Origin of the sequence: Streptomyces sp. NPDC091209, assembly GCF_044757755.1 — a bacterium.
Lineage (GTDB): Bacteria > Actinomycetota > Actinomycetes > Streptomycetales > Streptomycetaceae > Streptomyces.
This window is the reverse complement of the sequence record NZ_JBIVVR010000007.1, coordinates 343,261-396,870: the sequence shown is the minus strand read 5'-3', so window position 1 is coordinate 396,870 and position 53,610 is coordinate 343,261. Positions and strand designations below refer to the sequence as shown.

Sequence of the window (53,610 nt, the reverse complement as noted above, 5' to 3'; positions counted from 1 at the left end):
CTGACCCTGATTGCCGTACTGCTGCTGACCCTGACCGGGGTACTGCTGACCCTGACCGTTGAACTGCTGCTGACCCTGGTCGCCGTACTGCTGCTGACCCTGACCCGGGTACTGCTGCTGACCCTGATTGCCGTACTGCTGCTGACCCTGACCGGGGTACTGCTGACCCTGACCGTTGAACTGCTGCTGACCCTGGTCGCCGTACTGCTGCTGGCCCTGACCCGGGTACTGCTGCTGACCCTGATTGCCGTACTGCTGCTGACCCTGACCGGGGTACTGCTGACCCTGACCGTTGAACTGCTGCTGACCCTGGTCGCCGTACTGCTGCGCCTGCTGCTGATAGGGCTGCGGCTGGCCGCCGTCGTAGGCGGACTGGCCGTCGGCGGCCTGTCCGCCCCATCCGCTGTCCCCGTACAACGGGTCCTCCGGATGCCACGGTTCGGAGCCAGGGCCCCGGCCATACTCAGTCATCGATCCCCTACGAGCCGCGAGCCGGCAGCGGCCGGCTCATGGCTCGGCTCCCGTCCGCCTCTTTGCTGTGCGAGGGCTGTTCGAACGCCATCGCATCGGGCGGAACGTTACCGTATCGCGATCAGATGACCACTTCGACGCCCTCGCCGGGCGACTTACCTGACACCCGTTCGGATTCCAGCGCCTGCTGCAGAATGATGACGGCCGCCGCCTGGTCGATGACCGACCGGCCCTTCTTCGATTTCACGCCCGCTGCGCGCAGCCCCTGACCGGCGGTCACTGTGGTCATCCTCTCATCCACGAGCCGTACCGGAACAGGAGCGATCCCTTCCGCGAGCTCCTGGGCGAAGGCGCGGACCTTGACCGCGGCGGGACCCTCGCCCCCCTTGAGGGAGCGAGGGAGCCCGACGACGACCTCGATCGGCTCGTACTCCTCGACGAGCTGCCGCAACCGGCGGTGGGCGGCCGGGATGTCACGTCCCGGGACCGTCTCCACCGGTGTCGCGAGGATCCCGTCGGGGTCGCACGAGGCGACCCCGATCCGGGCGTCCCCGACGTCGATCGCGAGCCGACGTCCTCTGCGCATCTCCACCGATTTCTTACTTGGCCGTCTCGGCGACGAGGCGCTGGACCGCGTCGATGGCCTCACCGACGGCGGAGGCGTTCTGGCCGCCGCCCTGGGCGACGTCCGGCTTGCCGCCACCGCCGCCGCCGAGGGTCTTGGCGGCCGCGCGGACCAGTTCGCCGGCCTTCAGGCCGCGCTCGCGGGCGGCCTCGTTGGTGGCGATGACCGTCAGCGGCTTGCCGCCCGCGACGGTGAACAGCGCCACCACGGCGGCGCGTCCACCCTGGATGCGGCCGCGCACGTCGAGGACCAGCTTGCGCAGGTCGTCGGCGCCCGTGCCGTCAGGGACCTGGCCGGTGACCAGGGCCACTCCGTTGACGTCCTTGGCGGAATCGACGAGACCGGCGGCGGCCTGCAGGACCTTCTCCGCGCGGAACTTCTCGATCTCCTTCTCGGCGTCCTTCAGTTTGCCGAGCATGGCGGAGACCTTCTCCGGAAGCTCCTCCGGGCGACCCTTGACCAGTTCCTGGAGCTGGGCGACGACCGTGTGCTCACGGGCGAGGAAGTTGTACGCGTCGACGCCGACCAGGGCCTCGATGCGGCGCACGCCCGAGCCGATGGACGATTCACCGAGCAGCTTGACCAGGCCGAGCTGGGAGGTGTTGTGCACGTGCGTGCCACCGCACAGTTCCTTGGAGAAGTCGCCGATGGTCACGACGCGGACGCGCTCGCCGTACTTCTCGCCGAACTCGGCGATGGCGCCCTGCTTCTTGGCCTCGTCGAGGCTCAGGATCTCGGCGTGCACGTCCAGGTCGCGGGCGAGCACCTCGTTGATCTGCTGCTCGACGTCCGTCATCACGGCCGTCGGGACGGCGGACGGCGAGCCGAAGTCGAAGCGGAAACGGCCGGGCTGGTTCTCGGAACCGGCCTGGGCGGCCGTCGGGCCGAGGGCGTCGCGCAGCGCCTGGTGCGTGAGGTGCGTGGCCGAGTGGGCGCGGGCGATGGCCGTGCGACGGCGTACGTCGATGGTGGCCTGGGCCTTGGCGCCGACGGTGACCTCGCCGACCTGGACGACGCCCTTGTGGACGTACACGCCGGGGACGGGCTTCTGGCAGTCGCGGATCTCGATGACGGCACCGGTGTCGACCCGGATGCGGCCCGTGTCACCGATCTGGCCGCCGCCCTCGGCGTAGAACGGGGTGCGGTCGAGGACGATCTCGACCTCGTCGCCCTCGGTGGCGGCCGGGGAGGAGACACCGTCGACGAGGATGCCGACGACCGTCGACTCGGCCTCGGTCCGGTCGTAGCCGATGAAGTCGGTCTCTCCGGCGGCGTCGGCGATCTGACGGTAGGCGCCGAGGTCGGCGTGGCCGGTCTTCTTGGCGCGGGCGTCGGCCTTGGCCTTGTCCCGCTGCTCCTTCATCAGACGGCGGAAGCCGTCCTCGTCCACCGACAGGCCCTGTTCGGCGGCCATTTCGAGGGTGAGGTCGATCGGGAAGCCCCAGGTGTCGTGGAGCAGGAAGGCCTTGTCGCCGGCGAGGACCTTGCCGCCGGAGTCCTTGGTGTCGGAGATGGCCGTGTCGAGGATGTTCGTGCCGGCCTTCAGCGTCTTGAGGAAGGCGGCCTCCTCGGCGAGGGCCACGGTCTCGATCCGCTGCCGGTCGGTGACCAGCTCCGGGTACTGCTGGCCCATCATCGCGATCACGACGTCGATGAGGTCCTTGACGACCGGTCCGGTGGCGCCGAGCAGGCGCATGTTGCGGATGGCGCGGCGCATGATGCGGCGCAGCACATAGCCGCGGCCCTCGTTGCCGGGGCTCACGCCGTCACCGATGAGCATCACGGAGGTGCGCATGTGGTCGGTGACCACGCGCAGCGAGACGTCGGAGCCGTGGGCGGCGCCGTACTCGACACCCGTCAGCTCGGTGGCCTTGTTGATGACGGCCATGGAGGTGTCGATCTCGTACATGTTCTGCACACCCTGCAGAATCATGGCGAGGCGTTCCATGCCGAGGCCGGTGTCGATGTTCTTGCTGGGCAGGTCGCCGAGGATCTCGAAGTCGTCCTTCGAGATGCCCTCGCCGCGCTCGTACTGCATGAAGACCAGGTTCCAGATCTCCACGTACCGCTCGTCGTTGACGGCCGGGCCGCCCTCGACGCCGAACTCGGGACCGCGGTCGTAGTTGATCTCGGAACACGGGCCGCAGGGACCCGGGACGCCCATGGACCAGTAGTTGTCCTTCTTGCCGAGCCGCTGGATGCGCTCGGCCGGGACGCCGATCTTGTCGCGCCAGATGGACTCGGCCTCGTCGTCGTCGAGGTAGACCGTGATCCACAGGCGCTCGGGGTCGAGCCCGTAACCACCCTTGTCCTGGGGCGAGGTGAGCAGCTCCCAGGCGTAGGTGATGGCGCCTTCCTTGAAGTAGTCGCCGAAGGAGAAGTTGCCGCACATCTGGAAGAACGTGCCGTGCCGCGTGGTCTTGCCGACCTCTTCGATGTCGGGTGTGCGCACGCACTTCTGCACGCTGGTGGCGCGCGACCACGGCGGCTTGACCTCGCCGAGGAAGTACGGCTTGAAGGGGACCATGCCGGCGGGGACCAGGAGCAGAGTCGGGTCGTCCGCGATGAGCGACGCCGAAGGGACGACGGTGTGACCGCGCTCCTCGTAGAAGCTCAACCAGCGGCGGCGGATTTCAGCCGACTCCATCAGTGGTCCTCATTCCGGTTGTACGAGTACGTCGTGTTCTCGATGTACTTGATCTGCTTGTTGTTGCCGAGCTGCTCGATGCCGGGCCGCTGTGTGTCGCCGATCGCGGCGGTACGGCGCTGCGGGGGCAGTTCGGAGTCCGGGTGCTCGTTCAGGCCGAGCACCTCGCCGAGTTCGGCCTCTCGTTGGGCCATCCCGTCGCGGACGTCGAGCGCGAACTCCTTGAGCCGGTGGCCCGCGTCGATCGCCTTGTTGGCGGCCTGGGCCGCCAGGCTCTCGGGGGTGAGCTGCCTGAGCTTGCGGTTGACCTTGGTGGTGGCCCATACACCCGCGGCTGCGCCTGCGGTGAACCAGAACGTACGGCGGAACATCGCTGCGTCAGTCCTTCTTCCGCTTTCCCCGCCGCGCGGACGGGACGGTGCGGCCCACGATCACGGTACGCCGGGACGCTTTGTCGGGCACATTCTCTCGACGGCCTCCGATGGCCCGGCGCACGCCGTAGCCGAACGCCGCGACCTTGACCAACGGGCCGCCGAACGTGGAGGCGACGGTCGTCGACAGCGCCGAGGCGTTCGACGTGACCTCCTGGACGTCCGACGCGATGGCGTCGACCCGGTCGATCTGCGTCTGCGCGGAGCGCACCGCCGCGGAGGCGTCCGCCAGGAGCGGGACGGCCTGGTCGGTCACGTCCGCCACGAGCTTGGTGGTCGCCCTGAGCGTCTGGGCCAGCCTCACCAGCGCGACGGCGAGGAAGGAGACCAGGATCGCCCAGAAGACGGCCACCAGGATCCCGGCCACCTCACCACCGGACACTGTGCACCCGCTCCCTGACTGTGTGCCTGGACATCGAAAAGTCGTCACCCGAGCCTATCGCGCCGGGGCCGGGGCTCCGTACCGCATTTCACGGCTCCGGGGTGTGGAGTTGCCCGAAGCGATTGTACGGAATGCTTATGGCTCAGTACGCTCCGTATCTCATGCAGCGTTCTCACCGCGCCCGGCGCTCCGGTCCTGCGACACCCGGCAATCTGCCCCTGGAACTCGACGCGTTCGTGGGCCGCGCCACCGAACTCGCACGGCTGGCCGAGGTGCTGGAGACGGTCCGCCTGGTCACCGTCACGGGCATGGGGGGCGTCGGCAAGACCCGTTTCACGGCGCACGCGGCGGCCCGGACGGAGGTACGCGACGGGGTGTGGTGTGTGGACCTGTCCGCGGTGCACGACCCGGAACTCGTCGAGTACGCGGTGGCCGAGGCGCTCGGTCTGAAGGACCACACGGCGAAGCCGCCGCGCCAGATGCTGCTCGACCATCTGGCCGGGCGCCGGCTCCTCCTGGTCCTGGACGGTTTCGAGCACCTGGTGGACGTGAGCGCCTCGCTGGTGGGCGAGTTGCTGCGGCGGGCGTCCGGGCTGCGGGTGCTGGCCGTGGGCCGCAGGCCGCTGGACGTCGGGGGCGAGCGGGTGTTCCCGCTGGCCCCGCTGCAACCGGCTGAGGCGGTGGAGCTGTTCGCGCACCGGGCGGCGGCCCGGGTACCCGGCTTCGCGCTGGACGAGGGGAACCGTTCCGCCGTCGAGGAGCTGTGCGGGCGCCTGGACGGAATCCCGCTGGCGCTGGAGCTGGCGGCGGGACGCCTCAGCGCCCTCTCGCCCGCGCAGCTCCTCGCCCGTCTGGAGGACCGGTTCCGGCTGCTGACCGGCGGCGGGCGCGACGCGCCGCCCCGGCACCAGACGCTGCGGACGGCGATCGGCTGGAGCCACGAGCTGTGCACACCGGGGGAACGGCTGCTGTGGTCGCGCCTGTCGGTGTTCGCCGGGCAGTTCGACCTGGAGGCCGCCGAGTACGTGTGCAGCGGAGACGGACTGCACGCCGACGACGTCCTCGACGTGCTCGGCGAGCTGCTCGCGCAGTCGGTGCTCTCACGCGAGGACACCACGGCGGGGGTGCGCTACCGGATGCTGGACACGGTCCGGGCCTACGGCGCGGACTGGCTGGCGGCGACGGGCGACGCGGAGCGGCTGCGCCGCCGGCACCGCGACTGGTACATGGGCCTGGCCACCTGGTGCGAGCTGGACTGGTTCTCGCCGCGCCAGGGCGAGGTCGCGGCACGCGTCGAGACGGAACTGCCGAATCTGCGCTGCGCGCTGGAGTACTCGCTCACCGAACCGGACGAGGCGCATCTGGGCCAGTATCTGGCGGGCGCGCTGTGGTTCTACTGGGTCGGCTGCGGCCGGCTCTCCGAGGGCCGGCACTGGCTGGAGCGCAGTGTCGAACTCGACGGCGACCGTGACCAGTCGCGGCTGAAGGCCCTGTGGGTGCTCGGCCATGTGGCGGTCCTCCAGGGGGACTCGGTGCCCGCGCTGTCCGCGCTCCAGGAGTGCCGCGAGGAGGCGGAGCGCTCCGAGAACGCCGTCGCGGTCGCGTACGCCGAGCATCGCACCGGCTGTCTGGCCCTGGTCACGGACGACATGGCGCGCGCCGAGGCCCTGCTGCGCTCGGCGCTGGACCGCTATCACGAGATCGGCGAGCTCAACACAGCAACGTGCTGATGGGCCAGGTCGAACTGGCGATGGCACTCGCGTTCCAGGGCGATCTGCCGGGCGCGGTGAAGCTGTGCGAGGACGTCCGCAGGGTCTGCGAGGACCACGGGGAACGCTGGGCGCTGGCGTACGCGCTGTACGTCCTCGCGTACGAGGCGCAGGCCGAGGGCGATCAGGCGCGGGCCCGGAGTCTGCTGGAGCAGGGGCTCGTCATCGCGGACGGCTTCCACGATCTGCTCGGTGCCGTCCTCGCGGTCGAGCTGCTCGCCCTGGTCACGGCGGTGGAGGGCGATCCCGCCGAGGCCGCGCTGCTCCAGGGGGCGGCGTCGCGGATGTGGCCGTCCGTGGGCCTGCCCCTGTTCGGTTCGGCGTACTACAACGCGCCGCACGAGCGCTGTGCGGCCCTTTCCCGGCAGCAACTGGGCGACGAGCGGTACGAGGAGTGCGTACGGGCGGGAGAGCTGCTGGGGCGGGACGCGGCGGTCGCCCGTGCGCTGAAGGGGGCCGGGGCTCCGCCGCTCGGGGCGGTGCCGTCGCCTCGCAGGCTGCCCCCGGACACGCGAAAGCCCGCCGTCTCGCCCACCGCGAAGGGCGGGGAGACGACGGGCTGACACTGACGCGCAGGTGGTACCGCGTCCGCTGTCGGAAGATCAGCGGGCGTAGTACTCGACGACGAGCTGCTCGTCGCAGATCACCGGGATCTCCTTGCGGTTCGGCTCACGGTCCAGGCGGAAGGCCAGGGCCGGGAGGTTCACCTGGAGGTAGCGCGGGGTCTCACCGTCGGGGGCGAAGCCGCCCGCGCGGGAAACCTCGAACAGCGTCTTGCTGCGGCTGCGCTCGCGGACCATCACGACGTCGTCGGGACGGACGCGGAACGAGGGCTTGTCGACCTTCTGGCCGTTGACCTCGATGTGACCGTGAACGACCATCTGGCGGGCCTGGTAGATCGTGCGGGCGATGCCCGAACGAAGGACCAGCGCGTCGAGACGACGCTCCAGCTCGATGACCAGAGCCTCACCGGTCTTGCCCTGCGTCTTGGCGGCACGCTCGTAGGCGCGGACGAGCTGGCGCTCGGACACGTCGTACTGCGCGCGCAGACGCTGCTTCTCCAGCAGACGGACCTTGTAGTCCGAGTTCTGCTTGCGGCCGCGGCCGTGCTCGCCCGGCGGGTAGGGGCGGGCCTCGAAGTACTTGACGGCCTTCGGGGTCAGCGCGATACCGAGCGCACGCGACTTCTTGACCTTGGGGCGGGACTGATTCGCCACTGTCTGTTTCTCTTTCCTTATTCCGGCTCACCCGGGTTAAAGGAGGTCGCATCCGCAGCCTGGGAAACCCTGCGGGCCCTGATGGGCCTGCCGGGCAGCCGCTCCCTGGTCTGGGCACTACGTGCAGCACACGAGTAGCCCACCGACCGTTCCCGGAAACCGGGTGGTGGTGGGCAGCCCGCGACACCTTCGACGGTGCGCGACGCTCCTGGATCCCCTCGTCGTACGAGTACGGTGTCGGGGTTCCGGCTGCATGTCCCGTTGGGTGATGCCGACCGGAGCCGGACGCGGGACGCAGCGCTTCGAGACATGTTACAGGGTGCTCACGACCGCCCTCTACCGAGGCGCTTGCGGGTCCACTGCACCGCGTCGGCGTAGCGCGCCTCCGCGCCGTGCCGGGTGGGCGTGTAGTACTCCCGGTCCGCGAGCTCCTCGGGCGCGTACTGCTGGGCCGCGATGCCCTCGGGCAGGTCGTGCGGGTACACATAGCCCTGCGCGTGCCCGAGCTTGGCCGCGCCCTTGTAGTGCCCGTCGCGCAGATGCGTCGGCACCGGACCCGCGTGGCCCTTGCGCACGTCCTCCATGGCGGCGCCGATGGCCATGGTCGCGGCGTTGGACTTCGGGGCCAGGGCGAGGGCGATCGTGGCGTGGCTGAGGGTGAGCGCGGCCTCCGGGAAGCCGATCATCGCGACGGCCTGGGCGGCCGCGACGGCTATGGGCAGCGCGTTCGGGTCGGCGAGGCCGATGTCCTCGCTCGCGGAGATCATCAGGCGGCGGGCGATGAAGCGGGGGTCCTCGCCCGCCTCGATCATCCGGGCCAGGTAGTGCAGGGCCGCGTCCACGTCGGAGCCGCGGATGGACTTGATGAGGGCGCTCGCCACGTCGTAGTGCTGGTCGCCGTCGCGGTCGTACTTCACGGCGGCGCGGTCGACCGTCTCCTCCAGCGTCTGGAGGGTGATCTCCGGCTCGCCCTTGTCGAGGGCCGCGCCGGCCGCGGCCTCCAGGGCGGTCAGGGCGCGCCGGGCGTCACCGCCGGCGATCCGCAGCAGGTGCTCCTCGGCGTCCCCGGGCAGGGCGACGGCTTCCTTCAGACCGCGCTCGGAGGTGAGTGCCCGGCGCAGCAGGGCGCGCAGGTCGTCGTCCGTGAGGGGTTCGAGGGTGAGGAGCAGGGAGCGGGAGAGCAGCGGCGAGATCACCGAGAAGTACGGGTTCTCGGTGGTCGCGGCGATCAGCGTCACCCAGCGGTTCTCCACGGCCGGGAGCAGGGAGTCCTGCTGGGCCTTGCTGAAGCGGTGGATCTCGTCCAGGAAGAGGACGGTCTCCTTGCCGTAGCCGCCGGTGGCGCGGCGGGCGCCCTCGATGACCGCGCGGACCTCCTTGACGCCCGCGGTGATCGCGGAGAGCTCCACGAAGCGCTTGTCGGTGGCCTTGGAGACGACGTACGCGAGGGTCGTCTTTCCGGTGCCCGGCGGGCCCCAGAGGATCACCGAGGACGGTCCGGCCGGGCCTCCGCTCCCCTCGGCGACGAGTCGGCGCAGGGGCGAGCCCGGCTTCAGCAGATGCTGCTGCCCCACGACCTCGTCGAGGGTGCGCGGGCGCATCCGCACCGCCAGGGGACTGCTGGACGGGTCCTTCTCCTGGCGTTCTTCTGCCGCGGCGGTGAACAGGTCGGGCTCCACGTCAAGAACCCTACCGGGGGCCGCCGACAATCCCCGCAGGGCCGTCAGTCAGCCGGTCCGGCGATCCCCGCAGGCCCGTCAGCTGGTCCAGAAGTCCCACCAGCGGGTCAGGATCAGCATGCCGATGATGCCGATGTGCAGCGTCGGCAGGACCCAGGTGAACTCGCCGAAGAAGCTCTTCATCCAGCGCGGGGCGGGCAGGAAGCCGTTGCGGACGTTGAGGGAGGTCACGTACCAGAACATGGTGATCGTGGCGACCCAGGCCAGGGAGCACCAGAGGCAGAGCGAGTTGATCCGGTACAGCGACTGGAACTGGAGCCAGGTGCAGAACGCGACCCCGAAGAGCGTGCCGGCGTTGAACGTCAGCCAGTACCAGCGCGGGTAGGTGGCCCGCGCGAGCAGGCTCACACCGACGCAGATCACGATGCCGTAGGCGACGAGCCCCATCATGGGGTTCGGGAAGCCGAAGGCCGAGGCCTGGGCGCTCTTCATGATGTTGCCGCAGGAGACGACCGGGTTCAGGCTGCACCCGGGCACGAAGTTCGGGTTCTCCAGCAGCTTGAACTTGTCGATCGTGATGACCCACGCGGCCAGAAGACCGGCGGCGCCCGTGATCACCAGCAGCAGGGCGAGGGCACGACTGCCGCCGGCCGTCCGGGGAGCGGCGGGGCGTTCCAGGTCGGTCGGGACGTCGTTGACTGTCGTCTTGCTCATCACGCCGTTTCCGTAGCTTCGAAGGGGCCTGGGGGCAGGCTCATTGTGCCGCACGCGCCCGCCTGCCCACCGTTCGGTGGACATAAGAAAGTACGCGCGGCCGTCCCGGAGCGTTCGGTTCTGGGGGAGGCTCGTCGGCATGACAACACACGCGGACCAACTCGCGGTGGACGTACGGGGGCTGCGCAAGCAGTACGGGGACGTCACCGCCGTCGACGGCATCGATCTCGGCATCCGGCAGGGCGAGGTGTTCGGTCTGCTCGGACCGAACGGCGCGGGCAAGAGCACCACCGTGGAGATCCTTCAGGGCAATCGCCGTCGGGACGCGGGCGAGGTCTCGGTGCTCGGCTCGGACCCGGCGACGGGCACGCGCGCGTGGCGCTCACGCGTCGGAATCGTCTGGCAGGACGAATCCGCGCCCGCCGAGTTGACGGTCGGCGAGACGGTGCGGCATTTCTCACGTTATTACCCGAATCCCCGTGATCCCGAGGAGGTCATCGGCCTGGTCGGCCTGGAGGAGAAGGCGGGCAGCAGGATCAAGTCCCTGTCGGGCGGTCAGCGCCGACGGCTCGATGTGGCCCTTGGCGTGATCGGCGGCCCCGAACTGCTGCTCCTGGACGAGCCGACCACCGGCTTCGACCCGGCAGCGCGACGGCAGTTCTGGGACCTGATCCGCAAACTGGCCGGCGAAGGCACCACCATCCTCCTGACCACGCACTACCTGGAGGAGGCGGAAGCCCTCGCGAACCGGCTGGCGGTCATCGCGCGGGGCCGGGTCGTCGCCGAGGGCGAACCGGCCGCGCTGCGCGAGCGCTTCGGCACCGAGGCCACGGTCGAGTGGACGGAGGCCGACGGCAGCCCGCGCAGCGAGCGCACGGACACCCCCACCAGGACGGTCGCCGAGCTCACGCACCGCTTCGACGGGGAGATCCCGGGACTCCGGGTGAGCCGCCCGACTCTGGAGGACGTCTATCTGCGACTGACCGGCCTGGAGGACGCGCGATGACCACGACCGACGTACGCCTGCGATCGAAGACCGCGGACGGGCGGCTGCCCGGCGCGTGGGGCCTGGGACTGCGGCGTGGTGCTCTGGAGATCAGGCAGTTCTTCCGCCAGCGCGACCAGGTGGTGTTCACCTTCGCCTTCCCGGTCGTCTTCCTGTTCCTGTTCGCGTCGATCTTCAGCAACGACGTGAAGGGCGCGGGCATCACCGCCTCCCAGCTGTACGTCCCGGCGATGATGGCCGCGGGCATCATGTCGACCAGTTTCCAGTCCCTCGGCATCTCGATCGCGATCGAGCGGGACGAGAAGGTGCTGCGCCGGCTGCGCGGCACACCGATGCCGCCGGCCGCGTACTTCTTCGGCAAGATATGGCTGGTTCTCGTGACCGGCGCCCTGGAGACGGCGATCCTGCTTCTCGTCGGCACCACCCTGTACGACGTCGACCTGCCCTCGGACCTCGCCAAGTGGGCGGACTTCGGCTGGATCTTCGTCCTGGGCCTCACCGCCTGCGCCCTGCTCGGCATCGCGATCAGCTCGGTCCCGAAGTCGGGCCGGAGCGCCACCTCGGTGGTCGTCCTGCCGTTCCTGGTCCTCCAGTTCATCTCAGGCGTCTACATCTCCGTCGACACCATCCCGGACTGGATGCTGAACATCGGCGCCCTGTTCCCGCTCAAGTGGATGTGCCAGGGGCTGCGCGGAGTGTTCCTGCCCGACTCCGCCAAGGTCCTGGAGCAGGCGGGCGACTGGGAGTTCGGGCGGATCGCCCTGGTGCTCGGGGCGTGGTGCGTCGGCGGACTACTGCTGTGTCTGCTGACTTTTCGCTGGAAGAGCCGGCGCGACGGATGACAATTCCGACCGCGCCCCCTCCCCTCACCGCCCGGTGCCCCATCTGCTGTGGGGCACCGAGGAGTTGGGGGTGGCGGACCGGACCGCCGCGGTGACGAGCGCGATGCGCTTCGGGTCGCCGGAGTGAGGCTCCAGCCCGGCGGTTCCCCCTGACGCTGGAGGGGCTGACGGATGTCAGCCCCTCCAGCGTTCGGGCAGGCGGTCCCGGGGACTGAACCCCGGCCGGGACGAGCCCTGTTCAGCCCAGGCGGGACCGCAGGTCGGCAACGATCTCGCCGACTCCGACGGCCGTCTGCTCCCCGGACTCCATGTCCTTCAACTGCACGACGCCTTCGGCGAGATCACGCTCACCGGCGACGACCGTGAAGCGGGCCCCGCTGCGGTTCGCGTTCTTCATCGCGCCCTTGAGCCCCTTCGCGCCGTACGAGAAGTCGGCGGCGACACCGGCCCTGCGCAGCTCGGTGACCACGCCGAAGAGCACACGGCGGGCCTCCTCCCCGAGCGGCACCGCGAACACACTGGTGGCCGCGGGGAGTTCGAGCTCCACGCCCTCCGCCTCCAGCGCCAACACCGTACGGTCGACGCCCAGCGCCCAGCCGACGGACGGCAGTTCGGGTCCGCCGATCATCTCGGACAGCCCGTCGTAACGGCCACCGCCGCCGACCGCGGACTGCGAGCCGAGACCGTCGTGCACGAACTCGAAGGTGGTGCGCGTGTAGTAGTCGAGACCGCGCACCAGCTTCGGGTCGTCCTCGAAGGAGACGCCCGCGGCCGTGATCAGGTCACGCACCTCCTCGTGGTACGCCTTGCAGGCGTCACAGAGGTAGTCGCGCAGCAACGGCGCCCCGCCGAGCTGCTTCTGGACGTCCTGGCGCTTGTCGTCGAGCACCCGCAGCGGGTTGATCTCCGCACGGCGCAGCGTGTCCTCGTCGAGGTCCAGACCGCGCAGGAAGTCCTGCAGCGCGGCCCGGTAGACGGGACGGCACTCCTTGTCGCCCAGGCTGTTCAGCAGGATGCGGAAGTTCCGCAGGCCCAGTGAGCGGTACGCCTGGTCCGCCAGGATGATGAGCTCGGCGTCGAGCGCCGGGTCCTCGGCTCCGATCGCCTCGGCGCCCACCTGGGAGAAGTGGCGGTAACGGCCCTTCTGGGGACGCTCGTAGCGGTAGTACGAGCCCGAGTACCAGAGCTTGACGGGGAGGTTGCCCGCCTTGTGCAGGTTGGCCTCCAGAGCCGCGCGCAGCACGGAGGCGGTGCCCTCCGGACGCAGGGCGAGCCTGTCGCCGCCCTTGGTCTCGAAGGCGTACATCTCCTTGGTCACGATGTCGGTGGACTCACCGACACCGCGCGCGAACAGCTCGACGTTCTCGAAACCGGGAGTCTCGATGTAGCCGTAGCCGGAGTTGCGCAGCGGCGCGGCGATGGCCTCGCGGACAGCGAGGTACTTGGCGCTGTCCGGCGGAATGAGGTCGTACGTGCCCTTGGGGGCCTGGAAAGTACTCACGAAGGTCTCTCGTCACATTCCTCGTCGGGGAGCAGGCGAGGCTCCCTGGCCGGCGGCCACCTGCCGCAGATACGGGTTGGTGGCGCGCTCCTGGCCGATGGTCGTCTGGGCGCCGTGGCCGGACAGCACCACGGTCGAGTCGTCGAGCGGCAGGCACACGCGGCCCAGCGAGTCGAGCATCTCGTCCATGTCGCCGCCCGGCAGGTCGGTGCGTCCGATGGAGCCGGCGAAGAGCAGATCCCCGGAGAAGAACACGGACGGGATGTCCGCGCTCTCGGGCATCCGGAACGTCACCGACCCCTTCGTATGGCCCGGCGCGTGCGCGACGGACAGGTCGAGGCCCGCCAGCTTCAGCTCCGCGCCGTCGGTCAGCGTCCGCACGTCGTCGGGCTCCCCCACGGTCAGCTCGCCCATCAGCGGCATTCCGATGGACCGGCCGAGCGCCCGCTCGGGGTCGCTCATCATGTAGCGGTCCTCGGGGTGGATCCAGGCCGGCACGTCGTGCGCCCCGCACACCGGGACGACCGAGGCGACGTGGTCGATGTGGCCATGGGTGAGGATGACCGCGACGGGCTTGAGCCGATGCTTCTTGAGGGCGTCCTCGACTCCCTGGGCGGCCTGATGGCCCGGGTCGATGATCACGCACTCCTCACCCGCGGCGGGGGCGACCAGGTAACAGTTGGTCCCCCAGGCCCCGGCGGGGAACCCGGCAATGAGCACGATCGTCCTTCGTGGTGGCGTACGCGCTGGTGTCGTACGGGGCGGTTGGCTGTGGATCAGAGCCTACCGGCGCTGCCGATTCCTCAGCGAACCCATATACGGTACGGGGCACACGCAGGCGGTCGGCTCACGAGACGCACGCGTCCCACACGACGTACGAGACGCACGAGGAGAAACCCGGTGGTCAGCCAGGAACAGCGGCGGCGTCAGCTCGCCCGGGAGAAGTTCTTGCGACAGCAGCAGCGCCGCACATCGGCACGACGCAAGACCCATACACGCAACGCGGTGATCGCGGCGGTCGTCGGCGTGGTCGTCGCGGGCGGTGCGACGGCCTACGCGACCGGGGTCTTCAAGAGCGACGGCAAGAAGGCCAACGCGGGCGCGGAGGTGACGCCGAGCGCGTCGCCCAGCGCCGCGCCGAGCAAGGCGCCCGATCCGTGCGCGAAGCCCGCCGCGGGCTCGGTGAAGACGCTCACGTGGAAGAAGGAGCCGGCGGTCACCATCGACACGTCCGCGGCCTACACCATGAAGATGGCGACCACCTGCGGTGACATCGACATCGCCCTCAAGGCGTCGGCCGCCCCGCACACGGTGAACTCGTTCGACTTCCTGGCCGGCAAGGGTTACTTCGACCACACCAAGTGCCACCGGCTCACCACGAACGGCATCTACGTGCTGCAGTGCGGTGACCCGACGGCCCAGGGCTCCGGCGGTCCCGGCTACACGATCCCGGACGAGAATCTGAAGGACAAGGCGCTCAAGGGCGGCGTGTACCCGGCCGGCACGATCGCCATGGCCAACACCGGCCAGAAGCACACCGGCGGCAGCCAGTACTTCCTGGTCTACCAGGACAGTCAGCTTCCGCCCAGTTACACACCGTTCGGAACTATTTCCAAGTCCGGCATGACGGTCCTGAAGAAGATCGCGGCCGCCGGCGAGAGTACGGGCCAGGGCGACGGCGCACCCAACGCGACCGTGGTCATCAACAAGATGACCGTGACGAAATCCTGACCGCCAGCTGCTGAATTTCGGTCGCGCGGGATGCGGACAGCCGCCCTGCCGGTCGCCTATGTTGGCCGTGACGAAACTGTGGACGATGCCAGGGGGCGCGACGCCCCACACAGGCATCATGTGGAGGAGGCGCTGTGAGCAGCGACCCGTGGGGCCGCGTCGACGAGACGGGGACCGTGTACGTGCGTACGGCCGACGGCGAGCAGGTCGTCGGTTCCTGGCAGGCCGGCTCCCCCGATGAGGCGCTGGCCTACTTCGAGCGCAAGTACGAGGGCCTGGTGGTCGAGATCGGCCTCCTCGAAAAGCGAGTGAAGACCACCGACCTCTCGGCGAAGGACGCCCAGACCGCCATCGATCACATCCGCGAGCAGGTGGTCGCCCACCACGCGGTCGGCGATCTGGAAGCGCTGAAGGTACGGCTGGACAAGCTCGTCGAGACGGTCGACGCGCGTCGTGAGGAACGCAAGGTCCAGCGGGCCAAGCAGTCCGACGAGGCGCGGCACGCCAAGGAGGCGCTGGTCGTCGAGGCCGAGGAGCTGGCGCAGAGCGACCAGTGGCGGGCGGCCGGTGAGCGGCTGCGCGCGCTGGTGGACACGTGGAAGGGGCTGCCGCGACTCGACCGCAAGTCGGACGACGAGCTGTGGCACCGCTTCTCGCATGCCCGTTCGGCGTTCTCCAAGCGGCGCAAGGCGCACTTCGCGTCGCTGGACGCGCAGCGCGAGGAGGCCCGCAAGACCAAGGAGAAGCTGGTCGCCGAGGCCGAGTCGCTGTCCGCTTCGGCGGACTGGGGCCCGACCGCGGCCCGGTACCGCGAGCTGATGGCGGACTGGAAGGCCGCGGGCCGCGCCCAGCGCGAGCACGAGGACGACCTGTGGAACCGCTTCCGCGGCGCCCAGGACGTGTTCTTCGCGGCGCGCGGCTCGGTCTTCGCCGAGCGCGACGCGGAGCAGACGGAGAACCTGAAGCTCAAGGAGGAGCTGGCCGAGGAGGCCGAGAAGCTCGTCCCGGTTCAGGATCTGAAGGCGGCCCGTGCGGCCTTCCGTTCCCTGAACGAGCGCTGGGAGGCCATCGGCCACGTGCCGCGCGACGCCCGCCCGAAGGTCGAGGGCCGGATGCACGCGGTGGAGCGGGCTCTGCAGGAGTCGGAGGAGACCGAGTGGCGCCGGACGAACCCGGAGGCACGCGCGCGTGCCGAGGGTCTGACCGGTCAGCTGCAGGCCGCGGTGGACAAGCTCCAGGGCCAGATCGAGGCGGCGCGCTCCGCGGGCAACACCGCGAAGGCCGACAAGCTCCAGCGCGAGCTGGACGGCCGTCAGGCGCTGCTGGACCAGGCTCTGAAGGGGCTTCAGGAGTTCGGCGGCTGATCGGACAGCTGTTCGGCGGCTGATCCGCCGGACACCACGTGAAGGGGCTCCCGTACGCACCGTACGGGAGCCCCTTCACGTCTGTGCCCCCGTCCGTGCGCCGACCGCGGTGCCCGGCCGGGTGGCCGGGCAAGACGGCGGGTGTCAGGCCTCGGAGGGCCTGCGGGCCGATGTCACGCGGTACACGTCGTAGACGCCCTCCACGCCCCTTACGGCCTTCAGGACGTGTCCCAGGTGCTTGGGGTCGCCCATCTCGAAGGTGAACCGGGAGGTGGCGACACGGTCGCGTGAGGTCTGGACGGCAGCGGACAGGATGTTGACGTGCTGGTCGGACAGGACGCGGGTGACGTCCGACAGGAGCCGGGACCGGTCCAGGGCCTCGACCTGTATGGCGACCAGGAAGACCGAGGACTGGGTGGGCGCCCACTCGACCTCGAGAATGCGTTCGGGCTCTCGCGAGAGCGAGTCGACGTTGACGCAGTCGCTCCTGTGCACCGATACGCCGCTGCCACGCGTGACGAATCCGATGATCGGGTCACCCGGCACCGGCGTACAGCACCGGGCGAGCTTGACCCACACGTCGTCGACGCCCTTGACGACCACGCCGGGGTCGTTGTTGCTGCGCCGCTTGCGGCCGCGGCCCCGCGCGGGCGGTACGGACTCGTCGATCTCCTCGGAGGCCGCCTCCTCGCCGCCGAGCGCCTGGACGAGTTTCTGGACGACGCTCTGGGCCGTGACATGGCCCTCGCCGATCGCCGCGTACAGCGAGGAGATGTCGGGGTAGCGCATCTCGTGCGCGAGCGTGACCAGGGAGTCGCCGGTGAGGATGCGCTGGATCGGCAGGTTCTGTTTGCGCATCGCGCGGGCGATGGCGTCCTTGCCGTGCTCGATCGCCTCGTCGCGGCGTTCCTTGGAGAACCAGGCGCGGATCTTGTTGCGGGCGCGCGGCGACTTCACGAAGCCGAGCCAGTCGCGGGAGGGGCCCGCGCCGGCCGCCTTGGAGGTGAAGACCTCCACCAGGTCACCGTTGTCCAGGGTGGATTCGAGCGGTACGAGCCGGCCGTTGACCCGTGCTCCTATGGTCCGGTGGCCGACCTCCGTGTGGACCGCGTACGCGAAGTCCACCGGCGTCGCACCGGCCGGGAGCGCTATGACGTCGCCCTTCGGCGTGAAGACGAAGACCTCGTTGCGCGACAGGTCGAAGCGCAGAGACTCCAGGAACTCGCTGGGGTCCTCGGTCTCCTTCTGCCAGTCGAGCAACTGGCGCAGCCACGCCATGTCGTTGACGGTGTCCTGGCCGGCGCTGCCCTTGGCCGCCCGGGGCACGTCGGTGCGGATCTTGGAGGAGCCGGCGACGGTCTCCTGCTTGTACTTCCAGTGCGCGGCGATGCCGTACTCGGCGCGGCGGTGCATGTCGAACGTACGGATCTGGAGTTCGACGGGCTTGCCGTTGGGGCCGATGACCGTCGTGTGCAGCGACTGGTACATGTTGAACTTCGGCATCGCGATGTAGTCCTTGAACCGGCCGGGGACCGGGTTCCATCGCGCGTGCACGGTGCCGAGTGCCGCGTAGCAGTCGCGGACGGTGTCCACGAGGACGCGGATGCCCACCAGGTCGTAGATCTCCGCGAAGTCACGGCCGCGGACGATCATCTTCTGGTAGACGCTGTAGTAGTGCTTCGGACGGCCGGTGACGGTCGCCTTGATCCGGGCCGCGCGCAGGTCGGACTGGACCTCGTCGGTCACTATGGCGAGGTACTCGTCGCGCTTGGGGGCGCGCTCGGCGACCAGGCGCACGATCTCGTCGTACATCTTGGGGTAGAGGATCGCGAAGGCGAGGTCCTCCAGCTCCCACTTGATGGTGTTCATGCCCAGGCGGTGGGCGAGCGGCGCGTAGATCTCCAGGGTCTCGCGCGCCTTCTTCTCCTGCTTCTCGCGCTTGAGGTAGCGCATGGTGCGCATGTTGTGCAGGCGGTCGGCGAGCTTGATGACCAGGACGCGGGGGTCCTTGGCCATGGCGACGACCATCTTGCGCACGGTCTCGGCCTGGGCGGCCTCGCCGAACTTGACCTTGTCCAGCTTGGTGACACCGTCGACGAGCAGGCCGACCTGGTCGCCGAAGTCGCGGCGCAGGGTGTCGAGGCCGTACTCGGTGTCCTCGACGGTGTCGTGCAGGAGACCGGCCATGAGCGTCGCCGGGTCCATGCCCAGCTCGGCGAGGATGGTGGTGACGGCGAGCGGGTGCGTGATGTACGGGTCGCCGCTCTTGCGCTTCTGGCCGCGGTGCCAGCGCTCGGCGACCTGGTACGCCTTCTCGATCTGCCGGAGCGTCGCCGTCTCGATCTTGGGGTCGTTGCTGCGCACTATCCGCAGCAGCGGCTCCAGAACCGGGTTGTACGGGTTCGAGCGCTGGACGCCGAGACGGGCGAGCCGGGCGCGGACGCGGTTGGAGGAGCCGCCGGAACGCGAGGGCTGACCTGCCGCGGGACGGACCGCGGGGGTGGTCGCAGGGCGCTCGGGCGAGGCCGGCTTGGGACGTGGCTGCTCGGCCGCCGTGTCCTCGGGCGCGGCCTGGGCGTGCTCGACCGGCCCGCTCGCGACGTTCCGTGCGGGCGTCTCCGCCGGGCCCGGGGCGGGCTCGGGCTGGGTGGAGGCGGTTCGCCCCAGGCGTTCCGCGCTGGGGGCGAGTGGCTGGGCCTCGTCTGGCAAGAGGGCTCCTCGTGCGCGATCCGGGTCCCCCGGTCAGGCTCCGGAAACCCCATGGTAGCGATCCTTCGCGCCGGACTCGCTGTCGGCCGCCGGGGGCGGCCTCGTACGGAATCAACGCCAGAGGCGGGCGCCGGATTCCTCCGGGCCCGCCTCCACGGTGTCCTACGGGTGTCTCAGGACTTTCGCGAGCCTCTCCGGCGGCTGTACCCCCGGGATGCCGCGCGCGGTCCTCAGACCGTCAGGAGCGCCTCCAGGGGAGCCCCGGCCAGGGCCGGCTCCAGACGGCCGCGGCCGCCCAGGAAGCCGAGCTCCATCAGCACGGCGACGCCCGCGACCTCGGCGCCCGCCCGGCGGATGAGCTGGAGCGAGGCCTCGGCGGTGCCGCCGGTGGCGAGGACGTCGTCGACGACCAGCACGCGGTCGGCCACGCTCAGGTCCTCGGCGTGCACCTCGATCTCGGCGGAGCCGTACTCCAGGTCGTACGCCTGCGACAGGGTCGCTCCGGGGAGCTTGCCCGCCTTGCGCACGGGGATGAAGCCGAGCCCGGCCCGGACGGCGACCGGCGCTCCGAGGATGAAGCCACGGGCCTCCAGACCGACGATCTTGGTGGCTCCGTTGCTCACCGCGATGTCCGCCAGGGCGCCGGTCAGCGCGCCGAACGCGGCCGGGTCGGCCAGGAGCGGGGTGATGTCCTTGAACATCACCCCCGGCTCCGGGTAGTCGGCCACGTCACGGATACGGCTGAACAGCAGCTCTTGGATGCCGGTCATCGGCGCTTCCCCGAGGGCCGGCCGCGGCCGCGGGTGCGGGACGCGGGCTGGTTGCGGGGACCGACGACCGCCGGGGTGACGTCGTCCGGCTCGTCGTCCTCGTACGACTCGCCGACCCGCTGGTCCAGGGACTCGCCCTGGGCGGCCGCCTGGGCACGCTTCGCGAGGACCCGCTTGCGCAGGGCCTTCATCTGCGGCTCGCGCTCCTTGAGGTCGGCGACGAGCGGCGTGGCGATGAAGATCGAGGAGTACGCGCCGGCCGCGAGGCCGACGAACAGCGACAGCGAGATGTCGTTGAGCATGCCCGCGCCGAGGACGCCGCCACCGATGAACAGCAGGCCGGCGACCGGCAGCAGCGCGACCACCGTGGTGTTGATGGAACGCACGAGGGTGCTGTTGATGGAGCGGTCGGCGACGTCGCTGTAGGTCCAGCGGGTCTGCTTGGTGATGTCCTTGGTCTGCTCCTTGAGGCTGTCGAAGACGACGACCGTGTCGTAGAGCGAGTAACCGAGGATCGTCAGCAGACCGATCACGGTGCCCGGGGTGACCTCGAAGCCGACCAGGGCGTAGATGCCGACCGTGATGGTGATGTCGTGGATCAGGGCGACCAGCGCGGCGATGGCCATGCGCCACTCGAACGCGATGGCCAGGTAGATCACGACCAGGACCATGAAGATCGCCAGGCCCTCCCAGGCCTTGTTGGCGATCTGGTCACCCCAGCTGGGGCCGACCAGGTCGGCGTTGATGTCGTCGGCCTTGACATTCAAGTCCGTGGCGAGCTTGTCCTTGATCGTGTCCGACTTGTCGGTGTCGATACCGGCGATCTGGATGCGCAGGGTGCCGTTGCCGAGCTTCTGGACGACCGCGTCGTGGCCGGAGGCCTCCTTCGCGTACGTCTCCGCCTGGGTCACCGAGACGCTGGACTTGCCGGTGGTGAAGACGGCACCGCCCTGGAACTCGATGCCCATGTTCAGGCCGCGCACCGTCAGGCCGAGGATGGCCGTGATGGTGATCAGGATCGAGATGCCGTACCAGATCTTGCGCTTGCCGACGAAGTCGTAGCCGATCTCGCCGCGGTGGAGCCGGGCGCCGAGGGTGCCGAGTTTCGACATCTCACGCCTCCTTCGTGTCGACGGGGGCGGACGCGCGACGGGTGCGGCGCAGCGGCGGCTTGGCGCCCAGTCGCTTCGGGTCGAGGCCGGACCAGCTGTGGCCCTCAGCGAAGAAATTCCTGCGGGCGAGGAGGGTCATCAGCGGCTTGGTGAAGAAGAACACGACGACGACGTCGAGCACGGTGGTCAGACCGAGGGTGAACGCGAAGCCCTGGACCTTGCCGACGGTGACGATGAAGAGCACCGCGGCGGCCAGGAACGACACGAAGTCGGAGACCAGGATGGTGCGCCGGGCACGCGGCCAGGCACGCTCGACGGCGGGCCGCAGGGAACGGCCCTCGCGGATCTCGTCCCGGATGCGTTCGAAGAAGACGATGAACGAGTCCGCGGTGATACCGATCGCGACGATCGCACCGCACACGGCCGGCAGGTTCAGCGCGAAGCCGATGGCCGGGCCGAGCAGCGCCATGAGCACGTAGGTCAGGATCGCGGAGATGCCCAGGGAGGCGATGGCGATGACCGACAGGCCGCGGTAGTAGATCACCAGGTAGAGGACGACCAGGGCGAGGCCGATGGCGCCGGCGATCAGTCCGGCGTGCAGCTGCTCGCCACCGAGGGCGGCGGTCACGGTGGTTTCGCTGGACAGCTTGAAGCTGAGCGGCAGCGCGCCGTACTTCAGCATGTTGGCCAGCGACTGCGCCTCGGTCTGGCTGAAGCTTCCCGAGATCTCCGCGTTGCCGCCGGTCAGCGCCTGGCTGACGTACGGGTCGGAGACGACCTCACCGTCGAGGACGATGGCGAACTGGTTCTGCGGGGTCTGGTTCTTGGCGAGCTTGCCGGTGATGTCGGCGAACTTCTTGGAGCCACCGGACGTGAAGTCCATGGTGACCTTCCAGCCCGCGGCGCTCTGCGTGTCGAAGACGGCGGCGGCCTTCTTGATGTCCGTTCCGGACACCTCGGCCGGGCCGAGCACGTACTTCTGCCACTGGCCCGAGGAGCTCTTGCCACAGGCCACGGTCAGCTCGGTCGGCTTGGCGCCGACACCGGCCGTGGCACGGGCCGCCTTGTCGGAGCAGTCGAGCGCGGCGTACTCGGACTGCAGCTTGGCGGTCGCGGGGTCCACGCTGGCGCTCGCGGAGGGAGCGGCGCTGGAGGAGGCCGAGGAGCTCGGGGAGGCGCTGGCCGACGGCGAGGAACCCGCCTTCAGCGCGTCGGTGACCGCGCGGCCCTGGGTGGTGGCGGAGGCCGACGCAGTCGCGGAGGGCGAGGAGGACGAGGTCGCCTTGTCCGTGGACTTGCCGGAGGCGCTCTTGGAGGCACTCGGCGACGGGCTGGCCGACGCGCCGGCCCCGGAGACCTCGGTGGCCAGCACGGGACGGAAGTAGAGCTTGGCGGTGGTGCCGACCTGGTCGCGGGCCTCCTTGGAGTTCGTTCCCTTGGGGATGTTGACAATGATGTTGTCGGATCCCTGGGTCTGAACCTCGGCCTCGGAGACGCCGAGACCGTTGACACGGCGGTTCATGATGTCGACCGCTGTGTTCATGTTGGTCTTGTTGATCGCGTTGGGCTGGCCCGGCTCGTTCTTCGCCGTGAGCGTCATGCTCGTGCCGCCGGCGAGATCGATGCCGAGACGCGGGGTGGTGTGCCCGGAGGCGAACATCCCCCCGGTGAGCGCCGCGATGGCGATCAAGATCAGGGCCAGCGAGCGCCCCGGCCTGCTCTGGGCGCTCGCGCTCCGGCCCTTCTTCGGTGCTGCCACCTTCTCGTACTCCCTCTCGGGCCGCCCTGCGCCGGGTGAGCGCGTGGACGGCCATGCCATGGTGTCGGGACTCCGTGCGAGAACAGCACGTCCCGGGAGGTGCTGGGCGCGAGCGGGTCGCGCCGCACTCCCGGGCCGTGACTACTTCGCGTCGGCCTCGCCGTCGGTCTTCTTCGGCTCTGCTTCGTCGGCGTCGGAGGCCTGGTCGGCCTTCGCCTCGACGACCTCGTCGGCCGGCTTGTCCGCCGCGTCCTTCTTACCGAGGTCGAGGGGCTTGTCGTCGGAGGCGTCGGAAGAGGCGTCGGCGGCGGGCTCGTCGGTCTCGGTGAGGGAGGAGGCGTCGTCCGGCACGATGCTGCCGTCGGCCTTCAGGTCGTGCTCGATGCCGTGAACGATGCGGTTGTACTCGTCGTCCGTGAGGACGGCACCGATCGAGTTCTTCGCGAAGAGCAGGTCCACACCCGGGGCAGCGTCAAGGAGGACCGTGTCCTCGTTGACCTCCTTGACTGTGGCGTACATACCACCGATCGTGCGCACGCCGGAGCCGGGCTGCAGCTCGTTGCGCATGGAAGCCGCCTGCTGCTGCTTCTTCTTGGCCGACCGGGTCATCAGGAACATGGCCCCGATGAGCACGATGAACGGGAGGAGGGTCACTGGACTCACGGGTCGGGACTTCCTTCTTCGACCGCAAAGGTGAGCGGCCTGCTGGATGGGGGTATGTATGCCGTCGACAGGAGCGGCATCGGCGGAGTCTAAGCGAGTCCGCACTCAGGGAACAACGCTCAGCATGGCACCGGGGTTCCTGCCCCGGTACGTGCGCACGCCGTCACGCCCCGAACAGGTCTTCTTGTCCGTTTCCGCCTGCTGACCGGCGGGGTGGCGTGAGGCCGAGATGTGCCCATGCCGCGGGTGTCGCCACCCGGCCACGGGGAGTGCGGGCGAGGAGTCCCTCTCGTACGAGGAAGGGCTCGGCGACCTCTTCCACCGTCTCACGCTCCTCCCCCACAGCGACAGCGAGTGTGGACAATCCGACAGGGCCGCCGCCGAAAAGCTTGATCAGGGCTTCGAGGACACCGCGGTCGAGACGGTCCAGACCCCGGGCGTCGACCTCGTACACCTTCAGTGCCGCCCCGGCGATCTCCCGGGTGACGATCCCGTCCGCTCTGACCTGCGCGTAGTCGCGTACGCGGCGCAGCAGGCGGTTGGCGATGCGGGGCGTGCCGCGGGAGCGGCCGGCGATCTCCGCGGCGCCCTCGGCGCCGATCTCGACGTCGAGGAGGCCGGCGGAGCGGTGGATGACGCGCTCCAGCTCGGTGGGCTCGTAGAACTCCATGTGCGCGGTGAAGCCGAAGCGGTCGCGCAGCGGCGGTGGCAGCAGTCCCGCGCGCGTGGTGGCGCCGACCAGCGTGAACGGGGGCAGTTCCAGCGGGATGGCGGTGGCGCCGGGGCCCTTGCCGACGATGACGTCGACACGGAAGTCCTCCATCGCCATGTAGAGCATCTCCTCGGCCGGCCGGGACATGCGGTGGATCTCGTCGAGGAACAGGACCTCGCCCTCCTGGAGGGAGGACAGGATCGCCGCGAGGTCTCCGGCGTGCTGGATGGCGGGGCCGCTGGTGATGCGGATAGGGGCGCCCATCTCGGCCGCGATGATCATGGAGAGGGTGGTCTTGCCGAGCCCGGGAGCGCCGGAGAGGAGCACGTGGTCGGCGGTGGCCCCGCGCGCCCGTGCGGCGCGCAGGACCAGGTCGAGCTGCTCGCGGACCTTCTCCTGGCCGATGAACTCGTCGAGGTCCTTGGGGCGCAGGGCGGCCTCGACGGCCTGGTCCTCGCCGTCGGCGACCGATCCCACCAACCGCTCCGCGGCGGCGCCGACGAGCCGCTCGTCGGCGGCTTCGTCTCTCGTGTCGTCCCAGTTCATCGGTGGTGCCTCGCGGTTTCGTGGTGGTGGGGCGGTCGGCGGTGCGGCGGGCGCCGGCCGCACCGGGGCGCGCGCCCGGCCCGGGGGCCGGGGCCGGTCAGCGTGCTCGGTTCAGGGTCTGCAGGGCGGCCCTGAGGAGCTGGCCGACCTGCGGGGTTCCCTCGGCGGCCTCGGCCTGCGGGGCGACGGCGGAGACCGCCTCGTCGGCCTCGCGGGTCGCGTACCCGAGACCGACGAGCGCGGCGTGCAGCTGCTCGCGCCAGCCGGCGGTGACCGCCGTTCCGATGGCCGGGCCACCGGGGCCGAGGGGCTCGCCGAGCCGGTCCTTGAGGTCCAGGAGCAGCTTCTGAGCACCCTTCTTGCCGATGCCGGGGACGGCGATGAGCGCCTTCTCGTCCCCGCTGGACACCGCGCGGCGCAGGGCGTCCGGGGTGTGCACGGCGAGCATCGCCTGAGCCAGCCGGGGTCCGACTCCGCTCGCGGTCTGGAGCAGCTCGAAGACCTGGCGCTCGTCGTCGTCCGCGAAGCCGTAGAGGGTGAGCGAGTCCTCGCGGACGACGAGGGAGGTGGCGAGCTTGGCCTGCTGTCCGGTGCGGAGCCCGGCGAGCGTGCCCGGCGTGCACTGGACGGCGATGCCGATGCCGCCGACCTCCACCACCGCGGAGTCGGGGGCGAGGGCGGCGACCGGGCCGCTGACGAAGGCGATCATGCGGTACGGCCTTTCGATGCTTGGTGCGAGGCGTGCGCGGCTGCGGCCTGCTGGAGTCTGTTCTGCGCGACGGCCCGGTCGGGGCCGATCCGCGCGGCGGCCTGCCGGAGTCTGCTCTGGGCGGGGGCGCGCCAGATGTGACAGATGGCGAGGGCGAGGGCGTCCGCCGCGTCGGCGGGCTTGGGCGGTTCGGCGAGCCGCAGCAGGCGGGTGACCATCGCGCCGACCTGGGCCTTGTCCGCGCGTCCGTTGCCGGTGACGGCGGCCTTGACCTCGCTCGGGGTGTGCAGCGCGACGGGGATGCCGCGGCGGGCCGCGCAGAGCATGGCGACGGCGCTGGCCTGGGCGGTGCCCATCACGGTCCGGACGTTGTGCTGGCTGAACACCCGCTCCACGGCGACGTATTCGGGTTCGTACTCGTCGAGCCAGCGCTCGATGCCCTGCTCGATGGCGACCAGCCGCAGGCCCAGTTCGGCGTCCGCGGGGGTGCGTACGACACCGACGCCGCGCATGGTCAGGGGCCGCCCGGCGACTCCCTCGACCACCCCGACACCGCACCGGGTCAACCCGGGGTCAACACCCAGCACCCGCACCCGGGCCCTCCTTCGATCTCACCGGCCGTCGCTGGGAGGTATCCCCAGTTCGTGCAGGCTATCGGGTGCCACTGACAGAGCGGCGGGGGGGGGGGGGGGGGGCCCCCCCCCCCCCCCCCGCCGCTCGGTGCGAGCCCTCGATCAGGCGTCGACCTTCTCCATGACCTCGTCGCTGACGTCGAAGTTGGCGAAGACGTTCTGCACGTCGTCGCTGTCCTCCAGGGCGTCGATCAGCTTGAAGATCTTCCGGGCGCCCTCCTCGTCGAGCTCGACCTGCATGGTCGGGACGAAGTTGGCGTCGGCGGAGTCGTAGTCGATGCCGGCCTCCTGGAGCGCGGTGCGCACCGCGACCAGGTCGGTGGCCTCGGACAGGACCTCGAAGGACTCGCCGAGGTCGTTGACCTCTTCGGCGCCCGCGTCGAGCACGGCGCCGAGGACGTCGTCCTCGGCCAGCTCACCCTTGGGGACGATGATGACGCCCTTGCGGTTGAACAGGTACGACACGGAGCCGGGGTCGGCCATGTTCCCGCCGTTGCGGGTCATGGCGACGCGGACGTCCGAGGCCGCGCGGTTGCGGTTGTCGGTGAGGCACTCGATGAGCACGGCGACACCGTTCGGACCGTAGCCCTCGTACATGATCGTCTCGTAGTCGGCGCCACCGGCTTCGAGACCGGCGCCGCGCTTGACCGCGGAGTCGATGTTCTTGTTCGGGACCGAGCTCTTCTTGGCCTTCTGGATGGCGTCGAACAGCGTCGGATTGCCGGACACGTCGGCGCCGCCCGTGCGGGCCGCGACCTCGATGTTCTTGATCATCTTCGCGAAGAGCTTGCCGCGCTTGGCGTCGATCACGGCCTTCTTGTGCTTCGTCGTAGCCCATTTAGAGTGGCCGGACATCTGCCTGTCTCCTTCGCGTAACCCAACCTACGGACTCCCCCAGGCATCGGAAGCCTGGGAAGACCCCACAGATCCTACAAGGACGCCGGTGTCCGGTTCGCGCGCACCATGTCGACGAACAAACCGTGAACCCGGTGGTCGCCCGTCAGCTCCGGGTGGAACGACGTGGCGAGCGCGTTTCCCTGGCGTACGGCGACGATGTGGCCGCCGTGCTCGGCGAGCACCTCGGCCTCGGCGCCCACGGACTCGACCCAGGGGGCACGGATGAAGACGCCCTCCACGGGATCGCCCTCGACGCCGCGGACGTCGACCGCCGCCTCGAAGGACTCGTTCTGCCGTCCGAAGGCGTTACGGCGCACGATCATGTCGATGCCGCCGATGGTCTCCTGGCCCGAGCGCGGGTCGAGGATCTTGTCGGCGAGCATGATCATGCCGGCGCAGGTGCCGTAGACGGGCATCCCGGCGCGGACCCGCGCGCGCAGCGGCTCCATCACTCCGAAGAGGACGGCCAGCTTGGAGATGGTGGTGGACTCTCCGCCGGGGATGACGAGACCGTCGATCTCGGCGAGTTCCTCGGGGCGCCGCACCGGCCTGGCCACGGCGTCCGCCGCGGCCAGGGCGATGAGGTGCTCCCGTACGTCGCCCTGGAGAGCCAGGACACCGATCACAGGAGTGGTCATGTGACTACCAGCCGCGGTTGGCGTAGCGCTCGGTCTCGGGGAGGGTGTCGCAGTTGATGCCGACCATGGCCTCGCCGAGGTTGCGGGACGCGTCCGCGATGATCTTCGGGTCGTCGTAGAAGGTGGTGGCCTTCACGATGGCGGCGGCGCGCTTGGCCGGGTCGCCGGACTTGAAGATGCCGGAACCGACGAAGACGCCCTCGGCGCCGAGCTGACGCATGAGCGCGGCGTCGGCGGGGGTGGCGACACCACCGGCGGAGAACAGGACGACCGGGAGCTTGCCGAGCTCGGCGACCTCCTTGACGATCTCGTACGGTGCGCGCAGCTCCTTGGCGGCGGCGTACAGCTCGTTGTTGTCGAAGCCGCGCAGCCGGGCGATCTCGTTCTTGATCTGGCGCAGGTGGCGGACGGCCTCGACGACGTTGCCGGTGCCGGCCTCGCCCTTGGAGCGGATCATGGCCGCGCCCTCGGCGATCCGGCGCAGGGCCTCGCCCAGGTTGGTGGCGCCACAGACGAAGGGGGTGGTGAACGCCCACTTGTCGGAGTGGTTGACCTCGTCGGCCGGGGTGAGGACCTCGGACTCGTCGATGTAGTCGACGCCGAGGGACTGCAGGACCTGGGCCTCGACGAAGTGGCCGATGCGGGACTTGGCCATCACCGGGATGGAGACCGCTTCGATGATCTCCTCGATCATGTTCGGGTCCGACATCCGGGCGACGCCGCCGTCCTTGCGGATGTCGGCGGGGACCCGCTCCAGGGCCATGACGGCCACGGCGCCGGCGTCCTCGGCGATCTTCGCCTGCTCGGCGTTGACCACGTCCATGATCACGCCGCCCTTGAGCTGCTCGGCCATGCCGCGCTTGACGCGTGCGGTGCCGATCGCGGTGTTCTCAGCGGCCTGGGCGGAGTTGGAGAGCGTGCTGGACACGGGTTGACCTCACTGGGTGAAAGAGGATTTCTGCAGCTCCGAGGAAACGCGAGGTGACCAGTCCACTGCAAGGGCCAATGGGGAGGCGGTGGATCGTTTTCGTTCGCGCCCTCCCCGGTACACCCCGCGTCCTCCCCCTGTGGATCAGGTCGTCGGGCGGTCCGCCAGGGCCGTCGGGGGCTCGTCGTCCATCTCGAAGGCCATCGGGAACGGGGCGTGGCCGGCGAGGCGGAACCAGCGGACCTTGCGGTGGCGGCGCAGCGCGCGGGCGGCGCGTACGGCGTCGTTGTGGAAGCGACGGGCCATCGGCACCCGGCGCACGGCCTGGGCCAGCTCGCCGGCCGCCTCCTCGCCGCCGGGCACCTCGCGGACCGCCTCGACCTGCTGTGTCTCCCCGAACACCGCCCGCAGGGCCTGGCTGAGCTCGCTCTCGGCCACCTCGCGCTGCTCCTCCTCGGCCTGCCGGGCGGCGTGCGCCGCTTCGTAGAGCACGATCGAGGCGGCCGGGTCGAGCACCCCGGAGGTGGCCAGTTCCTGGGTCACGGAGGCCCGGCGCAGCAGCTGCGCGTCGAGGGCGGCGCGGGCGGCGTCGATACGGGCGTGCAGCCGGTCGAGGCGCCCGGCGGTCCAGCTCAGGTAGAGGCCGATCGCGACGAGGCCGACGAGGATCCAGATGAGGGTTGCGGTCACGGGCGGCAAGGCTACCCGTGCGACGGCGCCGGGCCCGCCGGGCCGGTACGCAAGGTGAACCGCCCCGTCGGGGCGGGGAGTCGGGCCCGTCCCCGGCGGGGCCGTCATCGCGGGCTCCGCCCCGGCCGGGGGACGCGGCAGAGCCCGCAGCCGCCGCGCGGGCCCCGCTCCCGGAGCCCGGCGCGAGCGCTCGGCACGTCCGGCAGGGCACGCGGGAGCATCACCGCGGACCCGCCGTCCGGCGCGCACGCGCGGCATACCGAACGGCGCCGTCCGCGGAGCCACCGCCCGGACGACGCGGGCCGAACCATCGTGTTCAGGCCGTTCTCGGCTCAGCGGCGCCTTCCCCGCACGGGAGTTCGCTGTGGGGCCGGTTCGGTCCGGGAGGCCGGACTCGTTCAGTCGCGGGCGAGGCCGAAGCGGGCGCGGAGGCCCGTGCGTTCGTCCGTGGCGACCGCGGCCGCGCCGTCGGTGACCGTCTCGTACACGGACAGGATGTCCGCGCCGACCGTCGACCAGTCGAAGCGCCGTACGTGGGCGCTGCCCCGCTCGCGCAGGCCGGCCCGGCGCTCCGGGTCGGCGAGCAGACGCACCGCGGCGGCCGCCAGGTCGTCCGCGTCCTCGTTGGCGAACAGCTCACCCGCGGAGCCCTGGTCGAGGACCTGGGCGAACGCGTCGAGATCCGCGGCGAGCACCGGCGCTCCGGCGGACATCGCCTCGACCAGGATGATCCCGAAGCTCTCGCCGCCGGTGTTCGGCGCGACGTAGAGGTCGATGCTGCGCAGGAAGCGGGCCTTGTCCTCGTCGCTGATCATGCCGAGGAACTCGACACGCGCGCGCATCTCGGCGGGCAGCGACTCCACGGCCTCCTTCTCGTCGCCGCGTCCGGCGACCAGCAGGCGCGTCTGCGGGCGCTCGGCCAGGATCTTCGGCAGGGCCTTCATGAGCACCGGCAGGCCCTTGCGGGGCTCGTCGATGCGGCCGATGAAGCCGATGGTGTCGCCCTGCCACTCGGGCTTGGGCTTGGCGCGGGCGAAGAAGTCGACGTCGACGCCGTTCGGGATGACGACCGCGTCACCGCCGAGGTGCTCGACGAGGGTGCGCCGGGCGTACTCGCTCACGGCGATCCGCGCGCTGATCTTCTCCAGGGCTGCCTGGAGGATGGAGTACGCGGCGACCATCGCCCGGGAGCGCGGGTTGGAGGTGTGGAAGGTGGCGACGATGGGCCCCTGCGCCGCCCAGCACGCGAGCAGGCCCAGCGACGGCGAGGTCGGCTCGTGGATGTGGATCACGTCGAAGGTTCCGTCGTGCAGCCAGCGCCGTACCCGGGCCGCCGACAGGAAGCCGAAGTTCAGCCGCGCCACCGAGCCGTTGTACGGCACCGGGACCGCACGGCCCGCCGAGACGACGTACGGCGGCAGGGGGGTGTCGTCGTCCGCGGGGGCGAGGACGGAGACCTCGTGCCCCAGGCCGATGAGATGCTCGGCCAGGTCGCGGATGTGGAACTGGACGCCGCCCGGGACGTCCCAGGAGTACGGGCAGACGATGCCGATCCTCACGGGGTCCTCTTCTCGGGATCCCGCGCGCCGGACCCCTCTTCGGGAGCCTTCCCGGGGTCGAGGTCCTTCAGCCACAAACGCTGCAACATGTGCCAGTCCTCCGGGTGGTCGGCGATGCCGGTGGCGAAGGCGTCGGCCAGCGCCTGTGTCATGACAGACGTCTTTTCGGCACGGGTACCTGATTCGGGGACCTCGACGGGCGGATGCACCTGGCCCCGCATGACGGGCGAGTCGTCGTACCAGAGGGTCACGGGCAGGAGGATGGCGCCGGTCTGCTGGGCCAGCAGGGCCGGTCCCGCGGGCATCCGGGTCGCCTCGCCGAAGAACTCCACCTCGACGCCCGAGGCGGACAGGTCCCGTTCGGCGACCAGGCAGATCAGTCCGCCGTCGCGCAGCCGCCGGGCCAGCGTGGCGAACGCGGCACCGCCACTGTGCGGGAGGACCTCCATGCCGAGACCCTCGCGATAGGCGACGAAACGGTCGTACAGCGATTCGGGCTTGAGGCGCTCGGCGACGGTCGTGAACGGTGTCTTCAGCCCGGTGGTGACCCAGGCGCCCGCGAGGTCCCAGTTCGCCATGTGCGGAAGGGCCAGGATGACGCCCCGGTCGGAGGCGATCCCGTCGGTGAGGCGGTGCACGTCCTTGATCTCGAACCCGTTGGCCACCCGCTCCTCGCTCCAAGCGGGAAGCCGGAACGACTCCATCCAGTAGCGCAGGTACGAACGCATGCCGGCCCGGGAGAGCTCGGCGAGCCGCTCGGGTGTCGCGTCCGGCACCACGCGCGCGTAGTTGCCCTCCAGGCGCCGGACCCCCTTGCCGCGCCTCTTCCACGCGATGTCGGCGATCGTGCGGCCGAGGCGCACGGCGACCGGCTCGGGGAGCTTCTTGACGGTGCTCCAGCCGAGGGCGTAGGCCCCGTCGACCAACCTGTCCCGGAGGCTGGTCACGAGGTGGCCTCACTGTTCTGGGCGGCGACCGCGGCGTCCGCCTCGGCGGCCTCCCGGCGGACGGTGACGACGCGCTGGATCAGCGTGACGAGGCTGCCGACGGCGACGATCCACAGCGCGATGGGCAGCAGCACCTGGACGCCGGGCACACCGAACGTGTGCAGACCCGCCAGACCGGCCGCGACCAGGGAGATCACCAGGCGTTCGGCGCGCTCGACGAGACCGTTGACCGCGACCGGCAGACCGATCGACTCACCGCGAGCCTTGGTGTACGACACCACCTGGCCGCTGGCGAGGCAGAAGATCGAGACGGCGCACAGCACGTTGTCGTCGCCGTTGCCGGCGTACCAGAGCGCGAAGCCGCCGAAGATCGCGCCGTCGGCGACCCGGTCGAGCGTGGAGTCCAGGAAGGCGCCCCAGCGGCTGGAGCGGCCGAGCTGGCGCGCCATGTTCCCGTCGACCAGGTCGGAGAACACGAAGAGCGTGATGACGATCGTTCCCCAGAAGAACTCTCCCCGGGGGTAGAAGACCAGCGCGCCCGCCATGACTCCGGCCGTGCCCAGGAGGGTGACCGTGTCGGGGCTTACCCCCCGGCGGATGAGAAACGCGGCGAACGGTGTGAGGACACGCGTGAAGAATGCACGCGCGTACTTGTTCAGCATGGCCTTCCCGAGGGTCGGTGTCGCCGGACGGCCCCTGCTGGCCGTCGGCTGGCCCATCGTAGTCACGCGTGCGCTTGTGCGATGGTCGGGCACCCGCACCCCGTGTCACGACCCGATGCCGCCGGTGTCACGGCGAGATCGCGTCCACCGTATGGACGCACCATGACGCGAGTGCAAAGCTCGAATACACCGCGGGCGTCACCGGAGCCGCCACCGTTGGGGGTGCCCCCGGACGGAGTCTGGGGAAGGCCTCGGTATGTCCCGCGCCCACAGAGACCTCACCGTGCACGGGAGGCAAGGCCATGGGCGACAAGGCGAACGCACACCCCGGAGCCGCCGGCAGGGCTACGGCGGCCGACCACCCCGCGTCCGTACGGAATGTGGTGCTGGTCGGCCACAGCGGATCGGGCAAGACGACATTGGTGGAGGCTCTCGCGCTGACGGCGGGAGCGGTGAACCGGGCGGGCCGCGTGGAGGACGGCGGCACCGTCTCCGACTACGACGAGATCGAGCACCGGCAGCAGCGTTCGGTGCAGCTCTCCCTGGTACCCGTCGACTGGGACGGATACAAGATCAACATTTTGGACACCCCCGGGTACGCCGATTTCGTCGGGGAACTGAGGGCCGGTCTGCGAGCGGCGGACGCGGCCCTCTTCGTCGTCTCGGCCTCGGACGGGGTGGACGGCGCGACCCGGATGCTGTGGGAGGAGTGCGCGGCCGTCGGCATGCCCCGGGCCATCGTGGTCACCCATCTGGAATCGGCCCGCTCGGACTTCGAGGGGATGACCCGGACCTGCGCGGAGGCGTTCGGCGGGGACGACCCCGACGCCGTACTGCCGCTGTACCTGCCGTTGCACGGCGCGGAGGCGCCGGACGGGCACGCCCCCGTGACCGGTCTGATCGGACTGCTCACGCAGCGGCTGTTCGACTACTCCTCGGGGGAGCGCAAGGAGGCCGAGCCGGGACCCGAGCAGCAGCCGCTCATCGAGGCCGCCCGCAACCGGCTGATCGAGGGGATCATCGCCGAGAGCGAGGACGAGACCCTCATGGACCGCTATCTCGGCGGCGAGGAGATCGACCTCGAGACACTCGTGCAGGACCTGGAACGGGCCGTGGCGCGCGGGAGCTTCTTCCCCGTGCTGGCCGCGGCTCCCGCCGCCGACGGAGCCCGGCAGGGGCTCGGCACGGTCGAGCTCCTCGAACTGATCACGGGCGGCTTCCCCACCCCGCTGGAGCGCCCGGCGCCCGCGGTGACCACACCGGACGGCGCCGCGCGCGAGGTGAAGGCGTGCGACCCGGACGGGCCGTTGGTCGCGGAGGTCGTGAAGACCGCGTCCGACCCGTACGTGGGACGGGTCTCCCTGGTCCGGGTCTTCTCCGGAACCCTGCGCCCCGACGAAACGGTGCACGTCTCCGGGCACGGGCTGACCGACCGCGGACACGAGGACCACGACGTCGACGAGCGCGTCGGCGCCCTCTCCGCGCCCTTCGGCAAGCAGCAGCGCGCCCTCACGCACTGCATCGCGGGCGACCTCGCCAGCGTGGCCAAGCTGAACCGCGCCGAGACGGGAGACACCCTTTCGGCCAAGGACGACCCGCTGCTCATGGAGCCGTGGCGGATGCCCGACCCGCTGCTCCCGCTCGCCATCGAGGCGCACAGCAAGGCGGACGAGGACAAGCTCTCCCAGGGGCTCGGCCGGCTGGTGGCCGAGGACCCCACGATGCGCCTGGAACAGAACCAGAACACCCATCAGGTCGTGCTCTGGTGCCTGGGCGAGGCGCACGCGGACGTCGCCCTGGAACGGCTGCGCAACCGGTACGGCGTGCAGGTCGACGTGGTCCCGCACAAGGTCTCCCTGCGCGAGACGTTCGCGGGACCGTCCACCGGGCGCGGTCGCCATGTGAAGCAGTCCGGCGGGCACGGCCAGTTCGCGATCTGCGAGATCGAGGTCGACCCGCTGCCCGGCGGCTCGGGCATCGAGTTCGTCGACAAGGTCGTCGGCGGCGCGGTTCCCCGGCAGTTCATCCCCTCCGTCGAGAAGGGTGTGCGCGCCCAGGCCGCCAAGGGCGTGGCCGCGGGCTATCCGCTCATCGACGTTCGGGTCACCCTGCTCGACGGCAAGGCGCACTCGGTGGACTCCTCCGACGCCGCGTTCCAGACGGCGGGCGCGCTCGCGCTGCGCGAGGCGGCCCGCGACGCGAAGATCCATCTCCTGGAGCCGGTGGCCGAGGTGAGCGTCCTGGTCGGCGACGACTACGTGGGGGCGGTGATGAGCGACCTGTCGGGACGGCGCGGCCGGGTCGTCGGGACCGAGCAGGCGGGCGGCGGGCGCACGCTCGTACGAGCCGAGGTGCCGGAGATCGAGATCGGACGGTACGCCGTGGATCTGCGGTCCATCTCGCACGGCACCGCGCGCTTCGACCGGCGGTACGCGCGGCACGAGCCCATGCCGCAGCAGATCGCCGAGCGGCTCCGCGAACAGGACCCGGGCGCCTGAAGGTTGGGGAGTCCGACCGGGGACTTCATCCGTCGGTGGGCGGCTTCCACCGTCCGCCGACGAATGTCGGCCGCGGCCGATACCCTGGGAACCTGATCAAGACGAAGACCTGATCAACAGGTGTGCGGGACACCGAAGTCGGGAAAGCCGCAGGAGCGGGTGCGGCGGCGATGGGGGCGGAAGTGGCGTTCGACGGTTTCGATTTCACTCCCGGGGCGCAAGTGCCGCTCACGGGCACCGCGGGGCAGACGGCGGCGACCTTCGCGCTGGCCTCGGCGGCGTACCGCGACAGTCCGGTGGAGGAGATCCTCAAGGCCGACAACGAATGGCACCAGTCCACCGTCAAGGCCGGACGGATCAAGCTGTTCGCGCCGAATCTCGGCGAGGCCTTCTCGGGGGCCGTCACCGCCCGCATGCTGGGCGCGGGCCGCGCTCCGCTCATCCAGTCCTTCGGCACCGAGCCGCAGGTCATCGTGGAGCACTGCCTCGCGGCGACCAACATCCGCCGGGACCGCGACAACTGGCTGTCGGCCGTCATGGTGCTGTGCGGGCTGCTGTTCCTGCCCGGACTGCTGGTGTGGCTGCTGGTCTTCCAGATCAGGACGCAGATCGCCAAGCGCGCGGACAAGCGCGGTTCCGCGCTCGGCACGACACTCCTGATCGCCGTCGGCGCGCTGGCCGTCCTCTTCCTCGTCCGCATGCCGTTCACGGGCTTCTGGGCCTGGTACGCGCGCGCCTCGGTGGTCCTGCCCGTCGTCGGCTGGCTGTGGGCGAAGCAGATCTGCGAGCGCACCGCCAAGGATCTGCGGGCGCGCTGGGACAACCTGCTGTCGGGCGGCGGCATCGGCGCCAAGATTCCCGAGGCGGTCCCCGGCAGCCCCGGGGAGACGGCGGCGGAGCGGCTGCGGCAGGCGCTCGCCCGGCTCACCGCGGAGCAGCAGTCCAACTCGGTCTTCTACGCGGGCCCCAAGGGCATACTCGGCATGGGCACCCGCTGGGGCAGCTGGCAGCTCGCCGAGGACCTGGTGGCGCGGGACGCGAAGAAGGAGATACACCCGTTCCGCAGCTGGGACGTCATCCGCAACATCCACGACCAGTTGCGCATGCTGGAGCGCGGTCCGCTCAACACCGGTGGTTTTCCTGCGCCTTCGATAAAGCACTGGATCGTCACGCCGATCGGCGAGAACGCGAAGGCGGTGTCCCGGCCGGGCGGCACGGACGTGGACGCCTACACGATCAAGACGCACGCCGTGCAGGACATCTGCAACAAGCAGCAGTTCGGCAGCGGCGACCGGCACTACCTCGGCGTCCAATGGACGCTCTGGGACGGCCAGTTGATCATCACCATGATGATCACGGTGACCGTCCTGCACCAGACGCTGCGCATCGAGGTGACCGGGCACGCGCTGGGGCCGGTGAACCCGCTGTTCACCAGCAAGCCGGAGGCGCCGACCAAAGAGGTCGCGAAGGCCGTCAAGTTCTGGGAGACCCGCAAGGTGAGCCTCCCGCTGGTCACCGCCGACGAGGTCGTACGGCTGGCGGCGAGGGCGCCGCTCACCTGGTATCCGCCGCTGCTGAACTGGATCGGCGGGAGTCTGGCGCTGCCCGAGCCGTTCGGGCTGCGGCACGCGTGGGCCGATCAGCCGTGGCGGCACCGTTTCATGGCGGACGACGCGCTGCGGGCCGCGACGCCCGTGCTGCGCGTGGTGCACACGGCGGCGCTCAAGGTGCTCGATGAGAACGGCGTCGACACGGAGAAGTTCGGCAACCGCTCGGCGTTCCTCAGCACGTCGGTGCAGGACGCCTCGCCGCGCAAGGCCGACCTGTACGACGCGTAGCCCCGCGGTGGACGGGGCGGCCCCGCGGGGGCGCCCCGGACCGGACTACGCGGTGGGCCAGGCCTCCGCCAGCATCTTGCGGGTGTCCGCGAGGAGTTGGGGCAGGACCTTGGTGTGGCCGACGACCGGCATGAAGTTGGTGTCGCCGCCCCAGCGGGGCACGATGTGCTGGTGCAGATGGGCGGCGATGCCGGCGCCCGCGACCGTGCCCTGGTTCATGCCGATGTTGAAGCCATGGGCGCCGGAGGCCGTGCGCAGGGCGGTCATGGCCTGCTTCGTCAGCTCACCGAGTTCGGCGGTCTCCGGCCCGGTGAGGTCCGTGTAGTCGGCGACGTGCCGGTAGGGCACGACCATCAGGTGCCCGCCGTTGTACGGGTACAGGTTGAGCACCGCGTACACCTGCTCGCCGCGCCTCACGATCAGCCCGTCCTCGTCGGACTTGGCCGGAATCGAGCAGAAGGGACAGCCGTCTTCGGCCCCCGGACCGGTGGGCTTGTTCTCGCCCTGGATGTAGGCCATCCGGTGGGGCGTCCAAAGGCGCTGGAACGCGTCCCGCGTTCCCACTCCGATCTGCTGCTCCGGCTCACTCGTCATGTGTTGCAGCATATTGCTTCGCCCGTTCGCGGCGTGTCGGCGGGTGCCGGGCAACGGGGCCTCCGGCGAAGCTGTGGCCATGGACGACGACAGCCCGATGACCCGCTGGGAGCAGCGCACCGAGGTACCGCTGGGGGTCGCGTCGCTGCTGTTCCTCGCCGCGTACGCGGTCCATGTGCTGGCACACGGTCTGCCCCAGGGCGGACGGGATGTCTGCCTCACGGTGATCGCGATCACCTGGACGGCGTTCCTCGTCGACTACCTGGTGCTGTGGCGGCTGAGCGGACAGGGCCCACGGTTCGTTCACCGTCACCTGCTGGACACCGTGGTGCTCGTCCTGCCCCTCCTGCGTCCCCTGCGGGTCGTCAAGCTCTACGACGCCGTGCTGCGGCGCCGTGGAGAGCCACGGCTCCCGCTGTACGCGCGGGTGATCTGCTACGCGGGCATCGCGGTCCTGCTGCTCGGCTTCTCGGGTTCCCTCGCGGTCTACCAGGCGGAGTACCAGGCACCGCACGCGACGATCGTCACGTTCGGCGACTCGCTGTGGTGGGCCGCCTCCACGCTCTCGACGGTCGGGTACGGGGACGTGACGCCGGTGACACCGAGGGGGCGCGTGATCGCGGTCGCCATGATGGTGTGCGGTCTGGCACTGCTCGGCGCGGTGACGGGGTCGTTCTCCTCGTGGCTGCTGCAGGTGTTCTCGCGCGAGGGCGACGAGAAGCCCCCGGGGCGCTGAGCTTCCCGGGGGCTTCGTGTCATGAGCCGGCAAGGCCTGCCGATCAGACCTGCGCGCGCTCCTCGACGACCTTCGCGATCTTGGCGATGGCCTCGTCGAGGGGGATGCCGTTCTCCTGGGAGCCGTCGCGGTAGCGGAAGGAGACGGCGCCGGCCGTCATGTCCTCGTCGCCCGCGATGACCATGAAGGGCACCTTCTGCTTCTGCGCGTTCCTGATCTTCTTCTGCATACGGTCCGAGGACGCGTCGACCTCGACGCGCAGACCCTTCTTGCGGGCCTCCGCGGCGAACTTCTGGAGGTACTCCACGTGCGCGTCGCCGATCGGGATGCCGATCGCCTGGACGGGCGCCAGCCAGGCCGGGAACGCGCCCGCGTAGTGCTCCAGGAGCACGGCGAAGAACCGCTCGATGGAGCCGAAGAGCGCGCGGTGGATCATGACCGGGCGCTGCTTGGAGCCGTCGGGACCGGTGTACTCCAGGTCGAAGCGCTCGGGCAGGTTGAAGTCGAGCTGCACGGTCGACATCTGCCAGGTGCGGCCGATGGCGTCCTTGGCCTGCACGGAGATCTTCGGACCGTAGAAGGCGGCACCGCCCGGGTCCGGGACCAGCGGGAGGCCCTGCTTCTCGGCGACCTGGCGCAGCGTCTCGGTGGCCTCTTCCCAGACCTCGTCCGAGCCGACGAACTTCTCCGGGTCCTTGGTGGACAGCTCCAGGTAGAAGTCGGTGAGGCCGTAGTCGCGCAGCAGGTTCAGGACGAAGGTGAGCGTCTTGTCGAGCTCCTCCGCCATCTGCTCCTTGGTGCAGTAGATGTGCGCGTCGTCCTGCGTGAAACCCCGGGCGCGGGTCAGGCCGTGCACGACGCCCGACTTCTCGTACCGGTACACGGTGCCGAACTCGAAGAGGCGCAGCGGCAGTTCACGGTACGAACGGCCGCGCGCGTCGAAGATCAGGTTGTGCATCGGGCAGTTCATGGGCTTGAGGTAGTAGTCCACGCCCTCGTCGAGCTGCATGGGCGGGTACATGCCGTCGGCGTACCAGTCCAGGTGGCCCGAGGTCTCGAAGAGCTTCCCCTTGGTGGCGTGCGGGGTGTAGACGAACTCGTAGCCCTCCTCCTCGTGCCGGCGGCGCGAGTAGTCCTCCATGACCCGGCGGATGATGCCGCCCTTGGGGTGGAAGACGGCGAGGCCGGAGCCGATCTGGTCCGGGATGGAGAACAGGTCCAGCTCGTTGCCCAGCTTGCGGTGGTCGCGCTTCTCGGCCTCGGCGAGGAAGTCGAGGTGGGCCTTCAGCTCCTCCTTGGAGGGCCAGGCGGTGCCGTAGATGCGCTGGAGCATGGGGTTCTTCTCGCTGCCGCGCCAGTACGCGGCGGCGTTGCGCATGAGCTTGAACGCCGGGATGTTGCGGGTGGTGGGCAGGTGGGGACCGCGGCAGAGGTCCTTCCAGCACAGCTCGCCGGTCTTGGCGTCGAGGTTGTCGTAGATGGTCAGCTCGCCGCCGCCCACCTCGACGTTCGCGCCGTCGTCCGAGGACGCGGGGCCCTTGATGCTGATGAGCTCCAGCTTGTACGGCTCCGCCGCCAGCTCCTCGCGGGCGTCCTCGTCGGTGACGACGCGGCGGGAGAAGCGCTGCCCGCGCTTCTGGATCTCCTGCATCTTCTTCTCGACGGCCTTGAGGTCCTCGGGGGTGAAGGGCTTCTCGACGTCGAAGTCGTAGTAGAAGCCGTCCTTGACCGGCGGGCCGATGCCCAGCTTGGCGTCGGGGAAGAGCTCCTGCACGGCCTGGGCCATCACGTGCGCGGTGGAGTGGCGCAGGATGTTCAGGCCGTCCTCGGAGGAGATCTCGACGGGCTCGACCTCCTCGCCGTCCTGCACCTCGTACGCGAGGTCCCTCAGCTCGCCGGCCACGCGGGCCGCGACGATGGTGCGCTCGCCGGTGAAGAGGTCGGCGGCCGTAGTGCCCGTCGTCACCACGCGCTCTTCCCGCTCGGAATCGCGTTGGATGATCACACGGACGTCTGACACCGGACTCTCCTGACTGAAGGCGACTCCACACCACATACGACATGGCATGGCAATGCCCCGAATCCTACCGAGCCCGGGGTCCCCTCCGCGAAACGGTTGTGGACAGTGCGCCCCGGTCGTGCCACGAGCGCGCCCTGGTCCTCCCCGTACGCGCGCCTCAGTCCTCGCTGCAGGCCTCCTCGAAGAAGTCCAGGTTCTCCTGGAGCGACTTCATCAGCCGGTCCCGCTCGGCTTCGTCCACCTGTACGGGGACGACGCCGGAGGCGTCCGTGAGCCTGCGGAATCCGCCGCGGCTCTCCAGCCGCCCGTGCACCCGCACCGGCAGCCCGACCAGATGGGCCTGGCCCGCTATCCGGTACGCCTCCTCGTCCAGGGTCATCCGGACGTGCGGGACCTCGGCGCCCGCGATGACCCGCAGCCGTACGGTGCCCTCCCCGCGCGGGCCCGACCTGCGCATCCGGACCACGGCGCCGGTGATCCGCACGGGCACGGACGGCTCCTCGCGCAGATAGCGGGCCCCGGCCTCGCGCAGCACCGGCAGGTCGCCGGGCGAGAACTCGACGGGCTCGGCGGGGTTCGCGCCGCCCTCGGGGACGCCCGCGGCGGGCGACCACTCGACGGTGATCCGGGCGCCCTCGGTGCCCCGGACGAGGGCCACCAGGGCTTCCATCAGTTCATGGCTGACGCCCGCCTCGACGGCCGCGTCGAAGGCGTCCATGCCGCCGGTGGCCCGCTGGTAGTCGATGGCCTCGCGGGCGGCGCACAGCGCCTCGTGCAGGCGTACGGCGAGCGGCCGGCCGGTGCTGACGGGCACGAAGGCGGTGAGGCCGCGGCCGCCGGGTTCCGCGCCGACCAGCACGTTCTCCAGGGAGGCGGCGGCGGACCTGCGGTGGCGGGCGCCGTAGTAGCCGGCCCGCGCGCGGGTGGCGAGCGAGCCGGCGAGCAGCATCTGGCGGGCGGCCCCGCGCAACTGCTCCTCGACGGTCCAGGGCGCGGCGCCGACGGGGCCGGTGGGCACGTCCCGCCACCAGCGGATCTCGTCGCTGGGCACGGCGAGGCCGACGAGTACGTCGCGGGCGGACGGTGATCCGCTGCGGGCGAGCGCGACGAGCGCCTCACCGAGGAGGTCGTCGCTGTCGGGGAAGGCCCGGTTCTCCGGCACCAGCAGACTGGTGCCGCCGCCCCCGGGCCCCGGTGGGGTCCATCGGCCGTACCGTCCGGCCGCTCCCCCACGGCGCTGCCAGCCGTGCCGTCGCAGCAGCGCGCCGAAGACGACGGGGTCGACCCGGTCGGGCGTGGGCGGATCGTTCCAGAACGCTTCGGCGGGGTGCGGCCTGACCGGCCGCAGTACCTCGTCGATGGGGCGGTGTGTCATGGTCTGCCTCCCGTCCCGACCCTCGTCATGATCTCGCAGAGGGCCCGGTCGTCGAAGATCCGCGCCGTCGGAATGCGGACGGTGGTCCGGCGCCGGCCCGTGATGGCGTGCCCGGCGAGGTTGATCCAGTAGCAGCAGTGCCGCAGGTCGAGCCGGTCGTGGCTGGCGCGCAGCCAGTCGTCCTGGGATCTGGGCACGAGCATCACGACCAGGATCTTGTGCACCGAGACCGGGGTGCGCGCGAGCTTCGCCAGGTGCTCGTTGTCGAGCGTGAAGGAGAAGGCGGGCCCCGGAGGGTTCGGCGGGATCTGGTACGTGCACTTGAGCTGCACCTTGATGGTGACTTCGTCGTCGACCGTGTGCCCGGGGGCGCTGTGGCTGACGTGCCAGTCGATGCCGTTGTCGGGAAACGGCTGGGACAGTGAACAGCCCGCGGCCGCCGCGACGGCGTGCAGGTAGCCGACCTGCAAGGTCTCCATGCAGGCGGTGGTGGCGAGCGATCCGCGATGGGGTGCCGTCCGCTGGGGCAGCAGCCCGCCCCGTTCGGGCTGCGCGAGTGCCATGAGTCCAACAGCCTTCCAGGCTTGATGTATCCCCGCGACGGGTCGCTGAACTGCAAAGACCCGTACCTCTGTTGTCTCCTTCCGGCGTACGGCGCAAACAGCCCGGGTATCACCAAACAGGCAGAAGACGGTGCGTCAGCTGCCGTGGGTGAACGAGGAGTTGTGTACGTATGACGTGCTGGTACGAGGGCCCTTTGGCCGCGTTCGACACGGAGACCACGGGCGTGGACGTCGAGACCGACAGGATCGTGTCGGCCGCCGTCGTCGTCCAGGACGCCCCGGGTTCCCGTCCGCGGGTGACCCGATGGCTGGTGAACCCGGGAGTGCCGGTGCCCGCTGGGGCGACGGCGGTGCACGGGCTCACGGACGAACATCTGCAGCGCAACGGCCGCTGGCCGTCGCCCGTGATGGAGGAGATAGCCCGGGAGCTGAGTGAACAGGCCGCGGCCGGCCGGCCGCTGGTGGTGATGAACGCACCCTTCGATCTGACGCTGCTGGACCGGGAGTTGCGCAGGCATCGTGCCTCGTCCCTCGACCACTGGTTCGAGTCGACTTCGCTGCGCGTGCTCGATCCCCGCGTCCTCGACAAGCATCTGGACCGCTACCGCAAGGGCCGCCGCACCTTGACGGACCTGTGCGCGCACTACGACGTGGTGCTGGAGGGCGCGCACGACGCGGCGGCCGACGCACTGGCCTCGATGGAGGTCGTCCGTGCGGTGGGGCGCCGTTTCTCGGCACGTCTGGAGCGGCTGTCGCCGTCCGAGCTGCACACGCTCCAGGCGGTGTGGCACGCGGCCCAGGCGCGCGGGCTGCAGGCCTGGTTCGCGCGCAGCGGTACACCGGAGGCGGTGGATCCGGCGTGGCCGCTGCGCCCGGACCTGCCGGCGGCGGCCTGACCGGGCGCGATGCCGGCGAGAACAACGAAAAACCGGTCCGTCGATGACGGACCGGTCTTCTCCGGGTGGGCGATACTGGGTTCGAACCAGTGACCTCTTCGGTGTGAACGAAGCGCTCTCCCACTGAGCTAATCGCCCGGGAACGGACTGAACAATACAGGTCCCGGCGGGTGGGGTTCAAACCGCTTCGAGGTGGGCCCTCAGTCCACGCCGTCCCGCGCGCATCATCAGGGCGTGGTTGGCGCGGAAGAAGGGGCGTCCCGGCACGGCGAGCCGCCGCAGCAGCGGCGTCGTGACGTGCACTTCCTGGTCGTAGCGGGCGCGGGTTCCCGGGCCGGCCGCGTCGAAGGTCCAGCGCGCCCAGCCGTCGAGGTCGCCCGACATCGCCATCTCCAGGACGCCGGCCGCCGGGTCCCGGCGCGCCGCGCGGGCGGTGATGGTGATGTCGTACGGCAGGACCGAGCGGATCCGGATGACGCCGGTCCGGTCGTCGACGGGAATCACCTCGCGCACCTGGGGCCACCAGAGCGGATAGTTCTCGGCCTGCTCCAGGACCGTGTACACCTCCGCAGGCGGCGCGGACAGTTCCCACACGGTGTGAAAGCGGTAGTGGCTCCAGTCCATGGACCGAGTGTGCCCACCGGCGGGCCCGATGTACCGGCCCCTGCCCGTGTGTCGATCTGAGTACGGCGTGAGTACCCGCACTCATGCCCGGGGGCGTGACCGGCACCACACTCCGGTGTATGTCCCAGATCCCTTCCCCGGCCGAGGAGTTGCGGCTGCTCGATACCGAGCTGCGGCAACTCGACTCCCGCCGCGCCATGTTGCTGAACCGCCGCGTCTGGCTGGTCCACACGCTCCAGTCGGCGCCCGTCTGGACCGCGCCCCTGGCACCGCCGGCGTTCCCGGCCCGTCGGCCGGAGGCCACGGCACCCGGTGTGCAGAACGTCCTGCTGCTCCTCGGCGGCATCCTGCTGACCATCGCGGCCGCCGCGTTCACGCTGGTCGGCTGGGGGCACCTGGGGATCGCGGGGCGTTCACTGGTGCTCGGCGCGGTGACGCTGGCCGCGCTCGGCGCGCCCGTGTTCCTGCTGCGGCGCGGGCTGCGCGCGACGGCCGAGGCGCTCGCGGGGCTCGGCCTCGCGCTGACGGTCCTGGACGCGTACGCGCTGTACGCGGTCGCGCTCCCCCGCACCGACGGCGTGGCCTACTCGGCGCTCGCGTCGACGGCGCTGGCCGCGGTGTGGACGGCGTACGGACTCGCGGTGGGCGCGACGGGACCGCGGGGAGCCGCCCCGAACCCCGGCGCGGACCGCGAGACCGGCGCCGCCGGCAACACAGGCGCGAACACAGGCACAGGTGTCGGCACGGGCGCGGGTCCGGAGGCGGCCACCGTCGCCGTACGGCCGTCGCTGTGGCTGCCCCTGCCCGCCGCCGTGGTCGCCGCGCAGTTGCCGCTGCTCCTGTGGGCGGTGGCCGCCGCCGCGGGTGCGTGCACCGTCACGGCCGCCCTGCTGGTCACGGCGGCCTTCGACGCGGCGCTGGCGCTGCGTGTGTCCCTGCAGCCCGTCCGTGTCGTCGCCGCCGCCTGGGCGTACGGGATGGGCGGCTGCGGCACCTTCGCCGCCGGCTGGCTGTCCTTGACGGCCGCCGGCCCGAGCGCCGCCGCCCGTGCGGCGGCGCTCCTCCTCTTTTCCGCGTCGATCGCGCTGGCGGCGGCCTGGCGCGTCCCGAAGCCGGGCCTCGCGACGGCCGCGGCGACGGCCGGGGGCCTGATCTGCGTCGTCGCGTTCGGCGGGGTGCTGCGCACGTCCCTGCCAGGCGAGTGGACGGTTCCGGGTCATCTGGCGTGCGGGATCGCCCTGTTGGCCCTCGCCAGGACAGGACTGCCGGCGCCGGTACGCCGTGGTGTCGCCCTGGCCTCCGGCTGCGTGGGCGCCCTCTCCGTGGCGTGGGCGCTGCCCGTGGTCCTGGTCACCCTGCTGGGACCGGTCGGTCTGGCGGGCTCGGTCTGGTCCGGTGCGCCGGCGAGCGCGCGGGACGCGGTGACGGCCGTCCTGCCGTGGCCCTCGGACTCGGCCACGGCGCCGCTCGTTCTCGCGCTCGTCGCCGCGGTTCTCGTGGTGGCCGTCCGCACCGCCGCGTGGCGTGCGCACGCCGTCGTCTGTGCGCTCACCCTGGCGTGGGCGACGGTGTTCGTCCTCCCGGCGACTCTCGAACTCCCTTACGCGGCGGGGCTGTCCGTGCAGGGGATCACCCTGGTGGCCCTGCTCGGGTATGCGCGCCGGACGTATCCGTCGGTCACCGCGCCGGTGCCGGCCCTGCTCACCTCCCTCAGCCTCGCGTTCCTGGCGCTGGCCTCCGAGACCGCGACCCTGACCGTCCTCGCCGCGCTGGCCGTCCTGTTCGCGGCGGCCGCCGTACGGCCCGCCCGGCGGCCCGGCCTCGGCCCGTTCGCGGCACCCGCGTCCCTCGGATACGCGACAGCCCTCGCCTGCGCGGCCGGCGCGTCCCTCGGCCTGCGGCCCGAGCACACAGCGCTGCTCGTGCTGGTCGTACCCGTGGTTGCGGCGCTGCTCGCGGCACGCGTCGAGGACGGACCGACGACCGTGTCGATCGAGGTCACCGGTGCCCTCGCGGGGCTGCTCGCCGTAGGGCTCGCGGTGGCCGAACCGGCCGTGCTGGCCACGGTCCTGGCCCTGTGCGCGGTGATCGCCGCGGGCACCGCCGTACGGCAGGACCGGCGCTCCGCGGGATACGCGGCCGCCGCCCTGTTCGTGCTGGCCGCCTGGGTGCGCCTCGCGGCCTGGGGTGTGGGTTCCCCGGAGGCGTACACGCTGCCGGTGACCGTTCCGGCGCTGCTCGTGGGCGCGTTCAGGCGCCGCGCGGACACGACCGTGTCGTCGTGGACGGCGTACGGGCCGGGCCTGTCCGTGACGCTCGTGCCGAGCCTGTTCGCGGTGTGGGGCGACGCGCACTGGCTCCGCCCTCTGCTGCTGGGCTCGGCGGCGCTCGCCGTCACCCTGCTGGGTGCCCGGCACCGTCTGCAGGCTCCGCTGGTGCTGGGCGGCAGCGTGCTCGTCCTGGACGCTCTGCACGAACTCGCCCCGTACATCATTCAGTTGGTGAACGCCCTCCCCCGTTGGACGCCTCCCGCACTCGCCGGTCTGCTGCTGCTCGGGCTGGGTGCCACGTACGAGCAGCGGATTCGCGACGCACGGCGGGTGCGGGAGGTGCTGGGACGGATGGACTAGCGACCGGTCGACGAGGGGGCGGTCACGAAGGCATCCTGTCGCCCAGGAGCGCGAGGTTCTCGATGGCGGCGAGGCCGTACAACGCCGTGTCGTTCGTGTAGACCCAGTCGGCCTCGCTGCCCGGCACCAGCGTGACAGGACCGCTCAGCTTCTCCGTCTTCCACGGCGAGGACTCGGTGTAGCCGTCGGAGCTGTAGAACTTCGTCCACGCACGGGTGGCGAGGGCCGCCTCGCCGGTCTGCACGGCGGCGTACGCGTCGAGGCGCGAGTGGCCCTGGAAGAGCAGCAGGGTGCCGAAGTTGGTGCCGTATCGGGCCGCCTGTTCGGCCTTGGTGGCATTGAAGTAGCGGCAGTAGTCGAGGTAGGCGTTCTTGAAGGCGGGCATGTCGACGAGATCGATGAGTTCGGCGCACAGTTCGTTCAGGCCGAAGACCGCGGAGAGGTGCGAGACGCCGACCACGGGCTCCGTGGCGACGGCGAACCGGCCGGTGTCGAGGTCGTAGAGGCCGCTGCCCTGGACGAATCCGTTGGGCTGCGCGGCGATGGTCTCCATCGTCGACAGCACGCGGGCCTTGGCCTTCTCCCACTGGGGGCCCTTGCGCTCCCACTCGGTCAGCCACGCCGAGACGAGCCCGCTCCAGTCCGTGCCGAAGCCGATCGACAGCGCGTGCCGGTCGGGGGTGTACGGCTCGGTGCGGATCTTGCGGATCGGGTCGAGGACGAGGAAGGTCTCGTCGGAGTCGACGTTGGCGTGCATGAGGTCGCCGACGCGCTCGTCGGCGGTGAGGAAGTAGTAGTAGCGCCGGTAGGTGGTGTTGGCGATGCGCTGCTGTTTGGCGCTGTCGGCGTAGTGCTGCACACCGTGCCGGGTGCCGAGCCCCGCCCACTGGCCGAGGTGGTAGACGTCGACCTCGCCGGTGTGCCGGGTCATCGCCTCGGCGAAGCGGAAGATGTCCGCGCGGCCGCTGCGCAGATACGCGAACCAGAGCCAGAGGTCGGGCGACAGCTCGGAGTTGTCCCAGGCGTAGCCGCCGATGTCGTAGCGCCACTGGTGCCGGACCGGGTCGTACGAGTGCATGATGTCGCCGTAGTCCCAGAAGCCGTACCAACGGCGCATCTCCACCTGGTCCTTGTAGTAGGTGAAGAGGAAGTCGAGGTGGTCCTCGATCTTCGCCTTGGCGGGGGTGGACCGGTCGGGCTCGGAGTAGAGACCGGGGCCGAAGACCTTCGCCTTGATCAGTTGCCTGGGCGGCGCCGCGAGCTGCGGCAACACGCGTACGGCGTCTACCTGTTCGGCAAGTCTCTCGGGCGTGGGCGTCGACTCGTTGGCCCAGAAGAGGAGTTCGGAGGTACGGGCGATGCCGTAGGGCGTGCCGAAGCCCGGCTCGTAGTCCTCGTAGGTGATGTTGAGGCCTTCGAGCTGTTCGGCGTACGTGTCCTGGCCCATGCCGTCGTGGTAGAAGCGCAGGTCCATGGGCCGGGCCTCGGGCGACCAGAGCCAGAGGGTGACCTCGGCCTCGTCGGTGTGGGCGTCACGGATGTCGAGCTGGGCGGGGAACTTCTCCCAGAAGTCCCGCAGCCCGAAGGAGAATCCGCCGGTCGGCCCGCCGACGTAACCGAAACCGGAGGCCCGCCGGCCGCCGCCGGCGCCGATCCAGCCGTACCCCTTCCTGGTGCGCTTGCGCAGGGTGAAGCCGTCGGCGGAGAGCTGGGAGAGGGTGTAGTCGCCCCACTCGGGGATGTACTGGAGCCGGGTGGTGACCCGTTGGTCCCAGGTGGAGGGGTCGGCGAGCTTCTCGCCCGCGAACTGGGCGGCCTGGACGGCGGCTCCGGGGTCGCGGCGCAGCCCGGTGACGCCCTTGACGGCCTCGCGGAGCAGACCGGTGCCGTCGCCGCCGATCCGGATGTGCCGGTCGTAGGCGGCGTCCCGCATCGGCACGGTGAAGCGGACGCCGAGCCCGCGGACGAAGTCGCCGCTGCTCTTCCCGGGCTCCTGCTTTCCGTCGAAGGTGATCGTGTGCACCATGCGGAAGGAGTCGGCGCCCGCGTAGAAGTACAGGCGGACCGAGAACGGCAGCCAACTGCGGTCACCCTTGCGGTGTTTGCCGTCGATGCGGACGACGGCCCGCACCGGGCCCTCCTGCTCGACCTCCACCTCGGAGATCGCGCTCTCGAAGCGCTCGAACTTCTCGGCGCCCTGGTGCTCGTCCTCGATCTCGGGCTGGCGGACGAGGACGAGCCGGCCGTTCCTGGCGATCTCGGTCGTGCCGCGCGTCACGGACTTGACCAGCGTGGAGCCGCTCCTGCCGATCCTCGCGGTGATGACACCGGTCGATATGTCGATGGTGCCGCCGCTCTTGTCGACCGTGACCTTCTGCTCCGGGGCGGCGGGTTCCCCGGCGGCCAGCGTGAGCTTGCCCGTGTCCGAACTCACCGCGTGCGCTGTCCACTTGAGGGAGCCGTCCGGCCAGTAGGCGATCGGCCAGGACTGTACGGGAACGGCCTTGCCGTCGGCGTCCGTGAGGGCGAACGTCTGGTCCTGCTGGTAGGTGCCCCTCGGCCAGGGCACGCCGACGGTGGAACCGGGGGCGGCTCCGAGGCCGCCGTCCTCCAGCCAGTCCAGGGTCACCGGGTCCGCGTCGGAGGCCCCGGCTCCGGGGGCGGCCTGCGCGTTCGCCGTTCCGAGCGCCCAGCTGAACTGCGCGGCGGCTCCGGCGACGGCGGCCGCCTTGAGAAGGGACCTGCGGGGGATGGGAGACATGGCCTTTCCTTTCCTTTCGGGATGGTCAGGGGCATGACAGAGGTAAGGGCATGGCGGAGACAGGCCGGGCGCTCGGTGCTCCGGCCCGTGGGAGCGCGGACTCAGCGGCGTCGCCTGCGCTCCTCGACGGCGACGGCCGCCGCCGCGACGGCCCCGAGGACCGGGACCGCCAGCGGAGCGACGAGCAGGGCGGAGCAGGCCACCACGGCCAGCCCGCCGACGAGCAGGAAGGATCCGGCGGGATCGAGGACCGTACGGCGTCCGGCGTCGGCGAGCAGGTCGCGCCAGGCCGCCCCCGGCTCCCAGACCGCGGCCGCGCGCAGTCCCGCGATCGCTCCCCCGATCAGGGCGAGGAGCCCCACGGCCCCGACGAGCGGACCACCGGGGATTCCGGCGCGCACGGCCTGGACGTCCACCCAGACCGCCGCGGCCCCGGCCCATCCGGCGACTCCGACGAGCCAGCCACCCCGTACGGCGGCCCGGAAGTCGGTCACGAACTCCCGCCATCCACCGGCCTCATGAGCCGTACGCCGGCGCAGATGCCGCGCGCCGGCCGCGAACGCGGCGGGAACGGTGACCAGGGGCAGCGAGGCCGTCGCGATCCACACACCGGTCAGCAGACACTCCGCGAAGACGGCGAACCGCTCGGCGAGGACGGATTCCCGGGGCGCCCTGCGGGCCTCGGCCGCCCTGGCCCGCCGCCTCGCGCCACCTCGCACGGGCGTCCGGGCCCCGGCTCGGGATCTCGGCTGGGTGACGGCCATCTCAGCCCTTCAGTCCGGAGGTCGCCATACCGTCGATCAGATACCGCTGGAAGGCGAGGAAGAAAAGGAGTACGGGCAGCAGCGCCACCAGTGACATCGCGATCATGCCGCCGTAGTTGGCGATCCCCTCCTGGTCGCGGAACATCATCATGCCGAGCGAGACCGTGTACTTGCCGGGCTCGTTGAGGTAGATCAGCGGGCCCATGAAGTCGTTCCAGGCGTTGATGAAGGTGAAGATCGCGCTGGTGATGAGGGCAGGACGGCACAGCGGCAGCACGATCGACCAGTAGATCCGCAGATGCCCGCAGCCGTCGAGCCGCGCCGCCTCGTCCAGCTCGCGCGGCAGGTTCCGCATGAACTGCACCATGAGGAAGACGAAGAACGCCTCGGTGGCCAGGTACTTGCCGATCAGCAGCGGCACATAGGTGTTGACCAGCCCCGCCTTCTGGAACATCACGTACTGCGGAATGAGCAGCACGTGGTACGGCAGCAGGAGCGTGCCGATCATCAGCGAGAAGAGCAGGTTCCGCCCGGCGAACCGGATCTTGGCGAAGGCGTACGCGGTGAGCGAGCAGGAGATCAGGATGCCGACGACGGAACCGAGCGCGTAGAAGAGGGAGTTCTGGAAGAAGGTGGCGATCGAGATGTCGGCGATGCCGTTCGCCAGCCCCTTGAAATTGGCGAGGATCGGGCTGGTGGGGAACAGCCGCAGGCTCCCGACGATCTCCCGGCTCGGCTTGAACGAGGCGCCGAGGACCCAGAGCACGGGGTAGAGGACGACCGCGAGGACCAGCAGGACCCCGAGGTGCCAGGCGAGCGAGCCGGCGCGGCCGCGTCCGGGAGTCCGTGCGCGTCCCGCGGCGGCGCCGGAGCCGACCGCCTTGCCGGTGATGCCGCTCATCGGGCGTCCTCCTCGTAGTGCACCCAGCGCTTCTGCGTCCAGAAGAGGACGGCCGTCACCAGCGCGACGGCGAGCAGCAGCATCCAGGCCATGGCGGACGCGAAGCCCATCTGGGACTCCTTGAAGCCCTTCTGGTACAGGTAGCAGGTGTAGACGAGTGTGGCGTCGGCCGGACCGCAGGTGGTGTTGGAGACCACGTACGCCGAACCGAAGATCTGGAACGAGTGGATGGTCTCCAGGAGCACGTTGAAGAACAGCACCGGGGAAATCATCGGCAGGGTGATGCTCCAGAACCTGCGCAGCGGTCCCGCGCCGTCCACCTCCGCCGCCTCGTACAGCTCCTTCGGCACCTGTTTGAGCCCTGCCAGGAAGATGACCATGGGTGCGCCGAACTGCCAGACGGTGAGCGCGACCAGGCTGTAGAGCACCCAGCCCGGGTCGCCGACCCAGCCTCCGGTGTGGAGGCCGAGGAACGACTGCGTGCGGTCCACGACGGCGTCGTCGGAGAACAGCGCGCGCCAGACGAAGCCGACCGAGACGCTCGCGCCGATCAGCGAGGGGGCGTAGAACGCGGCCCGGTAGACGGCCTGGCCGCGGCGGCTCTGGGCGAGGAACAGGGCCACGCCGAGCGCCAGCAGCAGTTTGAGCGGTGTGCCGATGACGACGTACTTGGCCGTCACCTCGACGGACTTCTGCCACCGGGGGTCGTCGAACATGGTGGTGAAGTTGTCGAAGCCGATCCACCGCGGCGAATCGAAGAGGTTGTAGTCGGTGAAGGCGAAGTAGAGGGAGGCGGCCATCGGGCCCGCGGTCAGCAGCAGGAAGCCCGCGATCCACGGCGACATGAAGAGATAGCCGGCGAGATTCTCCCGGCGCCCCCGGCGCCTTTCGGTGACGGGGGCCGCGGGGCGTATCTCCGGGGCGTCGGGCGGAGAGTCCTTGACGAGCGTCACGGCGGTTCCCATCAGGCGGCGAGGGCGGTCTTCGCCTCGGAGAAGAACTGCTTCACCGCGTCGGAGACCTTCGTGGTGCCCTGCGACATGTCGCCGCCGATGCGCAGGAAGGCGGATTCGACAGTGTCGGCACCGGCCGGGTGCGGCGTGATCGTGCCGAGCACACCGGCCGCGGCGACATCCTGCTCGTACTGCGCGATGGCCTTGCTGGGGGCGTCGGCGGGCTGGAACGCGTCGAACTGTTCGGTGGTGGCGAGGATCCCGCGGTCGTACCCCATGATCTTGCCGACCTCGGGGTCGTGGACCATGAAGTCGATGAACCGGGCGACCTCCTTGGGGTGTTTGGTGTGCGCGGAGGCGCTGAGCATCAGGGAGGCGAGGTACTGGCCGGTCTGCTTGCCGTCGGTCGTCGGGATCGGCGCCAGGCCGTACGTGCTGTCGCCCTCGGCCGTGTAGCGGACCGTGAAGTTGTCCCAGGTGAACTCGGAGGCCGCGTGGCCCGCCGAGAGCGAGGACTTGGGCTTGTCCTGCTCGACCCGCTTGGGGTCGGTGATGATGCCGGCCTTCACGCGGTTGTAGCCGTCCGTCCACCACTCCGTCAGATCGGCCTCGTCGAAACCGAGTCCGTCCTCGGTGAAGAACGCCTTGCCGTTCTGCCGGAGATAGAGGTCGTACAGGTACATGATGCTGAAGTACCCGGTGTCGCCCGCCACTTTCTGGGTGTCGTGAATCTTCTTGAGCGCGGCGAAGTACTCGTCCCAGGTCCAGCCCGCCTTCGGCTTGACGCCCGCCTTCTCGAACACCTTCTCGTCGATGACAAGTGACATGGTGTTGGATCCGACCGGAATACCGAGCTGCTTTCCGTCGACCTGCCCGACCTTCTCGACTCCCGCGCGGAAGCCTTTCAGGCTGAGATTTCCGGCGTCTATCTGGGACTTGAGGTCGAGCAGGATCCCTCGCTTGTCGTACTTCCGCAGGAATCCAACGGCGTTCTGGAATACGTCCGGCGGATTTCCGCCCGCGGCCTGGGTCTGGAACTTCTCCCAGAAGGCCACATAATCCTGGAAGTCCGTCTGCACCTTGATCTTCGGATACTTCTTCTCGAAGAGCGTGATGGACTGGTTGATCCGCTTGGCCCGCTCGTCCGCGCCCCACCAGGCGTAGCGGATCGTCACCGTTCCGTCCCCGGCGCTGCCGCTGCCGCCTCCGCAGCCCGTCGTCGCGGCCAGCCCCAGCGTGGCCAGCGAAGCTCCGGCCGCCTTGAGGACCGTCCGCCTCTCGACACTCCCGTTGTTTCCCACTGTCGGGCCTCCCCGCACCATCGAACCGCTGCGTGAATCGTTTCAAGTAAGCGCTTGCTGGCACAAGGTACGGAGGGGTTCCGGGCGCGTCAATGATTCGGACAGGAATTGATGTGCGGCGCTCGGATCCCGTCGCGACGGACCCTGCGGCGGGGCCGGGACGCACGGAGCGGAGTACGCAGGTCGGGCGTCCGCGGTCGACCAGTCGAACGTTCCCTGGACGTTGGGGCGGGGTGGGCGCGCGGCTGAAAATGTACTGCCGCGGGGGGTGCTGACGGGGTGTCGACGGGGGCGGGGGAACGGAGCGTGAGCGGCGGCGGGGGCCGGGGTGGTCGGTCGGGGTGGGCATCCGGAGCGGGTATCCGGAGCGGGCGGGGGCGGCTCACATCCGCCGTTGGGCGGGCGGGATCGGCTCACCTCTGCCCCACAGGCGGGCGGGATCGGCTCACCTCTGCCCATGGGCGGGCGGGATCGGTCACGCCCGCCCACGGGGCGGGCGTCGGAGGGGATCGGCTCACGTCCGCCCTTGGGGCGGGCGGCGGACCGGATCGGCTCACGTCCACCCTTGGGGCGGGCGGCGGACCGGATCGGCTCACGTCCGCCCTTGGGGCGGGCGTCGGACGGGGCCGACTCACGCCTGCCCGTTGGGTCGGTCAGGTCGGTTCACGTGGGACGGGACCGGCCTCCGCCTTTCCCCGACGGAGGGTTCGCTCCAGGGGCCCCGGCCTGGTCACGCGTCTCCGGCGGCATCTCCCCGGCGCCCACAGCCTTGGCGCAACATCCTTGGCGGCACGGTCACGGCGCCACCGTGCCGGCGTCACCGCCACGTCGGCACAGGCACTGC

General features: G+C 70.4%; 43 protein-coding genes, 1 tRNA gene and 2 pseudogenes. 11 read left to right on the top strand and 35 right to left on the bottom strand.

Annotation, left to right across the window (positions count from 1 at the left end; translation table 11 throughout):
* Window positions 1–600 (top strand): annotated as a pseudogene (locus ACIQRL_RS22720) (hypothetical protein); the annotation flags it as partial.
* Here ACIQRL_RS22720 and ruvX read toward each other — a convergent pair.
* From ruvX to ACIQRL_RS22700, 4 genes are read right to left on the bottom strand one after another with little or no spacing between them, the layout of a single operon-like run.
* A complete protein-coding gene (gene ruvX, locus ACIQRL_RS22715; protein WP_401334171.1) occupies window positions 593–1,057 on the bottom strand; it encodes a Holliday junction resolvase RuvX in 465 nt (154 codons plus the stop codon). The pseudogene ACIQRL_RS22720 and the gene ruvX overlap by 8 nt on opposite strands.
* A gap of 13 nt (window positions 1,058–1,070) precedes the next feature.
* Window positions 1,071–3,743 carry an alanine--tRNA ligase gene (alaS, locus tag ACIQRL_RS22710; RefSeq protein ID WP_401334168.1) on the bottom strand — a complete coding sequence of 891 codons (2,673 nt, stop codon included), beginning with the start codon at window positions 3,741–3,743 and terminating at the stop codon, window positions 1,071–1,073.
* Complete coding sequence (locus ACIQRL_RS22705; RefSeq protein ID WP_401334165.1) at window positions 3,743–4,114, bottom strand: DUF6167 family protein; 372 nt, start codon at window positions 4,112–4,114, stop codon at window positions 3,743–3,745. The genes alaS and ACIQRL_RS22705 overlap by 1 nt, the downstream gene beginning before the upstream one ends.
* A gap of 7 nt (window positions 4,115–4,121) precedes the next feature.
* Complete coding sequence (locus tag ACIQRL_RS22700; protein WP_261702773.1) at window positions 4,122–4,556, bottom strand: DUF948 domain-containing protein; 435 nt, start codon at window positions 4,554–4,556, stop codon at window positions 4,122–4,124.
* 161 nt (window positions 4,557–4,717) lie between these two features.
* Between ACIQRL_RS22700 and ACIQRL_RS22695 the strand changes: the two are divergent.
* Window positions 4,718–6,888 (top strand): annotated as a pseudogene (locus ACIQRL_RS22695) (ATP-binding protein).
* A 39-nt stretch (window positions 6,889–6,927) separates the two neighbouring features.
* Here ACIQRL_RS22695 and rpsD read toward each other — a convergent pair.
* The 3 genes from rpsD to ACIQRL_RS22680 form a co-directional block, all read right to left on the bottom strand.
* A complete protein-coding gene (gene rpsD / locus ACIQRL_RS22690; protein ID WP_328556643.1) occupies window positions 6,928–7,542 on the bottom strand; it encodes a 30S ribosomal protein S4 in 615 nt (204 codons plus the stop codon).
* A 323-nt stretch (window positions 7,543–7,865) separates the two neighbouring features.
* Window positions 7,866–9,221 carry a replication-associated recombination protein A gene (locus ACIQRL_RS22685; RefSeq protein ID WP_401334162.1) on the bottom strand — a complete coding sequence of 452 codons (1,356 nt, stop codon included), beginning with the start codon at window positions 9,219–9,221 and terminating at the stop codon, window positions 7,866–7,868.
* Window positions 9,222–9,299: 78 nt separating this feature from the next.
* On the bottom strand, window positions 9,300–9,935 hold the full coding sequence (locus tag ACIQRL_RS22680) for a vitamin K epoxide reductase family protein (RefSeq protein WP_401334160.1): 636 nt from the start codon (window positions 9,933–9,935) through the stop codon (window positions 9,300–9,302).
* 139 nt (window positions 9,936–10,074) lie between these two features.
* Between ACIQRL_RS22680 and ACIQRL_RS22675 the strand changes: the two genes are divergently transcribed.
* Window positions 10,075–10,941: an ABC transporter ATP-binding protein gene (locus ACIQRL_RS22675; protein WP_401334157.1), complete on the top strand. Its 867-nt coding sequence runs from the start codon at window positions 10,075–10,077 to the stop codon at window positions 10,939–10,941.
* Window positions 10,938–11,783, top strand: a complete 846-nt coding sequence (locus ACIQRL_RS22670) for an ABC transporter permease (protein WP_401334154.1) — start codon at window positions 10,938–10,940, stop codon at window positions 11,781–11,783. The genes ACIQRL_RS22675 and ACIQRL_RS22670 overlap by 4 nt, the downstream gene beginning before the upstream one ends.
* A gap of 238 nt (window positions 11,784–12,021) precedes the next feature.
* Here ACIQRL_RS22670 and hisS read toward each other — a convergent pair whose 3' ends face one another.
* Both hisS and ACIQRL_RS22660 read right to left on the bottom strand, forming a co-directional pair.
* Entirely contained in the window at window positions 12,022–13,284 is a 1,263-nt protein-coding gene (gene hisS / locus ACIQRL_RS22665) for a histidine--tRNA ligase (protein ID WP_401334151.1), read from the bottom strand.
* A 12-nt stretch (window positions 13,285–13,296) separates the two neighbouring features.
* Window positions 13,297–14,004 carry an MBL fold metallo-hydrolase gene (locus ACIQRL_RS22660; RefSeq protein ID WP_401334149.1) on the bottom strand — a complete coding sequence of 236 codons (708 nt, stop codon included), beginning with the start codon at window positions 14,002–14,004 and terminating at the stop codon, window positions 13,297–13,299.
* A 180-nt stretch (window positions 14,005–14,184) separates the two neighbouring features.
* On the opposite strand from ACIQRL_RS22660, the gene ACIQRL_RS22655 reads away from it, so the two are divergent.
* Together ACIQRL_RS22655 and ACIQRL_RS22650 are read left to right on the top strand one after the other, a co-directional pair.
* Window positions 14,185–15,015, top strand: a complete 831-nt coding sequence (locus tag ACIQRL_RS22655) for a peptidylprolyl isomerase (protein WP_401334146.1) — start codon at window positions 14,185–14,187, stop codon at window positions 15,013–15,015.
* 134 nt (window positions 15,016–15,149) lie between these two features.
* Window positions 15,150–16,379 (top strand): DUF349 domain-containing protein, encoded by a 1,230-nt coding sequence (locus ACIQRL_RS22650; RefSeq protein WP_401334144.1) that lies wholly within the window; start codon window positions 15,150–15,152, stop codon window positions 16,377–16,379.
* Between the two features lie 144 nt (window positions 16,380–16,523).
* On the opposite strand, the gene ACIQRL_RS22645 is transcribed toward ACIQRL_RS22650, so the two are convergent.
* The 15 genes from ACIQRL_RS22645 to pgsA form a co-directional block, all read right to left on the bottom strand.
* On the bottom strand, window positions 16,524–19,088 hold the full coding sequence (locus ACIQRL_RS22645; RefSeq protein ID WP_401334141.1) for a RelA/SpoT family protein: 2,565 nt from the start codon (window positions 19,086–19,088) through the stop codon (window positions 16,524–16,526).
* 230 nt (window positions 19,089–19,318) lie between these two features.
* Window positions 19,319–19,858 (bottom strand): adenine phosphoribosyltransferase, encoded by a 540-nt coding sequence (locus ACIQRL_RS22640; protein WP_401334139.1) that lies wholly within the window; start codon window positions 19,856–19,858, stop codon window positions 19,319–19,321.
* Window positions 19,855–20,970, bottom strand: a complete 1,116-nt coding sequence (secF, locus tag ACIQRL_RS22635) for a protein translocase subunit SecF (protein WP_401334136.1) — start codon at window positions 20,968–20,970, stop codon at window positions 19,855–19,857. Before secF ends, ACIQRL_RS22640 begins: the two co-directional genes overlap by 4 nt.
* Before the next feature lies 1 nt (window position 20,971).
* Window positions 20,972–22,729, bottom strand: coding sequence for a protein translocase subunit SecD (gene secD / locus ACIQRL_RS22630; protein ID WP_401334133.1), 1,758 nt, complete (start codon window positions 22,727–22,729; stop codon window positions 20,972–20,974).
* Window positions 22,730–22,870: 141 nt separating this feature from the next.
* Window positions 22,871–23,392: a preprotein translocase subunit YajC gene (gene yajC / locus ACIQRL_RS22625; protein ID WP_401334130.1), complete on the bottom strand. Its 522-nt coding sequence runs from the start codon at window positions 23,390–23,392 to the stop codon at window positions 22,871–22,873.
* A 163-nt stretch (window positions 23,393–23,555) separates the two neighbouring features.
* Entirely contained in the window at window positions 23,556–24,650 is a 1,095-nt protein-coding gene (gene ruvB / locus ACIQRL_RS22620) for a Holliday junction branch migration DNA helicase RuvB (protein ID WP_401334127.1), read from the bottom strand.
* Between the two features lie 97 nt (window positions 24,651–24,747).
* A complete protein-coding gene (gene ruvA, locus ACIQRL_RS22615; protein WP_401334124.1) occupies window positions 24,748–25,359 on the bottom strand; it encodes a Holliday junction branch migration protein RuvA in 612 nt (203 codons plus the stop codon).
* Window positions 25,356–25,952, bottom strand: coding sequence for a crossover junction endodeoxyribonuclease RuvC (gene ruvC, locus ACIQRL_RS22610; RefSeq protein WP_401334121.1), 597 nt, complete (start codon window positions 25,950–25,952; stop codon window positions 25,356–25,358). Before ruvC ends, ruvA begins: the two co-directional genes overlap by 4 nt.
* A gap of 141 nt (window positions 25,953–26,093) precedes the next feature.
* Window positions 26,094–26,846 carry a YebC/PmpR family DNA-binding transcriptional regulator gene (locus ACIQRL_RS22605; RefSeq protein ID WP_328556626.1) on the bottom strand — a complete coding sequence of 251 codons (753 nt, stop codon included), beginning with the start codon at window positions 26,844–26,846 and terminating at the stop codon, window positions 26,094–26,096.
* 74 nt (window positions 26,847–26,920) lie between these two features.
* Entirely contained in the window at window positions 26,921–27,526 is a 606-nt protein-coding gene (pdxT, locus tag ACIQRL_RS22600; RefSeq protein ID WP_382788870.1) for a pyridoxal 5'-phosphate synthase glutaminase subunit PdxT, read from the bottom strand.
* A 4-nt stretch (window positions 27,527–27,530) separates the two neighbouring features.
* Entirely contained in the window at window positions 27,531–28,454 is a 924-nt protein-coding gene (pdxS, locus tag ACIQRL_RS22595) for a pyridoxal 5'-phosphate synthase lyase subunit PdxS (RefSeq protein WP_401334117.1), read from the bottom strand.
* 144 nt (window positions 28,455–28,598) lie between these two features.
* Window positions 28,599–29,144 carry a hypothetical protein gene (locus ACIQRL_RS22590; protein WP_329298629.1) on the bottom strand — a complete coding sequence of 182 codons (546 nt, stop codon included), beginning with the start codon at window positions 29,142–29,144 and terminating at the stop codon, window positions 28,599–28,601.
* Between the two features lie 398 nt (window positions 29,145–29,542).
* A complete protein-coding gene (locus ACIQRL_RS22585) occupies window positions 29,543–30,703 on the bottom strand; it encodes a glycosyltransferase family 4 protein (RefSeq protein WP_401334114.1) in 1,161 nt (386 codons plus the stop codon).
* Window positions 30,700–31,650, bottom strand: a complete 951-nt coding sequence (locus tag ACIQRL_RS22580) for a phosphatidylinositol mannoside acyltransferase (RefSeq protein ID WP_401334111.1) — start codon at window positions 31,648–31,650, stop codon at window positions 30,700–30,702. The genes ACIQRL_RS22585 and ACIQRL_RS22580 overlap by 4 nt, the downstream gene beginning before the upstream one ends.
* Entirely contained in the window at window positions 31,647–32,369 is a 723-nt protein-coding gene (gene pgsA, locus ACIQRL_RS22575; protein WP_401334479.1) for a phosphatidylinositol phosphate synthase, read from the bottom strand. Before pgsA ends, ACIQRL_RS22580 begins: the two co-directional genes overlap by 4 nt.
* A gap of 245 nt (window positions 32,370–32,614) precedes the next feature.
* On the opposite strand from pgsA, the gene ACIQRL_RS22570 reads away from it, so the two are divergent.
* Together ACIQRL_RS22570 and ACIQRL_RS22565 are read left to right on the top strand one after the other, a co-directional pair.
* Window positions 32,615–34,810, top strand: coding sequence for an elongation factor G-like protein EF-G2 (locus tag ACIQRL_RS22570; RefSeq protein WP_401334108.1), 2,196 nt, complete (start codon window positions 32,615–32,617; stop codon window positions 34,808–34,810).
* A gap of 170 nt (window positions 34,811–34,980) precedes the next feature.
* The gene (locus tag ACIQRL_RS22565) at window positions 34,981–36,648 is read left to right on the top strand and encodes a hypothetical protein (protein ID WP_401334105.1); all 1,668 of its coding nucleotides are present in this window, start codon (window positions 34,981–34,983) and stop codon (window positions 36,646–36,648) included.
* A 45-nt stretch (window positions 36,649–36,693) separates the two neighbouring features.
* Here ACIQRL_RS22565 and ACIQRL_RS22560 read toward each other — a convergent pair whose 3' ends face one another.
* Window positions 36,694–37,254, bottom strand: a complete 561-nt coding sequence (locus ACIQRL_RS22560) for an HIT family protein (protein ID WP_401334102.1) — start codon at window positions 37,252–37,254, stop codon at window positions 36,694–36,696.
* Window positions 37,255–37,321: 67 nt separating this feature from the next.
* Here ACIQRL_RS22560 and ACIQRL_RS22555 point away from each other — a divergent pair, with 67 nt between their 5' ends.
* Window positions 37,322–37,978: a potassium channel family protein gene (locus tag ACIQRL_RS22555; RefSeq protein ID WP_401334100.1), complete on the top strand. Its 657-nt coding sequence runs from the start codon at window positions 37,322–37,324 to the stop codon at window positions 37,976–37,978.
* Between the two features lie 43 nt (window positions 37,979–38,021).
* On the opposite strand, the gene thrS is transcribed toward ACIQRL_RS22555, so the two are convergent.
* The 3 genes from thrS to ACIQRL_RS22540 form a co-directional block, all read right to left on the bottom strand.
* The gene (thrS, locus tag ACIQRL_RS22550) at window positions 38,022–39,998 is read right to left on the bottom strand and encodes a threonine--tRNA ligase (RefSeq protein ID WP_401334097.1); all 1,977 of its coding nucleotides are present in this window, start codon (window positions 39,996–39,998) and stop codon (window positions 38,022–38,024) included.
* 157 nt (window positions 39,999–40,155) lie between these two features.
* Window positions 40,156–41,373 (bottom strand): hypothetical protein, encoded by a 1,218-nt coding sequence (locus tag ACIQRL_RS22545; protein ID WP_401334094.1) that lies wholly within the window; start codon window positions 41,371–41,373, stop codon window positions 40,156–40,158.
* Window positions 41,370–41,936, bottom strand: a complete 567-nt coding sequence (locus tag ACIQRL_RS22540) for a DUF4365 domain-containing protein (RefSeq protein WP_037621207.1) — start codon at window positions 41,934–41,936, stop codon at window positions 41,370–41,372. Before ACIQRL_RS22540 ends, ACIQRL_RS22545 begins: the two co-directional genes overlap by 4 nt.
* Before the next feature lie 170 nt (window positions 41,937–42,106).
* On the opposite strand from ACIQRL_RS22540, the gene ACIQRL_RS22535 reads away from it, so the two are divergent.
* Complete coding sequence (locus ACIQRL_RS22535; RefSeq protein WP_355839606.1) at window positions 42,107–42,832, top strand: 3'-5' exonuclease; 726 nt, start codon at window positions 42,107–42,109, stop codon at window positions 42,830–42,832.
* Window positions 42,833–42,898: 66 nt separating this feature from the next.
* Here the strand turns inward: ACIQRL_RS22535 and ACIQRL_RS22530 are convergent.
* Window positions 42,899–42,970, bottom strand: a tRNA-Val gene (locus ACIQRL_RS22530).
* 39 nt (window positions 42,971–43,009) lie between these two features.
* Window positions 43,010–43,456 carry an SRPBCC family protein gene (locus tag ACIQRL_RS22525; RefSeq protein WP_401334090.1) on the bottom strand — a complete coding sequence of 149 codons (447 nt, stop codon included), beginning with the start codon at window positions 43,454–43,456 and terminating at the stop codon, window positions 43,010–43,012.
* A 119-nt stretch (window positions 43,457–43,575) separates the two neighbouring features.
* On the opposite strand from ACIQRL_RS22525, the gene ACIQRL_RS22520 reads away from it, so the two are divergent.
* Window positions 43,576–46,086 (top strand): SCO7613 C-terminal domain-containing membrane protein, encoded by a 2,511-nt coding sequence (locus ACIQRL_RS22520; RefSeq protein WP_401334088.1) that lies wholly within the window; start codon window positions 43,576–43,578, stop codon window positions 46,084–46,086.
* Window positions 46,087–46,108: 22 nt separating this feature from the next.
* Here the strand turns inward: ACIQRL_RS22520 and ACIQRL_RS22515 are convergent, their stop codons facing one another.
* The 5 genes from ACIQRL_RS22515 to ACIQRL_RS22495 all read right to left on the bottom strand — a co-directional run bounded on the left by ACIQRL_RS22515 (window position 46,109) and on the right by ACIQRL_RS22495 (window position 52,787).
* Window positions 46,109–48,847: a Tat pathway signal sequence domain protein gene (locus ACIQRL_RS22515; RefSeq protein WP_401334085.1), complete on the bottom strand. Its 2,739-nt coding sequence runs from the start codon at window positions 48,845–48,847 to the stop codon at window positions 46,109–46,111.
* Between the two features lie 101 nt (window positions 48,848–48,948).
* Window positions 48,949–49,566 (bottom strand): hypothetical protein, encoded by a 618-nt coding sequence (locus tag ACIQRL_RS22510; protein WP_401334082.1) that lies wholly within the window; start codon window positions 49,564–49,566, stop codon window positions 48,949–48,951.
* A gap of 46 nt (window positions 49,567–49,612) precedes the next feature.
* A complete protein-coding gene (locus tag ACIQRL_RS22505) occupies window positions 49,613–50,512 on the bottom strand; it encodes a carbohydrate ABC transporter permease (protein ID WP_401334079.1) in 900 nt (299 codons plus the stop codon).
* On the bottom strand, window positions 50,509–51,465 hold the full coding sequence (locus ACIQRL_RS22500; protein ID WP_401334076.1) for a carbohydrate ABC transporter permease: 957 nt from the start codon (window positions 51,463–51,465) through the stop codon (window positions 50,509–50,511). The genes ACIQRL_RS22505 and ACIQRL_RS22500 overlap by 4 nt, the downstream gene beginning before the upstream one ends.
* 11 nt (window positions 51,466–51,476) lie before the next feature.
* Window positions 51,477–52,787, bottom strand: coding sequence for an extracellular solute-binding protein (locus ACIQRL_RS22495; RefSeq protein ID WP_401334073.1), 1,311 nt, complete (start codon window positions 52,785–52,787; stop codon window positions 51,477–51,479).
* Between the last annotated feature and the right edge of the window lie 823 nt (window positions 52,788–53,610).

What these genes read in the sequence shown, in the direction of transcription:
- ruvX (WP_401334171.1), bottom strand. Translation starts at nt 1,057, where the DNA reads ATGCGCAGAGGACGTCGGCTCGCGATCGACGTCGGGGACGCCCGGATC.
- alaS (WP_401334168.1), bottom strand. Translation starts at nt 3,743, where the DNA reads ATGGAGTCGGCTGAAATCCGCCGCCGCTGGTTGAGCTTCTACGAGGAG.
- ACIQRL_RS22705 (WP_401334165.1), bottom strand. Translation starts at nt 4,114, where the DNA reads ATGTTCCGCCGTACGTTCTGGTTCACCGCAGGCGCAGCCGCGGGTGTA.
- ACIQRL_RS22680 (WP_401334160.1), bottom strand. Translation starts at nt 9,935, where the DNA reads ATGAGCAAGACGACAGTCAACGACGTCCCGACCGACCTGGAACGCCCC.
- ACIQRL_RS22675 (WP_401334157.1), top strand. Translation starts at nt 10,075, where the DNA reads ATGACAACACACGCGGACCAACTCGCGGTGGACGTACGGGGGCTGCGC.
- ACIQRL_RS22670 (WP_401334154.1), top strand. Translation starts at nt 10,938, where the DNA reads ATGACCACGACCGACGTACGCCTGCGATCGAAGACCGCGGACGGGCGG.
- ACIQRL_RS22640 (WP_401334139.1), bottom strand. Translation starts at nt 19,858, where the DNA reads ATGACCGGCATCCAAGAGCTGCTGTTCAGCCGTATCCGTGACGTGGCC.
- secF (WP_401334136.1), bottom strand. Translation starts at nt 20,970, where the DNA reads ATGTCGAAACTCGGCACCCTCGGCGCCCGGCTCCACCGCGGCGAGATC.
- ruvB (WP_401334127.1), bottom strand. Translation starts at nt 24,650, where the DNA reads ATGAACTGGGACGACACGAGAGACGAAGCCGCCGACGAGCGGCTCGTC.
- ruvA (WP_401334124.1), bottom strand. Translation starts at nt 25,359, where the DNA reads ATGATCGCCTTCGTCAGCGGCCCGGTCGCCGCCCTCGCCCCCGACTCC.
- ACIQRL_RS22605 (WP_328556626.1), bottom strand. Translation starts at nt 26,846, where the DNA reads ATGTCCGGCCACTCTAAATGGGCTACGACGAAGCACAAGAAGGCCGTG.
- pdxT (WP_382788870.1), bottom strand. Translation starts at nt 27,526, where the DNA reads ATGACCACTCCTGTGATCGGTGTCCTGGCTCTCCAGGGCGACGTACGG.
- pgsA (WP_401334479.1), bottom strand. Translation starts at nt 32,369, where the DNA reads ATGGGCCAGCCGACGGCCAGCAGGGGCCGTCCGGCGACACCGACCCTC.
- ACIQRL_RS22570 (WP_401334108.1), top strand. Translation starts at nt 32,615, where the DNA reads ATGGGCGACAAGGCGAACGCACACCCCGGAGCCGCCGGCAGGGCTACG.
- ACIQRL_RS22565 (WP_401334105.1), top strand. Translation starts at nt 34,981, where the DNA reads ATGGGGGCGGAAGTGGCGTTCGACGGTTTCGATTTCACTCCCGGGGCG.
- ACIQRL_RS22560 (WP_401334102.1), bottom strand. Translation starts at nt 37,254, where the DNA reads ATGCTGCAACACATGACGAGTGAGCCGGAGCAGCAGATCGGAGTGGGA.
- ACIQRL_RS22555 (WP_401334100.1), top strand. Translation starts at nt 37,322, where the DNA reads ATGGACGACGACAGCCCGATGACCCGCTGGGAGCAGCGCACCGAGGTA.
- ACIQRL_RS22545 (WP_401334094.1), bottom strand. Translation starts at nt 41,373, where the DNA reads ATGACACACCGCCCCATCGACGAGGTACTGCGGCCGGTCAGGCCGCAC.
- ACIQRL_RS22540 (WP_037621207.1), bottom strand. Translation starts at nt 41,936, where the DNA reads ATGGCACTCGCGCAGCCCGAACGGGGCGGGCTGCTGCCCCAGCGGACG.
- ACIQRL_RS22535 (WP_355839606.1), top strand. Translation starts at nt 42,107, where the DNA reads ATGACGTGCTGGTACGAGGGCCCTTTGGCCGCGTTCGACACGGAGACC.
- ACIQRL_RS22525 (WP_401334090.1), bottom strand. Translation starts at nt 43,456, where the DNA reads ATGGACTGGAGCCACTACCGCTTTCACACCGTGTGGGAACTGTCCGCG.
- ACIQRL_RS22520 (WP_401334088.1), top strand. Translation starts at nt 43,576, where the DNA reads ATGTCCCAGATCCCTTCCCCGGCCGAGGAGTTGCGGCTGCTCGATACC.
- ACIQRL_RS22515 (WP_401334085.1), bottom strand. Translation starts at nt 48,847, where the DNA reads ATGTCTCCCATCCCCCGCAGGTCCCTTCTCAAGGCGGCCGCCGTCGCC.
- ACIQRL_RS22505 (WP_401334079.1), bottom strand. Translation starts at nt 50,512, where the DNA reads ATGAGCGGCATCACCGGCAAGGCGGTCGGCTCCGGCGCCGCCGCGGGA.
- ACIQRL_RS22495 (WP_401334073.1), bottom strand. Translation starts at nt 52,787, where the DNA reads ATGGTGCGGGGAGGCCCGACAGTGGGAAACAACGGGAGTGTCGAGAGG.